This window comes from Vibrio inusitatus (assembly GCA_024346935.1).
Taxonomy (GTDB): Bacteria; Pseudomonadota; Gammaproteobacteria; order Enterobacterales; family Vibrionaceae; genus Vibrio; species Vibrio inusitatus.
This window is the reverse complement of the sequence record AP024878.1, coordinates 461,371-519,041: the sequence shown is the minus strand read 5'-3', so window position 1 is coordinate 519,041 and position 57,671 is coordinate 461,371. Positions and strand designations below refer to the sequence as shown.

General features: G+C 43.9%; 51 protein-coding genes and 7 tRNA genes (2 of these 58 only partly in view). 20 read left to right on the top strand and 38 right to left on the bottom strand.

The features are described 5' to 3' along the window. Together mrcB and hrpB are read right to left on the bottom strand one after the other, a co-directional pair. On the bottom strand, nucleotides 1-1,311 hold the 5' portion of the coding sequence (gene mrcB / locus OCU48_RS02495; RefSeq protein ID WP_141347143.1) for a penicillin-binding protein 1B. It extends 1,077 nt beyond the left edge of the window; 1,311 of the gene's 2,388 nt are visible here — the first part of the coding sequence; its start codon is at nucleotides 1,309-1,311; the stop codon falls past the left edge of the window. Between the two features lie 60 nt (nucleotides 1,312-1,371). After that, the gene (gene hrpB / locus OCU48_RS02490) at nucleotides 1,372-3,846 is read right to left on the bottom strand and encodes an ATP-dependent helicase HrpB (RefSeq protein WP_141347142.1); all 2,475 of its coding nucleotides are present in this window, start codon (nucleotides 3,844-3,846) and stop codon (nucleotides 1,372-1,374) included. A 56-nt stretch (nucleotides 3,847-3,902) separates the two neighbouring features. Here hrpB and sfsA point away from each other — a divergent pair, with 56 nt between their 5' ends. From sfsA to panC, 7 genes are all read left to right on the top strand, one after another. Next, nucleotides 3,903-4,616, top strand: a complete 714-nt coding sequence (sfsA, locus tag OCU48_RS02485) for a DNA/RNA nuclease SfsA (RefSeq protein ID WP_141347141.1) — start codon at nucleotides 3,903-3,905, stop codon at nucleotides 4,614-4,616. Nucleotides 4,617-4,756: 140 nt separating this feature from the next. Continuing rightward, complete coding sequence (gene dksA, locus OCU48_RS02480; RefSeq protein ID WP_017028396.1) at nucleotides 4,757-5,203, top strand: RNA polymerase-binding protein DksA; 447 nt, start codon at nucleotides 4,757-4,759, stop codon at nucleotides 5,201-5,203. A 124-nt stretch (nucleotides 5,204-5,327) separates the two neighbouring features. Then, on the top strand, nucleotides 5,328-6,215 hold the full coding sequence (gene gluQRS / locus OCU48_RS02475; protein ID WP_141347140.1) for a tRNA glutamyl-Q(34) synthetase GluQRS: 888 nt from the start codon (nucleotides 5,328-5,330) through the stop codon (nucleotides 6,213-6,215). A 105-nt stretch (nucleotides 6,216-6,320) separates the two neighbouring features. After that, nucleotides 6,321-7,670, top strand: a complete 1,350-nt coding sequence (gene pcnB / locus OCU48_RS02470) for a polynucleotide adenylyltransferase PcnB (protein ID WP_141347139.1) — start codon at nucleotides 6,321-6,323, stop codon at nucleotides 7,668-7,670. Beyond that, complete coding sequence (folK, locus tag OCU48_RS02465) at nucleotides 7,667-8,155, top strand: 2-amino-4-hydroxy-6-hydroxymethyldihydropteridine diphosphokinase (RefSeq protein WP_141347138.1); 489 nt, start codon at nucleotides 7,667-7,669, stop codon at nucleotides 8,153-8,155. The genes pcnB and folK overlap by 4 nt, the downstream gene beginning before the upstream one ends. 27 nt (nucleotides 8,156-8,182) lie before the next feature. Further along, nucleotides 8,183-8,977: a 3-methyl-2-oxobutanoate hydroxymethyltransferase gene (gene panB, locus OCU48_RS02460; RefSeq protein ID WP_141347137.1), complete on the top strand. Its 795-nt coding sequence runs from the start codon at nucleotides 8,183-8,185 to the stop codon at nucleotides 8,975-8,977. A gap of 8 nt (nucleotides 8,978-8,985) precedes the next feature. Next, nucleotides 8,986-9,837 carry a pantoate--beta-alanine ligase gene (gene panC, locus OCU48_RS02455; protein ID WP_141347136.1) on the top strand — a complete coding sequence of 284 codons (852 nt, stop codon included), beginning with the start codon at nucleotides 8,986-8,988 and terminating at the stop codon, nucleotides 9,835-9,837. A 159-nt stretch (nucleotides 9,838-9,996) separates the two neighbouring features. Here panC and OCU48_RS02450 read toward each other — a convergent pair whose 3' ends face one another. The 3 genes from OCU48_RS02450 to OCU48_RS02440 form a co-directional block, all read right to left on the bottom strand. Beyond that, nucleotides 9,997-10,470 (bottom strand): hypothetical protein, encoded by a 474-nt coding sequence (locus OCU48_RS02450; protein ID WP_141347135.1) that lies wholly within the window; start codon nucleotides 10,468-10,470, stop codon nucleotides 9,997-9,999. Between the two features lie 59 nt (nucleotides 10,471-10,529). Next, nucleotides 10,530-10,703: a hypothetical protein gene (locus OCU48_RS02445; RefSeq protein ID WP_167496236.1), complete on the bottom strand. Its 174-nt coding sequence runs from the start codon at nucleotides 10,701-10,703 to the stop codon at nucleotides 10,530-10,532. Between the two features lie 72 nt (nucleotides 10,704-10,775). Continuing rightward, the gene (locus OCU48_RS02440) at nucleotides 10,776-13,193 is read right to left on the bottom strand and encodes a YadA C-terminal domain-containing protein (protein ID WP_337983899.1); all 2,418 of its coding nucleotides are present in this window, start codon (nucleotides 13,191-13,193) and stop codon (nucleotides 10,776-10,778) included. Between the two features lie 1,498 nt (nucleotides 13,194-14,691). Here OCU48_RS02440 and OCU48_RS02435 point away from each other — a divergent pair. Next, the gene (locus OCU48_RS02435) at nucleotides 14,692-15,342 is read left to right on the top strand and encodes a bacteriophage CI repressor (RefSeq protein ID WP_141347198.1); all 651 of its coding nucleotides are present in this window, start codon (nucleotides 14,692-14,694) and stop codon (nucleotides 15,340-15,342) included. A gap of 103 nt (nucleotides 15,343-15,445) precedes the next feature. On the opposite strand, the gene OCU48_RS02430 is transcribed toward OCU48_RS02435, so the two are convergent. Further along, the gene (locus OCU48_RS02430; RefSeq protein WP_141347199.1) at nucleotides 15,446-16,216 is read right to left on the bottom strand and encodes an ABC transporter permease; all 771 of its coding nucleotides are present in this window, start codon (nucleotides 16,214-16,216) and stop codon (nucleotides 15,446-15,448) included. Next, nucleotides 16,216-17,139, bottom strand: coding sequence for an ABC transporter ATP-binding protein (locus OCU48_RS02425; RefSeq protein WP_141347200.1), 924 nt, complete (start codon nucleotides 17,137-17,139; stop codon nucleotides 16,216-16,218). Before OCU48_RS02425 ends, OCU48_RS02430 begins: the two co-directional genes overlap by 1 nt. A gap of 94 nt (nucleotides 17,140-17,233) precedes the next feature. Here OCU48_RS02425 and can point away from each other — a divergent pair, with 94 nt between their 5' ends. Next, nucleotides 17,234-17,884 carry a carbonate dehydratase gene (gene can / locus OCU48_RS02420; protein ID WP_141347201.1) on the top strand — a complete coding sequence of 217 codons (651 nt, stop codon included), beginning with the start codon at nucleotides 17,234-17,236 and terminating at the stop codon, nucleotides 17,882-17,884. 62 nt (nucleotides 17,885-17,946) lie between these two features. Here can and hpt read toward each other — a convergent pair whose 3' ends face one another. The 6 genes from hpt to ampD all read right to left on the bottom strand — a co-directional run bounded on the left by hpt (nucleotide 17,947) and on the right by ampD (nucleotide 26,510). Continuing rightward, nucleotides 17,947-18,474: a hypoxanthine phosphoribosyltransferase gene (hpt, locus tag OCU48_RS02415; protein ID WP_141347202.1), complete on the bottom strand. Its 528-nt coding sequence runs from the start codon at nucleotides 18,472-18,474 to the stop codon at nucleotides 17,947-17,949. Between the two features lie 210 nt (nucleotides 18,475-18,684). Beyond that, entirely contained in the window at nucleotides 18,685-20,109 is a 1,425-nt protein-coding gene (gene lpdA / locus OCU48_RS02410; protein ID WP_141347203.1) for a dihydrolipoyl dehydrogenase, read from the bottom strand. Nucleotides 20,110-20,310: 201 nt separating this feature from the next. Then, complete coding sequence (aceF, locus tag OCU48_RS02405; RefSeq protein ID WP_141347204.1) at nucleotides 20,311-22,200, bottom strand: pyruvate dehydrogenase complex dihydrolipoyllysine-residue acetyltransferase; 1,890 nt, start codon at nucleotides 22,198-22,200, stop codon at nucleotides 20,311-20,313. Nucleotides 22,201-22,228: 28 nt separating this feature from the next. Further along, the gene (aceE, locus tag OCU48_RS02400) at nucleotides 22,229-24,892 is read right to left on the bottom strand and encodes a pyruvate dehydrogenase (acetyl-transferring), homodimeric type (RefSeq protein ID WP_141347205.1); all 2,664 of its coding nucleotides are present in this window, start codon (nucleotides 24,890-24,892) and stop codon (nucleotides 22,229-22,231) included. Nucleotides 24,893-24,955: 63 nt separating this feature from the next. After that, entirely contained in the window at nucleotides 24,956-25,729 is a 774-nt protein-coding gene (gene pdhR, locus OCU48_RS02395) for a pyruvate dehydrogenase complex transcriptional repressor PdhR (protein WP_141347206.1), read from the bottom strand. Between the two features lie 238 nt (nucleotides 25,730-25,967). Next, complete coding sequence (gene ampD, locus OCU48_RS02390) at nucleotides 25,968-26,510, bottom strand: 1,6-anhydro-N-acetylmuramyl-L-alanine amidase AmpD (protein ID WP_141347207.1); 543 nt, start codon at nucleotides 26,508-26,510, stop codon at nucleotides 25,968-25,970. A 97-nt stretch (nucleotides 26,511-26,607) separates the two neighbouring features. Here ampD and nadC point away from each other — a divergent pair, with 97 nt between their 5' ends. From nadC to yacG, 8 genes are all read left to right on the top strand, one after another. Beyond that, on the top strand, nucleotides 26,608-27,495 hold the full coding sequence (gene nadC / locus OCU48_RS02385; RefSeq protein WP_141347208.1) for a carboxylating nicotinate-nucleotide diphosphorylase: 888 nt from the start codon (nucleotides 26,608-26,610) through the stop codon (nucleotides 27,493-27,495). Nucleotides 27,496-27,777: 282 nt separating this feature from the next. After that, nucleotides 27,778-28,182, top strand: a complete 405-nt coding sequence (locus OCU48_RS02380) for a pilin (RefSeq protein ID WP_141347209.1) — start codon at nucleotides 27,778-27,780, stop codon at nucleotides 28,180-28,182. Beyond that, entirely contained in the window at nucleotides 28,179-29,726 is a 1,548-nt protein-coding gene (locus OCU48_RS02375) for a GspE/PulE family protein (RefSeq protein WP_141347210.1), read from the top strand. Before OCU48_RS02380 ends, OCU48_RS02375 begins: the two co-directional genes overlap by 4 nt. Continuing rightward, a complete protein-coding gene (locus tag OCU48_RS02370; RefSeq protein ID WP_141347211.1) occupies nucleotides 29,719-30,927 on the top strand; it encodes a type II secretion system F family protein in 1,209 nt (402 codons plus the stop codon). Before OCU48_RS02375 ends, OCU48_RS02370 begins: the two co-directional genes overlap by 8 nt. A gap of 79 nt (nucleotides 30,928-31,006) precedes the next feature. Next, a complete protein-coding gene (locus OCU48_RS02365; RefSeq protein WP_141347212.1) occupies nucleotides 31,007-31,885 on the top strand; it encodes a prepilin peptidase in 879 nt (292 codons plus the stop codon). Continuing rightward, nucleotides 31,885-32,484, top strand: a complete 600-nt coding sequence (gene coaE, locus OCU48_RS02360; protein ID WP_141347213.1) for a dephospho-CoA kinase — start codon at nucleotides 31,885-31,887, stop codon at nucleotides 32,482-32,484. The genes OCU48_RS02365 and coaE overlap by 1 nt, the downstream gene beginning before the upstream one ends. 43 nt (nucleotides 32,485-32,527) lie before the next feature. Next, nucleotides 32,528-33,268, top strand: coding sequence for a cell division protein ZapD (zapD, locus tag OCU48_RS02355; protein ID WP_141347214.1), 741 nt, complete (start codon nucleotides 32,528-32,530; stop codon nucleotides 33,266-33,268). Nucleotides 33,269-33,293: 25 nt separating this feature from the next. Continuing rightward, on the top strand, nucleotides 33,294-33,488 hold the full coding sequence (gene yacG, locus OCU48_RS02350) for a DNA gyrase inhibitor YacG (protein ID WP_141347215.1): 195 nt from the start codon (nucleotides 33,294-33,296) through the stop codon (nucleotides 33,486-33,488). A gap of 163 nt (nucleotides 33,489-33,651) precedes the next feature. Here the strand turns inward: yacG and rplS are convergent, their stop codons facing one another. From rplS to ffh, 5 genes are all read right to left on the bottom strand, one after another. Further along, nucleotides 33,652-34,005 carry a 50S ribosomal protein L19 gene (gene rplS / locus OCU48_RS02345; RefSeq protein WP_021712249.1) on the bottom strand — a complete coding sequence of 118 codons (354 nt, stop codon included), beginning with the start codon at nucleotides 34,003-34,005 and terminating at the stop codon, nucleotides 33,652-33,654. A gap of 41 nt (nucleotides 34,006-34,046) precedes the next feature. After that, nucleotides 34,047-34,805 carry a tRNA (guanosine(37)-N1)-methyltransferase TrmD gene (gene trmD, locus OCU48_RS02340; protein ID WP_017027438.1) on the bottom strand — a complete coding sequence of 253 codons (759 nt, stop codon included), beginning with the start codon at nucleotides 34,803-34,805 and terminating at the stop codon, nucleotides 34,047-34,049. 21 nt (nucleotides 34,806-34,826) lie between these two features. Then, nucleotides 34,827-35,357 carry a ribosome maturation factor RimM gene (gene rimM, locus OCU48_RS02335; protein ID WP_141347216.1) on the bottom strand — a complete coding sequence of 177 codons (531 nt, stop codon included), beginning with the start codon at nucleotides 35,355-35,357 and terminating at the stop codon, nucleotides 34,827-34,829. Nucleotides 35,358-35,392: 35 nt separating this feature from the next. Then, the gene (gene rpsP / locus OCU48_RS02330; protein WP_017027436.1) at nucleotides 35,393-35,641 is read right to left on the bottom strand and encodes a 30S ribosomal protein S16; all 249 of its coding nucleotides are present in this window, start codon (nucleotides 35,639-35,641) and stop codon (nucleotides 35,393-35,395) included. A gap of 242 nt (nucleotides 35,642-35,883) precedes the next feature. Further along, the gene (gene ffh / locus OCU48_RS02325; protein WP_141347217.1) at nucleotides 35,884-37,275 is read right to left on the bottom strand and encodes a signal recognition particle protein; all 1,392 of its coding nucleotides are present in this window, start codon (nucleotides 37,273-37,275) and stop codon (nucleotides 35,884-35,886) included. A gap of 150 nt (nucleotides 37,276-37,425) precedes the next feature. Between ffh and OCU48_RS02320 the strand changes: the two genes are divergently transcribed. Further along, nucleotides 37,426-38,220 (top strand): cytochrome C assembly family protein, encoded by a 795-nt coding sequence (locus OCU48_RS02320; protein ID WP_141347218.1) that lies wholly within the window; start codon nucleotides 37,426-37,428, stop codon nucleotides 38,218-38,220. Nucleotides 38,221-38,295: 75 nt separating this feature from the next. Then, a complete protein-coding gene (locus tag OCU48_RS02315) occupies nucleotides 38,296-39,558 on the top strand; it encodes an HlyC/CorC family transporter (protein ID WP_141347219.1) in 1,263 nt (420 codons plus the stop codon). 70 nt (nucleotides 39,559-39,628) lie between these two features. Here OCU48_RS02315 and luxS read toward each other — a convergent pair whose 3' ends face one another. The 20 genes from luxS to pncC all read right to left on the bottom strand — a co-directional run bounded on the left by luxS (nucleotide 39,629) and on the right by pncC (nucleotide 56,537). Continuing rightward, complete coding sequence (gene luxS, locus OCU48_RS02310; RefSeq protein ID WP_141347220.1) at nucleotides 39,629-40,144, bottom strand: S-ribosylhomocysteine lyase; 516 nt, start codon at nucleotides 40,142-40,144, stop codon at nucleotides 39,629-39,631. A gap of 16 nt (nucleotides 40,145-40,160) precedes the next feature. After that, nucleotides 40,161-41,732 carry a glutamate--cysteine ligase gene (gshA, locus tag OCU48_RS02305; protein WP_167496240.1) on the bottom strand — a complete coding sequence of 524 codons (1,572 nt, stop codon included), beginning with the start codon at nucleotides 41,730-41,732 and terminating at the stop codon, nucleotides 40,161-40,163. Nucleotides 41,733-41,830: 98 nt separating this feature from the next. Beyond that, nucleotides 41,831-44,719, bottom strand: coding sequence for a M16 family metallopeptidase (locus OCU48_RS02300; RefSeq protein WP_141347222.1), 2,889 nt, complete (start codon nucleotides 44,717-44,719; stop codon nucleotides 41,831-41,833). Nucleotides 44,720-44,728: 9 nt separating this feature from the next. Continuing rightward, nucleotides 44,729-45,184, bottom strand: a complete 456-nt coding sequence (locus OCU48_RS02295) for a YqaA family protein (protein WP_141347223.1) — start codon at nucleotides 45,182-45,184, stop codon at nucleotides 44,729-44,731. A gap of 206 nt (nucleotides 45,185-45,390) precedes the next feature. Further along, complete coding sequence (locus OCU48_RS02290; protein WP_141347224.1) at nucleotides 45,391-46,521, bottom strand: sodium ion-translocating decarboxylase subunit beta; 1,131 nt, start codon at nucleotides 46,519-46,521, stop codon at nucleotides 45,391-45,393. A 14-nt stretch (nucleotides 46,522-46,535) separates the two neighbouring features. Beyond that, nucleotides 46,536-48,320 (bottom strand): sodium-extruding oxaloacetate decarboxylase subunit alpha, encoded by a 1,785-nt coding sequence (gene oadA, locus OCU48_RS02285; protein WP_141347225.1) that lies wholly within the window; start codon nucleotides 48,318-48,320, stop codon nucleotides 46,536-46,538. 27 nt (nucleotides 48,321-48,347) lie between these two features. After that, the gene (locus OCU48_RS02280; protein ID WP_141269822.1) at nucleotides 48,348-48,611 is read right to left on the bottom strand and encodes an oxaloacetate decarboxylase subunit gamma; all 264 of its coding nucleotides are present in this window, start codon (nucleotides 48,609-48,611) and stop codon (nucleotides 48,348-48,350) included. Between the two features lie 272 nt (nucleotides 48,612-48,883). Beyond that, nucleotides 48,884-48,960 (bottom strand) — tRNA-Arg (locus OCU48_RS02275). 63 nt (nucleotides 48,961-49,023) lie between these two features. Then, nucleotides 49,024-49,100 (bottom strand) — tRNA-Arg (locus OCU48_RS02270). Between the two features lie 64 nt (nucleotides 49,101-49,164). Then, nucleotides 49,165-49,241 (bottom strand) — tRNA-Arg (locus OCU48_RS02265). 64 nt (nucleotides 49,242-49,305) lie between these two features. Continuing rightward, nucleotides 49,306-49,382 (bottom strand) — tRNA-Arg (locus OCU48_RS02260). 86 nt (nucleotides 49,383-49,468) lie between these two features. Beyond that, nucleotides 49,469-49,561 (bottom strand) — tRNA-Ser (locus OCU48_RS02255). Nucleotides 49,562-49,606: 45 nt separating this feature from the next. Further along, nucleotides 49,607-49,683, bottom strand: a tRNA-Arg gene (locus OCU48_RS02250). Between the two features lie 30 nt (nucleotides 49,684-49,713). Then, a tRNA-Ser gene (locus OCU48_RS02245) sits at nucleotides 49,714-49,806 on the bottom strand. 184 nt (nucleotides 49,807-49,990) lie between these two features. Further along, the gene (gene csrA, locus OCU48_RS02240; RefSeq protein ID WP_004415691.1) at nucleotides 49,991-50,188 is read right to left on the bottom strand and encodes a carbon storage regulator CsrA; all 198 of its coding nucleotides are present in this window, start codon (nucleotides 50,186-50,188) and stop codon (nucleotides 49,991-49,993) included. A gap of 77 nt (nucleotides 50,189-50,265) precedes the next feature. Next, entirely contained in the window at nucleotides 50,266-51,438 is a 1,173-nt protein-coding gene (locus OCU48_RS02235; protein WP_141346818.1) for an aspartate kinase, read from the bottom strand. Between the two features lie 148 nt (nucleotides 51,439-51,586). Next, nucleotides 51,587-54,178 carry an alanine--tRNA ligase gene (alaS, locus tag OCU48_RS02230; protein WP_141346819.1) on the bottom strand — a complete coding sequence of 864 codons (2,592 nt, stop codon included), beginning with the start codon at nucleotides 54,176-54,178 and terminating at the stop codon, nucleotides 51,587-51,589. 179 nt (nucleotides 54,179-54,357) lie between these two features. Beyond that, a complete protein-coding gene (recX, locus tag OCU48_RS02225; RefSeq protein ID WP_141346820.1) occupies nucleotides 54,358-54,810 on the bottom strand; it encodes a recombination regulator RecX in 453 nt (150 codons plus the stop codon). Nucleotides 54,811-54,911: 101 nt separating this feature from the next. Further along, nucleotides 54,912-55,937: a recombinase RecA gene (gene recA / locus OCU48_RS02220; protein ID WP_141346821.1), complete on the bottom strand. Its 1,026-nt coding sequence runs from the start codon at nucleotides 55,935-55,937 to the stop codon at nucleotides 54,912-54,914. Between the two features lie 105 nt (nucleotides 55,938-56,042). After that, entirely contained in the window at nucleotides 56,043-56,537 is a 495-nt protein-coding gene (gene pncC / locus OCU48_RS02215; RefSeq protein ID WP_208727212.1) for a nicotinamide-nucleotide amidase, read from the bottom strand. Between the two features lie 82 nt (nucleotides 56,538-56,619). Between pncC and mutS the strand changes: the two genes are divergently transcribed. Beyond that, nucleotides 56,620-57,671, top strand: partial view of a DNA mismatch repair protein MutS gene (gene mutS / locus OCU48_RS02210; protein ID WP_141346823.1) — the 5' portion only. 1,516 nt of this gene lie beyond the right edge of the window; only the first 1,052 of its 2,568 coding nucleotides appear in the window; it begins with the start codon at nucleotides 56,620-56,622; its stop codon lies off the right edge, out of view.

Below are 57,671 nucleotides of genomic sequence, written 5' to 3'. Positions count from 1 at the left end.
TTTTTCCAGCATTGACTGAGAAACAGGATCTAAGGTAGTAAACAAGCGTAGCCCCGCATGCTGCTGAAAATCTTCACCTACATATTGATTTAACTCGTTTTTAAGCTGTTGAAAGTAAGCGGGTTGCCGACTCGCTATCTGTGGCGTTTTTTGCAGATCCAACTCTCTATTTACCGCTTGTTGGTATTGTTCTGAATCGAGAGTCCCCTGCTCAAACAGCAATTTAAGGATCAAGTCTCTACGTTCTTTAGCTCGCTCTGGGTTACGAATAGGGTTGTAATACGATGGCCCTTTGACCAATCCAACAAGCATTGCCATTTGGTCAATACGCAACTCTTGGACCGGTTGTCCAAAATAGAACCGAGCCGCCAAGCCAAACCCATGTATCGCCTCACCGGCACTTTGTCCAAGGTACACCTCGTTCAAATACGCTTCTAGAATTCTATCCTTGTCATATCGATGATCGATAATAAGCGCGATTAAGGCCTCTCGAACCTTACGCACTAGCGTTTTCTCTCTCGTTAAGAACAGGTTTTTACTCAGCTGTTGAGTCAAAGTACTTCCACCTTGTACCGCACGCCCGGCCTTCAGGTTCACAACAAAAGCACGTGCAATTGCGGTAAGTGATACACCATCATGCTGATAAAAATCTCTATCTTCAGTGGTTAGCAGTGCATCTACTAAAAACTCTGGATAGTCTTGGCGCTTAACAAACAGTCGTTGTTCGGTAACATCTTTTTCCAGCATTCCAAGCATTTTCGGCTCCAGACGTAAGAAACCCAGCTGTGCTTTTTTCTCTACCGATTCAATTTTGGTGACGCTAGAGCTATTAAAATGAAGCATGACATGGCGCTCAGCCTCCGGACCATCCTGAAATTCAAACGGGCGACGAATAAGCTCTATCTTGGTGCTAGAAGCCGAATACTCTCCAGGGAATTTAGGGTCACGTACCTTGCGATAATGTAAAACATCTAACTCTTTTAGCATTTGAGAATGCGTAATTTCGGTTCCTGGAGCGAGGTTTAATATACGTGCATAGACGACGGTAGGTAGATCGAAAAGCTGCCCTTCAAAGCGGCGCTCTACAATCGTATTTAGATAAATCATCACAAAGGCAAGCACCGCGAATCCGGTAAGCCCTAGTTTCCAAGTAATACTCCAAAGCTTCTTCAGCCACGGTCGAGAGGCTTTTTTATTAGCTTTGGTATTTTTAGAAGCTGGCTTTCTCGGCGCTGTTTTTTTTGCCGGTGTCTTTTTGGCTTGTGGCTTCTTCACTTGACGACTTTTTGGCGGAGTCCGTTTCTCTGGCACGCTATGATTCCATTTATAGTTTAATTACTTAGCACTGAGGTTTGTGGCCTCTACTTAGAGTTATTTAAGATGACGTTTAGTTTTACTCGTCGCTTGGTGTGAGGCTGGGTCATCTGGCCACGGATGCTTAGGATAGCGACCCTTCATCTCTTTTTGCACCTCTTTATACGCTCCATTCCAGAACCCCTCTAGGTCTTGAGTTACCTGCAATGGTCTCTGTGCAGGAGAGAGTAATTCAAGAGTCACTTTAACTCTACCTTGCGCTACCGTTGGCGACTGAGGTTCACCAAACATTTCTTGTAGCTTGATGGATAGTTTAGGGTTCTGTCCTTCACTGTAGTGAATGGCTTTTGTCGAACCTGAGGGCACCTTTAATGCTTTGGGCAGTAATGTATTGATTTCTTGGTTTAGTGGCCAACCTAATTCAGCATTGAGAATATCCAGCATATTCAACCTTTGTAATGCTTTTACTGAACGGACATTATCAAGGTGTGGTAACAACCACTCTTCGATATTATTCAACAATCCTTGATCGCTCCAATTTGGCCACTCTTTCTCTGGAAGCCAAGCTCGAGCGCAATTGACCCGACTTCGTAGCGCCTGTGAATCTTTGTTCCAAGGCAATATTTGCAAACCTTTTTTAGCGATGTAATTCAGCAATCCTTTAGCCAACACTTGCGACGATATTTCAGAGGGCGAAATCGGCTTACGTTTTATCACCAATTGACCCAAGCGTACTTGATGCTCGGCTAACATAGCTTGTTTTTCATCACTCCACTGCACCACATCTTCTTGTTCAAGATGATGATAAGTTTCAAGGTCCATCAAGCTGATAGGTGCTGCAGCTAAAACTCGGCTAGCAGACTGACGCCCTTTCTGTAAATTGGCAACCGCTAAGTACTCATCGCTAGATAAGCGGCTATTCTCATCCACAAATGCGCCATGACCAGAGGAAAGTTGGTACTGATGGCCACTAAAAGAGCGACGCTGTCCTATACGATCAGGAAATGCAAAACTTAGGCATACACCTACCTGGCCTGTTTGTATCGATGCTGCAGAAAACTTACGTTGACACCTTGCCGCTAAATTCTCGATTCTTCTTTTCAGCGCACCTTGCTTGGGGTGTTTCTTATCCGCAAACAGAGCAACTTGAAATGCGGTATCGTCATTATTTCGCATCGGCTCTTCCCATACTGCAGTCGTCACCAACGCGGTATGGAAAAGCGGTTCAGGCGCACGTGAAAGCATGGCTCCCAGACGAGGTTCTAAACCCAATTGTAGAGCTTGCTTCCCCTGTTGAGTCAAAGTTAAGTCAGAAGTTAGTAAGGTTAAGCGTTGTAATAATGCCGCAGCTGCACTTACCGACACGGTGGACGGTTGGTCGACAAATTGCAGTTCAGTGAGATCACCACTCCCCCACTGCACCGCTTCAAGCATTAAAGGCGCTAAATCGGATCGCAGTATCTCTGGCATAGTGTGGGAGGGGTTTTGATTGAACTGTGATTCAGAAAATAGTCTTATGCAAATCCCGGGCTCAGTTCGGCCAGCTCGACCTGCACGTTGAATAGCCGATGCTTGCGATATCCATTTCTGCTCAAGACGGGTGATACCACTGCTCAAATCAAAGCTCGCTCGATTCTCAAGACCTGAATCAATAACGATTCTTACCCCCTCGATAGTGAGTGAGGTTTCCGCAATATTAGTGGTCAACACTACTTTTCGTTCACCTTCATTGCATGGCTGTATTGCCTGCTGCTGAGCTGCAAAGTCCAAGCCACCGTGTAAGGGAAGCACCTTAAGCCTGTTGGTCTGTGATAGATCATTGGTCAATGACTCTAAGCAAGCATTAATTAGCCCTACACTTGGTAGAAAGACAAGAATCGAACCCCCCTCTTCGTTTATTGCTTTGTTGGTTTGCTGGCAAATATGGGCGATTAAATTTTGATTTGGCTTAAGCGGGGCGTATCGCTGCTCAATAGGGTAGCCACGTCCTTCAGAGGTATGAATCGCAGCATCGGGCATAATTGAATGCAGGCCTGCTTGGTCAAGCGTTGCTGACATCACAACAATCTTAAGTTGCTCGTTGAATACTTGCTGCACCTCTAGAGCCAGAGCTAAGCCGAGGTCAGCATGAATACTCCTTTCGTGGAACTCATCAAATAACAGCAGTTCAACACCGCTAAGCTCAGGATCTGATTGAATCATGCGAGTAAGGATGCCCTCAGTAACTATCTCAAGCCGAGTAGAGGCACTGGTTTTACTTTCGCCACGGATTCGATAACCCACGCGATGCCCCGCAGCCTCGCCAAGTTGCTTAGCAATAAAGTTAGCAATACTCTTCGCCGCCAGTCGTCTTGGTTCAAGCATAATGATCTTGCCCTGCCACTGCGGGTCAAGGAGCAATTGCAAAGGCAAAAAGGTAGATTTACCCGCGCCAGGAGGGGCTTGAATAATCAACTGAGAATTGAGCTTAAGAGAGGCGGTAATATCCTCTAAAATTGCGCCAATAGGCAAATTGGATAGTGCTTGAGTCAAGAGAAGGGCCTATGCCATGATGTGTCCTTGGTCAATTCTACCCAAATGATTTAGAAATGGAATTTTCTCCTCCTTTACAAAGTGGCGTTTTAATCAAACGCTATAAGCGATTTCTTGCCGATCTTACTTTAGATGACAGTTCTGAACTTACCATTCACTGTGCCAACACAGGAGCAATGACCGGTTGTGCTGAACCGGGTAATAAGGTGTGGTTCTCTACTTCTGATAATCCTAAACGTAAATACCCCAATAGCTGGGAGTTAACAGAAACAAAAGCGGGGCATCGTATCTGCGTGAATACTATCCGCGCCAATGCACTCGCTATTGAAGGGATTAAAGAGGGGCTGATTAAAGAACTCTCAGGCTATGAAGAACTCAAAACTGAACAGAAATATGGTTCTGAGAATAGTCGTATTGATGTTTTGTTGCGCTCATCGGATAAAACCGACTGCTATATTGAAGTAAAGAGTGTCACTTTACTTTCTAATGATGAAGGCTTGGGGCAATTTCCGGATGCAGTGACGACTCGTGGACAAAAACATCTTAGAGAGTTGACCGAAATAACAGAATCAGGACAAAGAGCCGTACTTTTGTTTATTGTTTTACATTCAGGTATTGAAAAGGTGTCCCCTGCAACCCATATAGATGAGCATTATTCAACTTTACTAAAACAAGCGCAAAAATCCGGAGTTGAAGTACTTTGTTACAATGCAGATCTATCCATTGATCAGATGAAGATCTCGCGCAAGTTACCATTTTACGGGCTGTAAAATGACGAATTGTTCACAGTTATTCGTACAGCTGTAAATGTAACTAACAGACTCGTTGCTAAAACAAGGACTTTTTGCTATAGATACCCGCCTTAAATTAAGCCACTTAGTGGTTTGATAAGGTTATTAGGAGATGCGGTATGCCAGAATCTAAGAAAAAAGCGCTAGGCATTCTAGCCATAGCAGGCGTTGAGCCGTACCAAGAAAAAGCTGGTGAAGAGTACATGTCACCAGAGCAGATGGCTCACTTTACAAAAATTTTAGGAGCTTGGCGTGACCAATTGCGTGAAGAAGTAGAACGTACAGTTGTACACATGCAAGACGAAGCGGCAAACTTCCCAGACCCTGTAGACCGAGCGTCTCAGGAAGAAGAGTTCAGCTTAGAGTTACGTAACCGTGACCGCGAGCGTCGCTTGATCAAAAAGATCGAGAAAACTCTAAACAAGATCGAAGAAGACGAATTCGGCTTCTGTGATTCTTGTGGTGTTGAAATTGGCATTCGCCGTCTAGAAGCTCGCCCAACAGCCGATCTTTGCATTGATTGCAAAACGCTAGCTGAGCTTAAAGAAAAGCAGATGCAAGGCTAACGCCAACAAAGTAATAGTTTAAACTAAAGGGAGCCTAGGCTCCCTTTTTCATACCAATCACACTAAGTAAGTGATCATTCTAACTTGTTAATTAGTACGATTGGTATCAATCATAAGTGTTTGTATGGATTACATTGGACGTTTCGCCCCTTCCCCCTCTGGCCCTTTGCATTTCGGCTCTCTAGTCGCCGCGCTGGGTAGCTATTTTCAAGCTAAAAGCCAACAAGGTACCTGGTTAGTCCGAATGGAAGACCTTGATCCACCAAGAGAAATGCTGGGAGCTGCTGATCTTATTCTCAAAACCCTAGAAGCGTATCACCTCTTTTGGGATGGTGAGGTCATGTATCAGAGCCAACGACATTCTATATATCAATCACAGATAGAACAGTGGCTTACAGAGAATAAGGCCTATTATTGTCAATGTACCCGCAAACAAATCAAAGCCAATGGCGGGTATTATCTTGGTCACTGTAGAGAGCAACATCTTCAAGCTGAAGGTTGCGCTGTTCGTATAAAAGTTAATACCCCAATAACAGAGTTTTACGACCTTAAGCATGGTAAAACGGCTATCCCTCAAGCTATTGCTGAAGAAGATTTTATCATTAAACGTCGTGATGGCTTATATGCGTATAACCTTGCAGTCGTGATTGACGATATTGAACAAGGTGTCACTGAAGTCGTACGTGGCGCCGATCTTATCGAACCTACAGGGCGACAAATTGGTTTGTACAATACTCTTGGACAAACGCCCATACAATATCTGCACTTACCACTGGCGGTCACTGAAAATGGTGCCAAGCTCTCTAAACAAAACCATGCCGATGGCATTAGTATCGAGAACCCAATTCCGTCATTGCTTCAAGCTATGCAGTTTTTAGGGTTTACTCTCCCAGAAAGCATCGATACAGCCAAAATTGATGAAATCATCACCTGGGGAATTAAACATTGGCACTTAACTCAACTTCCAGTAGAGACTCAAATCACAACCTTGTTCTCAAATCGCGTCAGCTAGGCTATTATATGCGCGGATTTGAAGCTGATTCAGACCAAACCTTTATTAAGTGCAACACTAACTGTTGCGCTCTCGTTCCTACTAAAAAAGAAACCGACAAACTCGATGACATCTGATTTCGATACCAAACACTCAGTTGGGAAAATAGACCTTACTATCTACCCAAGAGACAAACACAATATCTCTAGAGAGCATATCAGTGAGAATGCGCTCAAGGTATTGTATCGATTACAAAAAGCTGGATACGATGCGTTTTTAGTAGGCGGTGGCGTCCGCGACCTTCTTTTAGACAAATCGCCAAAAGACTTTGATATCGCCACTAATGCAACTCCAGAGCAAATCAAACAATTGTTTCGCAATTGCCGCTTGATTGGCCGTCGCTTTAGACTGGCACACATCATCTTTGGTCGAGACATTATCGAAGTCGCCACCTTTAGAGGCCATCATCAAGAACCCGAAAAACAAACTGCGGTTCAATCTGATGAAGGCATGCTGTTGCGAGATAACGTCTATGGCAGCATAGATGAAGATGCTGAGCGCCGCGATTTCACTATCAATGCTATGTATTACAACATTGCAGATTACTCTATCCATGACTATGCCAATGGCATGCAAGACTTGAACGAAGGTATGGTTCGCCTTATTGGTGATGCAGAGGTTCGCTATCGCGAAGACCCTGTTCGCATGCTGCGTGCAATCCGTTTTGCGTCTAAGTTAGACATGGATATCAGCTTTGAAACCGCTAATCCGATTAACTATCTTGCGCCTTTACTTCAAGGTATTCCGGCGGCACGTCTATATGAAGAATCTCTCAAATTACTTCAATCCGGCCACGGTTTAGATACCTACGATCTTCTGCGTGAATTTGGTTTGTTTGAGCACTTGTTCCCACAAGTCGCTGCACTATTTACTGAAGAAGAGAACTCAAAGAGCGAGCTAATGATAGAGTTGGTACTGGAGTCGACAGACCAACGCATTGCTGAAGGAAAACGAGTCAACCCTGCCTTCATGTTCGCCGCTATGCTGTGGTACCCGCTAGAGGTCTATGCTGCACGCCTGATGGCAGAGCAAGGCATGAGCGAATACGATGCCATGATGACCGCCGGCAATCATATTCTTGACGAACAAGTTCGTAGCACTGCGATTCCTCGTCGTCATACCGCAACTATCAGAGAAGTGTGGCAACTACAGTCTCGTCTAGAGCGTCGCTCTGGTAAGCGAGCATTCCGCCTGCTTGAGTTGAATAAATTCCGCGCTGGATTTGATTTCCTTGAGATGCGTGGCGAAGTTGAACAAGGCGATACTCAAAAACTGGCTCAATGGTGGCATACCTTCCAGCACTCAGGCCGAAATATGCGCCAAGCAATGGTCAATGATCTAGCAAGCGGTGGTAAATCAGGGAGTGCACGTCGTCGTCGCCCTGCAAAGAAAAAACCGAAGAAAACCAATTCATGATTAATGCGTATATTGCAGTAGGAAGTAATCTTGGTGATCCTGTCGCTCAAGCAAAACAAGCGATAGAAAGCCTAAAAGATCTTCCTCGCAGCCGTGTTATTCAGGCGTCTTCGCTTTACAGCAGTACGCCTATGGGGCCTCAAAACCAACCCGACTACATTAATGCTGTCGTCAAAATCGAAACTGAACTACAGCCTCTAGAGCTTCTTGATAACACTCAGAAGATAGAGAATGAACAAGGGCGTGTGCGCAAAGAGGAGCGCTGGGGACCTAGAACTCTTGATCTCGACATCATCCTTTATGGCGATGAAACCATCGACCTACCACGCTTAGTGGTGCCTCATTACGGTATGCGAGTAAGAGAGTTTGTACTTTATCCTCTTCTAGAAATTGAACCTAATTTAATACTTCCAGATGGAAGTGCACTGTGCAAACTGATCGAGTCCGTGGACAGAAATGGCTTGCAAGTGTGGGACAGAAACTAAGTCCAGCTTCCAGTAAAAGGCCTAGAAATGAAAAAAGTAACTATCAATACGCTAATGAAGCTTAAAGAAGAAGGTAAAAAATTTGCTTCTTCAACTGCTTATGACGCAAGCTTTGCTCAACTATTCGAACAACAAGAGATGCCAGTGCTTCTGGTTGGCGACTCGTTAGGAATGGTGCTTCAAGGCAAACCTGATACGCTTCCTGTTACCGTCGAAGACGTCGCTTATCACACTCGCTGTGTACGTGCAGGTAGCCCAAATAGCCTTCTTATGGCTGACATGCCATTCATGAGTTATGCAACGCCAGAGCAAGCCTGTCTAGAAGCAGCAAAGCTGATGCAAGCGGGCGCCAACATGGTAAAACTAGAGGGCGGGTCTTGGTTGGCTGAAACAGTGCGCATGCTTACCGAGCGAGCGGTTCCAGTGTGTGCTCACCTTGGACTTACGCCACAATCTGTAAACATCTTCGGTGGTTTCAAAGTACAAGGCCGCGATCAAGAACAAGCAGATCAAATGGTCAAAGATGCACTTGAACTTCAAGCTGCTGGTGCTCAAATCGTTCTTCTAGAATGTATTCCTGCAGCGCTTGCCGAACGTATCACTCACGCATTGAGTGTGCCTGTTATTGGCATTGGTACAGGTAATGTTACTGACGGCCAGATTCTTGTTATGCACGATATGTTCGGCATTTCAGCTAACTACATGCCGAAATTCTCAAAGAACTTCCTAGCAGAAACGGGCGATATGCGAACAGCGGTCACTAAGTACATCGAAGATGTAGAGAGTGGTGCATTCCCAGGTCCGGATCATACGATTGCTTAGGGGTGAACATGCTAACGATTGAAAATACCGTTCAGCTTCGAGAGCAAATTCGTCGCTATAAACAGGCTGGAAAAACCATTGGCTTTGTACCGACTATGGGCAACCTTCATCAAGGGCACCTAACTCTGGTTCGCAAAGCTAAAGAATTAGCCGATGTCGTGATAGTAAGCATCTTTGTAAACCCAATGCAGTTTGGTAACCCAGATGACTTGCAGAATTACCCTCGCACGGTAGAGCAAGATATTGCTTTGCTTGAGGATTTAGGTACAGAGCTTGTTTTCACGCCAACACCCGAAATCATGTATCCAAAGGGATTGGACAAGCAGACCTTTGTCGAAGTGCCTCTGCTATCAAACATGCTCGAAGGCGCTTCGCGTCCCGGTCATTTTCGTGGCGTAGCCACTATCGTCACCAAGCTGTTTAACTTGGTAAGCCCTGATGTAGCCTGCTTTGGTGAAAAAGACTTCCAACAAGTGGCTGTTATTCGCCAAATGGTTGAAGACCTAGCTATGGATATCGACATAGTTCCAGTGCCAACAGTACGCGAGCAAGATGGCCTTGCCATGAGCTCTCGTAACAATCGTCTTACTGAAGATGAACGTAAAATCGCGCCTGCTGTCGCAACTATCATGCATGAAATGGCAGACCGTTTACTCCTTGAACCACTAGATTCTAAGGCTGTAATTTCATTTGGTGAACTGCGTCTCAAAGAAGTTGGTATGACACCCGACGAGCTATTTATTCGCGATGCAGATACTCTGCAAGACATCACTACTGAAGCTAAAAATGCGGTAATTTTAATGGCGGCATTTTTAGGCTCTGTTCGTTTAATTGATAACAAAATCATTCAGTTAAGCTAAATAGACCTTTTATACATAGTAAAGCGGCAGTTGGTATTCCAACTGCCGCTTTTTATTGTTCCCAAGATGTATTGGTTAACAGGTTTGATGGCCATTCATAACCAACACCAAAATCAACCAATAAAGCTACTGCCATTAAGGCTAAACGTAGCGCTTTAATTATTTAACCGCCAAGAGATTGGGTGTCATTGATACCGCGCGAATGTGATTAACCAGTCTTACCGCTTCATCCAAAGTCCTACTAGGCATATCAAAGTCACGTAGTAGTTGCTGACCATGCGCTTGGAAACATGCCCATCCCTGATTGATGATTGATACTGCCATACAAGCTAAGTGGTAGCTGATTTCATCGGGAACGTCTAGTTCGGCAAATGGGCGTAGGTTTAGCTCATTAAACCCACCTTCTGGCAATGGCAATGGACCACGACTCATAAAGTAACCGTTGGTTACTGACATACGCGATACAGCGTAGTTGATGGCAACCTTATCTTCATTGCTAAGTAGTTCTAAATCTGTTTCATCTTGTTCTACACGTAGGGCAATACGTGTCGCTGTTCGAACGTATGCTGCTTGTTTAACGGTGAGTAGTTTTGACGCTTTTTCAACTTCTGAATATGAATCGTAGTTTTGCATGGTTTGTTACCTAATTTCGAATATAAACAAAACCACTTCCATGTGACCATAGGGACAGTCTATTTAGAGCCACGGCTTATTGATGGCATGGCTGTTGTGGGTGCACCTGCTACATGATTATCGTAATGAAATACTGGATGCGCATCGTTCTGTGCGTCACGATAATTGCCAGTATCAGAAGCGTTGGCTGCGAATGCGAATACTGCTAGTAAAGCGATAGTTAAGTTTTTCATGATCTTCTACCTGTATTTAGAGAAAAAATGCCCACTTCCATGTGGGCGAAGGACTAACAAAATATCAATTGATTACCACTCGTAACCTACACCAGCACCAATAGATACATTCTCAGAGCCTGTATCGTATGCAATGTTAGAACGTGCAGTGAAGTTCTTAGTAAAACGAACACCAACACCACCAGCAATGGCATCAGCACTACCTGAGTGACCCAATGCCACAGTAGTAGAGATTTTCCCTACGTTGTAAGGCATTACTAATGAGCTAGTAGCGATACCTTGGGCCATAGCACCATCCATTACTTTAGCTTGACGCTCAAGATCCTGGCGTAGACCTTTGATTTCTGATTTGTTGCTCGCGATAGCATCTGAGTTTTCATCGATGCGACTTGAGTTATCAGCAATTAGAGATCTGTTACCGCTAATCGATTTTGTATTTACTGCGATGTTATCGCGATTCTTGAACGTGTTGGTGTTCACATGCTCCAGGTGCTTAGTGTTAGTAGCGATTGCAGTAGCGTTAGATACAGGGCTTGCAGCTACCTGAGCCTTAGCATCATCATTAGCGTCACCAGACATAGCCCAAAGATCAGCATTACTGTACTTACTAGTAAAAGCATCTTTTTGAAGATCTGCATTGTTACGAGTATCCGCATGACCAAGAATTCGGTCACCACTTTGAAGCTGATCTGGATTACGTACGTCTGGCTGACCATCTTTTCTCACAACGATAGTGTATTTTCCTGATTTAGTAGGTGGTGTTAATGTGCCTTCCGGTGTTTTTTGCGGTGCAACCAATGCTGTTGGGTGAGCTACTGGCACTTCATTACCTGAAGTTGCCGGCGCAACTAAACGTTGAGGATGTGCAACGGGTGTTAGTGTGCCTTCTGGTGTTCTTTGCGGTGCAACCAATGCCGTTGGGTGAGCTACTGGCACTTCGTTACCTGAAGCTACTGGCGCAACTAAACGTTGAGGATGGGCAACGGGTGTTAATGTGCCTTCTGGTGTTCTTTGCGGTGCAACCAATGCCGTTGGGTGAGCTACTGGCACTTCGTTACCTGAAGCTACTGGCGCAACTAAACGTTGAGGATGAGCTACGGGTGTTAGTGTGCCTTTCGGTATTTTTTGCGGTGCAACCAATACCGTTGGATGAGCAACTGGCACTTCGTTACCAGAAGCTACTGGCGCAACTAAACGTTCAGGATGAGCTACAGGTGTTAATGTGCCTTCCGGTGTTTTTTGTGGTGCAACCAATGCTGTTGGGTGAGCTACTGGCACTTCGTTACCGGGAGCGACTGGCGCAACTAAACGTTGAGGATGAGCTACGGGTATTAATGTGCCTTCCGGTGTTTTTTGCGGTACAACCAATGCTGATGGATGAGCAACTGGCACTTCGTTACCGGAAGCTACCGGCGCAACTAAACGTTGAGGATGGGCAACCGGTGTTAATGTGCCTTCCGGTGTTTTTTGCGGTGCAACCAATGCCGTTGGATGAGCAACTGGCACTTCGTTACCAGAAGCGACTGGCGCAACTAAACTTTCAGGATGGGCAACGGGTATTAATGTGCCTTCCGGTGTTTTTTGCGGTACAACCAATGCTGTTGGATGAGCAACTGGCACTTCGTTACCGGAAGCTACCGGCGCAACTAAACGTTGAGGATGGGCAACCGGTGTTAATGTGCCTTCCGGTGTTTTTTGCGGTACAACCAATGCTGTTGGATGAGCAACTGGCACTTCGTTATCGGAAGCTACCGGCACAACTAAACGTTGAGGATGGGCAACGGGTGTTAATGTGCCTTCTGGTGTTTTTTGTGGTGCAACTAATGCTGTTGGGTGAGCAACTGGCACTTCGTTACCAGAAGCGACTGGCGCAACTAAACGTTGAGGATGAGCAACGGGTGTTAATGTGCCTTCCGGTGTTTTTTGCGGTGCAACTAATGCCGTTGGATGCGCTTTAGGTTTTAGTTGTGGCGTAGCATATGGAACTGCCATCGATTGTGGTTGAGCCGTTGGTGCTAAGTTAGGTATGCGATTAGGTACTGCATATTGTGCAGGTGCAGCATTCGTTGGTGTCAATTGAGTTGCTAAAGGTGCTTGCATCACTTGTGGCGCTTTAGTTGGCGCAACCATGTGTGCAGGTGCAATAGCAGGTGTTGCTACTGGTGTACCTTGTTGCAATGTTGGTTGTGGAACACGATATGGTGTTGCCTGATTAACAGGTTGCGGCGGACTCGCAATAGGGGTGCCTTGGCGAAGAGGTTGTGGCACATCAAATTTTGAAATTTTCATGCCATGACCACGTACCATTTCTGCGTCGTTTTCTGAGAAAACTGAGCGCCCTTCATGACGCCCATGATTGTTTGCAGAGCCGTTACCGCGAGAAACTACGGTTTTGTACATTGCAACATCAGTTGTATTGTTATCTTGCGCAGCCATTGCTTGGCTTGCAACTACTGATGCCACCAAAGTAGCTAGGATTGCTTTTTTCATTGGTTATACCTCTTTGTGCTATGAGGTGAGTTATATGTACTACCTGAGTAGCGCTCACCAATAGCAATCAAACAAAAATGATCAAATCAATACAATAAATCATCGATCGAATCATGAGTGCGACAAATATAAACAATCACGGTTCGAATTTCATCCCGAGACAACTGCAAACTCATTTACCAACTTTGTACTATCCAAGCTTTTCATCATAAAAACATAGAGTTAATAAACATGGTTCTCTATATTCATTTCACTTCATAAATGCATAGCCTTGACATAAAAAAATAGGTATTAAAATTCAATTAAAACAACAATATAAATAAACAGAACCATATGTTACGACTAAGCGTTACCTCCAAAAACAAGGAGGAGCATATGTTTCGTTCAATTCGAAAATGCACATAAAAGCTAAATAAAATAAGAGAGAACTAAGAAGAAGATATGATGAACTCTGTATTCACGAGATGAGTGTTTTAAAGAAGATATCTAGAAGATCTTGAATTGGAGTCAAACGGTGCAGTTGTGTCTAAATCAACAGGTTGGCGACTGATCACCAACTAGAACCCACACACCGCACATTATTAAACTATTGATTTTAAGTAATAAAAAATACAGTGTGATGTATTAATTAATAACTCTCTGCTGTGCACTAGAGATACTCACTAATACTGCAATCAAAATAAGTCTTATTAAACCTACCTCCTTTAACATAGTAAATCTCATTCACCATCCACTTACGCAGCATTAAGTTAAAAAAGCAACCAATACAGACCCATTCGAGTCATCAATATCAGTGTAATAGTTAGTCCTATATGATTTGGAATTGGTAGTGCTGTCTATGAGTTTCATCAGAGCAACTGATAACCAAGTATTCTCTTCAATAAAGAACAAGGTTAAAGCAATGACTAAAACTGACTGCCGACACAACAACACATGATCCTCTGAGTAAATAGATAGATGCTTGAAGACTACAGGGAATGCATTTAATGATCGTCTAATGAAGCTTTCAGCTATAGCAGTTTCACTTGCTAGCAGTAATCTGAACTTACGAGCGAGTTAGTTACACAGTTTGGGGAAGACTTTGATCCATCAATCGCTCTTCTTGCTTTGACACCAGTGGGCACAGGTCAATTGGTTTATCTTTCAAGCTCAATGCTCGATGATATGGATATTTATCATATGCTTTTTACACATAAACGGTGATTACCGTTGTATTGAGTTTCACTTAAGCCAAGCAGAAGTGGATGATGAGATTAAGAGTCGCTACCTAGTGCTTACAACAATATCTGGCCTTACTTAAAGCACTGCAATAAATAAATCGTCTTTTCCTCTATTGGTGTTCTAACGTTTAATCCCTACTCTGCTTCAAAACCTATGCTCATGCTGTTTCGCAAGGAATAAGACATGATTATTTTGGTTACGAGCACTACCCATTTTTAAAATTAAGAGTAATATCAAAGTGTAGTGATCAAGACACTTTAGATAAGAAGAAAGAATTATGGCATCTGAACAATCTATTCTGGCAAAAAACATTCAAAAGCGAATGAATGATTTGAACATTAAATCGAATTTGGCTTTATCGAAGGTATCAGGGGTAAGCCGAGCCGTAATCACAAACATCATGCTACATCCAGCAAAATCCATTATGGCGGATAGCGCCTTACTACTAAGCAAGACTCTCGATTGTAATGTTGAATGGCTTCTAACTGGAAAGGGGCCAATCAATCGCGATCACGAGGTAGATAGTCAGAAACGCTCTGGAGCGCCATTGTTCTCTTTGAATGAAATTTCAGAACGAGGTATCGATGTTCTTCTTTCTGAAGCATCTGAAAATGACACTATTACACGCTTTCTGTGCCCGTCAGGCAACAAGCCAAGTATATTTATGGTTTGGCTCAATCATCCAATGGGTAAAATGAACCATGCCGGGCATATTTACTTTGATAGTGATAAAAAACCAGTTTCTGGACAACTAGTTATTGTAAGAACACTGAAAGATGGTCCTATTTCATACATGGAGTACTACTCGGTTCATGACAAGCGGTTTTTGTATTGTGTACAAGACAATATTCCAGAGCCTCTCAGAACTGTAGAATACACAGATGATATGGAAATTATTGCTACGTTCGAGTGTTTTTTAGTCGGCTAAGAAATGCTACACATAGCAACAAAATATTTGATTAAGCTAAACATAAAAAATGGCAGTGAATACTGCCATATCTCTAAATCATCAGTTCAAGCTTTTAGCTTAATTAACTTCTCAAGCCAATGCCTTTATCGACTAATCGGTAAGCAACTGCAAAAAGCACAGCGACGAATATCAGCAAAACAGAAAACGAACTGACGATATCCACATCAGACACACCTAAGAATCCATAGCGAAATGCATTCACCATATACACGATTGGATTAATTTTCGATACTGTCTGCCAGAACTCAGGAAGTAAATTTATCGAGTAGAACACGCCACCTAAGTATGTCAAAGGCGTCAAAATGAAGGTGGGTATGATGGAGATATCATCGAATGTACCAGCAAACACCGCATTGATCAGTCCACCTAAAGCGAAGACTACTGATGTCAAAAAGACAGTTGCGATAATCACACCCCAATGTTGAACTTGCAGATCAACAAAGAACAGCGAAACAAAGGTAACAATCGTACCCACTAGTAAGCCACGAACGACTCCACCCATCACAAAACCTGCAATGATCACGTAAGTTGGAACCGGCGCTACTAGCAATTCTTCTATATTTTTCTGAAATTTAGCACTGAAAAATGACGAGGCTACATTGGAATATGAATTGGTAATCACACTCATCATAATAAGGCCCGGTACTATATATTCCATATAGCTAAAGCCGTTCATTTGCCCAATACGCGAGCCAATCAAATTACCAAAGATGATGAAGTAAAGAGTCATTGTTATCGCTGGGGGTACTAGTGTCTGCACCCAAATACGTGTGAAGCGGTTGATCTCTTTTCTCAATAAGCTTTTAAAAGCTATCCAATACACCGAGTACATTATTGTTGTTCCTCTGCTTGATCTCGCACTATGGTCACAAAAAGCTCTTCCAAACGGTTAGCCTTATTACGCATTGATAACACCTTGATACCGGCGTCCGTTAATTGAGAAAAGACATGATTAAGGCCCTGCTCTTTCTTCAATTCAATCTCTAAAGAGCCGTTCACTAAAGTCTGACTGACGACATCTTCAAGAGGAGCTGGCTCTGTGCCTTCTTCGAGATCAAGGATAAACGTCTCTACTTGCAGTTTATTAAGCAGGCTCTTCATGCTGGTGTCTTCGATTAGCTCACCACGGTTGATGATGCCAATATTGCGACACAACATTTCAGCTTCTTCAAGGTAGTGCGTAGTAAGGATAATCGTGATCCCTTCTTTATTGATTTTCTGCAAAAACTCCCACATTGAGCGTCGCAGTTCAATATCAACGCCCGCGGTAGGTTCATCAAGAATCAATAACTTTGGCTCATGCATTAAGGCACGAGCAATCATCAAGCGACGCTTCATGCCACCAGAGAGGCTTCGAGCTCTTTCGCTACGCTTGTCCCACAAATCCAACTGCTTTAAGTACTTCTCTGCTCGGAGCTTCCCATCTTCGCGGGAAACACCGTAGTAACCCGCTTGTTGCAACACAATTTGCTCTACTGTTTCGAACATATTGAAATTGAATTCTTGAGGAACCAACCCTAAGTGCTGCTTGGCTAACTCCAAATCTTTACTAATGTTATGTCCAAACACAGTAACCTCACCAGAGGTCTTATTGACCAAAGATGAAATAATACCAATGGTAGTGGATTTACCTGCACCATTGGGACCAAGCAATGCGTAGAAGTCGCCTTTTTTAACTTGAAGGGATACGCCCTTTAAAGCCTCAAAGCCACCTTTATAGGTCTTTCGTAGATTTTCTATTTCTAATGCATACATATGAAGTTGATTCTTAGTGGTTATTTGTCACAAATCCGATTTGATTTGAGCGAATTTTAGGTATAGTAACCCAAGATTCAAAAAAGGACTTAACATGCCAGAAATTAAACAGTTATTTGAGAATAATTCCAAATGGTCAAAATCTCGCACAGCTGATGAGCCTGAGTATTTTACTACATTGGCGCAGGGACAAAACCCTGATTTCCTATGGATAGGATGCTCTGATAGTCGAGTTCCAGCAGAACGTCTTACAGGACTATATTCTGGAGAGCTATTCGTTCACCGAAACGTAGCAAACCAGGTGATACATACGGACTTAAACTGCTTATCTGTCGTCCAATATGCCGTAGATGTACTAAAAGTTAAACACATAATTATTTGTGGGCACTACGGTTGTGGTGGCGTAAATGCCTCTATCGACAACCCTAAGCTAGGGCTTATCAATAACTGGTTATTACACATCCGAGATCTCTACCTAAAGCACCGTAGTTTTCTTGATCCTCTTTCTGAAGAAGAACGTTCAAATAAGCTTTGCGAAATTAACGTAGCAGGACAAGTCTACAACTTAGCAAATTCAACCATCATGCAATCTGCATGGGAACGAGGCCAAGACGTTGAGATACATGGCGTTGTATATGGTATCGGTGATGGCAAGTTAGAGGACCTAGGCGTACGCTGCTCAAGCAGAGAAACACTAGAAGCGAACTTTCCTGCTGCTATGTCGAAAATCCTAGAGCAAGATTAATCGAGTCTCAATTAAATAAATACCCGCTATATGCGGGTATTTTACTTTCTGATATACGCCAATTATAAAGGTACAACTTTACCTATGTATGGCAGGTTGCGATATTTTTGCGCGTAATCGATGCCCACACCCACTACAAACTCATCTGGAATCTCAAAGCCAATCCACTTAACATCGACCTTTACTTCACGACGCGAAGGTTTGTCGAGTAGTGTTGCTATTTGAATAGAGTTAGGTTCGCGGATAGATAAGATTTCACACACCTTACTGAGTGTATTGCCTGTATCTATGATGTCTTCCACCAGCAATACATCTTTGCCTTGGATGTCATCATCAAGGTCTTTCAAGATACGTACGTCACGGGAGCTTTCCATGGTGTTTCCGTAGCTAGAAGCCGTCATGAAATCAACACTATGGTTTACCGTAACCGCGCGAGACAAATCAGCCATAAAGACAAACGAGCCGCGTAGAAGTCCTACCATAACGAGCTCTTCACTATCTTTATAGTGCTCATTAATTAATGCACCAAGCTGCTGTACTCGTTCTTGAACCTCTTGTTCAGAGATCATCACTTCTACGGTATGTTTCATACTGTTCTCTCGTTTTTTGGATTCGCATCAACTATAGCTACCCAATACCATGCTGTCGCAAAATTATGCGCTCGAACGGCAAGGTGAGCTCGAAAAAGTCGTTACGCTTAAAATGGGCGAGCATTGTAACAAACAATATTTGAAACCGAAAAAAAACCCAGCTAAAAAGCTGGGTTTTATTTTCAAACTAATGATTCAGCAAATAAGAAGTTACTTCTTCTTCACTGCTTTCTTGTTTGGAAGGTCAGTGATTGAGCCTTCGAATACTTCAGCAGCTAGACCAACAGACTCATGCAGTGTTGGGTGAGCGTGGATAGTTAATGCAATATCTTCCGCATCACAACCCATCTCGATAGCTAGACCGATTTCACCAAGAAGCTCGCCGCCATTAGTACCAACAATAGCACCACCGATTACGCGATGAGTATCTTTATCGAAGATCATCTTAGTCACACCGTCAGCACAATCTGATGCGATTGCACGACCAGAAGCAGCCCAAGGGAAAGTAGATACTTCGTAGTTAATACCTTCAGCTTTCGCTTCTTTCTCAGTCTTACCTACCCATGCTACTTCTGGCTCAGTATAAGCAATTGAAGGAATAACTTTAGGGTCAAAGTAGTGCTTCTTACCAGAGATAACCTCTGCTGCTACGTGACCTTCATGCACACCTTTGTGTGCAAGCATTGGTTGACCAACAACATCACCGATAGCGTGAATATGCGGCACGTTAGTGCGCAATTGCTTATCAACGTTGATGAAACCACGCTCATCAACTTCAATGCCCGCTTTTTCAGCATCAATAAGTGCACCATTTGGAACACGACCGATAGCAACAAGAACAGCGTCGTAACGCTCCGCTTCTGCCGGCGCTTTTTTGCCTTCCATTGATACGTAAATACCGTCTTCTTTCGCTTCTACTGCAGTCACTTTAGTTTCAAGCATTAGCTTGAATTTGTTTTTAATGCGTTTAGTGAAGACTTTAACGATATCTTTATCTGCTGCTGGGATGACTTGATCAAACATCTCAACAACGTCAACTTTTGAACCTAGAGAGTGATATACCGTACCCATCTCAAGACCGATGATACCACCGCCCATGATCAGCAGTTTCTCTGGTACTTCTTTCAGTTCTAGAGCATCCGTAGAATCCCAAATACGTGGGTCTTCATGTGGAATGAATGGAAGTTTGATTGGGCGAGAACCCGCAGCAATGATTGCGTTGTCAAAAGTTACTTTTGTTGACTCTTCGCCTTCAACTTGAAGCGTATTAGGGCCAGTAAACTTACCGAAACCGTTAACAACAGTTACTTTACGCATCTTAGCCATGCCGTTAAGGCCGCCAGTCAGTTGGTCTACAACTTTCTCTTTCCAGATACGAATTTTGCTGATGTCTGTTGTTGGCTCACCAAATACAACACCGTGCTCAGCCATCGCTTTTGCTTCTTCGATAACTTTAGAAACGTGAAGAAGTGCTTTCGATGGGATACAACCCACGTTAAGACAAACACCACCTAGAGTGCTGTAGCGTTCAACAAGTACAGTTTCAAGACCTAAATCTGCGCAACGGAAAGCGGCAGAGTATCCAGCAGGACCTGAACCAAGTACTACAACTTGGGCTTTAATTTCTTTGCTCATTTTGACCTCTTGTAGTCATTATCCCTAACAGGCTAATTGGGTATTTGCGTCGCCCCAGTTTACAAACTTGTAAACTAAGAGAAAACTAATTCCATTTAGGCTGTGAGCTATACAACAATTCGGCGCGACTTTATCTTAAGTTGCGCCAAATTTTGTTAAATATTTGCGACAAAAAGCAGCTCTATCGAGCTGCTCTGTTTTTTACATTACCAAACGGCGAATATCGCTTAGGCATTGGTTTAAGAAGGTAATGAATCGTGCACCTTCTGCACCATCGATAACACGGTGGTCATAAGACAGCGACAATGGAAGCATTAGGCGAGGAGTAAACTCACTGCCGTTCCATACTGGCTTCATCTCAGACTTAGATACACCAAGGATACCGACTTCTGGTGCATTCACGATTGGAGTGAATGCAGTACCGCCGATACCACCTAGGCTTGAGATAGTGAAACAACCACCCTGCATATCTGCAGCTGTTAGCTTACCAGAACGTGCTTTCTTAGAGATAGCTGCTAGTTCAGCAGACAACTCATAGATGCCTTTCTTGTTTACGTCCTTAAATACAGGAACAACAAGACCGTTTGGCGTATCAACAGCGATACCTACGTTCACGTATTTCTTCAGAATGATGCTTTCGCCATCTTCAGATAGAGACGAGTTGAATGAAGGGAACTCTTCAAGTGCTTTCGCTACGGCCTTCAAGATAAACACAAGTGGTGTGATCTTAATGCCTGAGTCTTTCTTCGCTTCAAATGCGTTTTGCTCTTTACGGAACTTCTCTAGTTCAGTGATATCTGCATTATCCCACTGTGTAACGTGCGGGATCATTACCCAGTTACGGTGCAGGTTAGCGCCAGAGATCTTCTTGATCTTAGAAAGTTTCTGAACTTCAGTATCACCAAACTTGCTGAAGTCCACTTTTGGCCATGGTAGTAGACCAAGTGCACTGCCGTCACCTTTACCAGATGCTGCTGCACCAGACTCTAGGCGCTTAAGCGCGTCTTTTACAAAGGTCTGAACGTCTTCTTTAAGGATACGGTTCTTACGACCAGTACCTTTAACCTTAGATAGGTTAACGCCAAACTCACGAGCAAGACGACGAACAACTGGAGATGCGTGTGCATACTCGTGATTCTCTTGGAAGTCACCCTTAGTTGCTGACGCTGCCGCTGCTGGTGCTGCCGCAGGTGCTGCAACTGCTGGAGCAGGCGCTGCCGCAGGTGCCGCTACTGGTGCAGATGCTACTGCGCCACCGGCAGTTTCAAATACCATGATTAGAGAACCAGTGGTTACTGAATCGCCTTCAGCAATCTTGATTTCCTTAACTGTACCCGCAAATGGTGCTGGTACTTCCATAGAAGCCTTATCGCCTTCTACAGTAATTAGTGACTGCTCTTCTTCAACGCTATCACCAACAGAAACCATGATTTCAGTAACTTCTACTTCATCACCGCCGATGTCTGGTACGTTAACTTCTTGTACAGCTGCAACCGCTGGAGCAGCAGGTACTGCTGGAGCTTGCGCCGCTGCCGGAGCTGCTACAGGTGCACTTGCACCTGTTTCAAATACCATGATAAGAGAACCAGTAGAAACAGAATCGCCTGAAGCTACTTTGATTTCTTTAACAGTACCAGCAAATGGTGCTGGTACTTCCATAGATGCTTTGTCGCCTTCAACAGTAAGAAGAGATTGCTCTTCTTCAACTGTGTCACCAACTGCAACCATGATTTCAGTAACTTCTACTTCGTCACCGCCGATGTCTGGTACGTTAACTTCTTTTAGTTCTGAAGCGCCGGCAGGAGCAGCGACTGGTGCCGCCGCTTCAACTGCTGGAGCAGCAGGTGCTGTAGTAGCGCCTGCCTCTTCAAAGATCATGATTAAAGAGCCAGTAGTCACTGAATCGCCTTCAGCTATTTTGATTTCTTTAACGATACCCGCTTGAGACGCAGGTACTTCCATTGAGGCTTTGTCGCCTTCAACAGTGATCAGTGACTGTTCTTCTTCAACCTTGTCACCAACGTTAACCAGAATCTCAGTTACTTCAACCTCATCAGCACCGATATCAGGTACATTAATTTCGATTGTCATTGTTTATTTCCCTTAATAAATGGAAGTCTTATGCGTATTGCGGGTTAATTTTGTCTGCGTCGATGTCGAACTTAGCAATTGCTTCTGCAACTACTGACTTCTCAACATCACCACGTTTAGCCAATTCAGTTAGTGCTGCAACAACTACGTAGCCAGCGTTAACTTCGAAGTGACGACGTAGGTTTTCACGGCTATCTGAACGACCGAAACCATCAGTACCAAGAACCTTGTAAGACTCTGAAGGCATAAATGCACGTACTTGCTCAGCGTAGTTCTTCATGTAATCAGTTACTGCGATTGCAGGTTCGTTACCTAGAACTGTTGTGATGTACGGTACTTTCTCTTCAGCTTCTGGGTGAAGCATGTTGTCACGCTCTACCGCTTGACCGTCACGAGTTAGCTCGTTGAACGATGTTACAGAGAAGATGTCAGATGCTACGCCATAGTCTTCGCTAAGAATCTGAGCAGCTTTACGCGCTTCGTTCATGATAGTACCAGAGCTCATTAGCTGAACTTTAGACTTCTCACCAGCGTAAGACTCAAGCTTATAGATACCTTTACGGATGCCTTCTTCAGCGCCTTCAGGCATTGCTGGCATTGCGTAGTTTTCGTTCATTACTGTTAGGTAGTAGTAAACGTTCTCTTGCTCAGGACCGTACATGCGACGAATACCGTCTTGCATGATTACCGCTAGCTCGTAAGCAAACGTTGGGTCATAAGAGATACAGTTAGGTACGGTGTTCGCCATGATGTGCGAGTGACCATCTTCGTGCTGTAGGCCTTCACCATTCAGTGTTGTACGACCTGCTGTAGCACCTAGTAGGAAGCCACGAGCCTGTTGGTCACCTGCTAGCCATGCCATGTCGCCAATACGTTGGAAACCGAACATTGAGTAGTAGATGTAGAATGGGATCATTGGTAGATCGTTGGTGCTGTATGACGTTGCAGCAGCAACCCAAGACGCCATTGAACCTAGTTCGTTGATACCTTCTTGAAGAACCTGACCAGAAGTCGCTTCTTTGTAGTAAGAAACGATGCCTTTATCTTCAGGCGTGTAGTCTTGACCGTGCGGGTTATAAATACCGATTTGACGGAATAGACCTTCCATACCAAAGGTACGTGCTTCGTCACAGATGATAGGAACGATGTTCTTACCAACGCTCTTGTTCTTCAACAAGATGTTTAGTGTACGAACGTAAGCCATAGTAGTAGAGATTTCACGCTTCTGAGCACCTAGTAGAGGAGCGAACTCTTCTAGTTCTGGTACTTGGAATTCTTGAGTGAACTTAGGCAGACGCGCTGGAGTGTAACCGTGTAGAGCGTTACGACGAGCGTGCATGTATTCGTATTCAGGAGTACCAGCTTCAAGCTTCAGGTAAGGAAGCTCAGCAATTTTGTCATCTGAAAGGATGTCTTCTAGGCCCAGGCGATCACGTAGGTGTTGAACATGAGTCATGTCCATTTTCTTCACACCGTGTGCAATGTTCTTGCCTTCAGCTGCATCACCCATGCCGTAACCTTTAACAGTCTTAGCTAGAATAACTGTTGGCTTGCCGCCAGTTTCTTTCGCATTGTTGAATGCTGCGAATAGCTTAGATGAATCATGACCACCACGCTTAAGAGCGAAGATTTCGTCATCAGTCATATCAGCAACAAGTGCTGCTGTTTCAGGGTATTTACCAAAGAAGTGCTCACGTACGTACGCGCCATCTTTAGATTTAAATGTTTGGTAGTCACCGTCGATAGTTTCGTTCATTAGCTGAAGAAGCTTACCAGTCGTGTCTTTTGCAAGTAGTGAATCCCAGTTGCTACCCCAGATAACTTTAACAACGTTCCAACCAGCGCCTTTGAATAGGCCTTCTAGTTCTTGGATGATGCTACCGTTACCCATTACAGGGCCATCTAGACGCTGTAGGTTACAGTTGATTAGGAAACATAGGTTGTCCAGTTTTTCACGAGCTGCAAAAGAGATTGCACCGCGTGATTCTGGCTCATCCATCTCGCCATCACCTAGGAATGCGTAAACGCGCTGAGCTGAAGTATCTTTTAGACCACGGCCTTCAAGGTACTTCAAAAAGCGAGCTTGGTAGATAGCAGAGATAGGGCCTAGACCCATAGATACTGTTGGGAACTGCCAGAATTCAGGCATCAACTTAGGGTGTGGGTAAGAAGGGATACCCTTACCATCAACTTCTTGACGGAAGTTGTCTAGTTGCTCTTCAGTTAGGCGTCCCTCAACGAATGCGCGAGAGTAGATACCTGGAGAGATATGACCTTGGTAATAAACCAAATCGCCACCGTCCGTCTCATTTGGAGCACGGAAAAAGTGGTTGAAGCAAACTTCGTAGAATGCAGCTGCTGACTGATAAGAAGCCATGTGACCGCCAAGGTCTAGGTCTTTCTTAGAAGCACGCAATACGATCATGATTGCGTTCCAGCGGATAATAGAGCGAATACGACGCTCAAGCGTTACATCACCAGGGTAAGCTGGTTCTTGCGCGGCTGGAATGGTATTGATGTAGTTAGTGTTAATGCCTGTTGGCATATCAACACCGTCTAAGCGAGCCTTATCTAGAACTTGTTCTAGTAGGAACTGCGCGCGTTCTACACCTTCTTCACGTACTACTGACTCAAGCGCTTCTAACCAATCTTGAGTTTCAAGAGCATCTACGTCATGCTTCATATCAGACATGGCGAACTTTCCTTTTATATTAAGTTAGGTCAACTACTAGGGCGGTATACCCTAAGCAAAAGCTTACTGTTTATTCTGTTGAATTCGGCGCAATGAACGGGCTCTTCTGTCCTGCTCTTCGGTCAAATCCGACAATGTTTCATCGATAAACGCTAAATGAGTTTCAGACATTTCACGGGCTCGTTGTGGCTCTCTCGATGTAATCGCTTTAACGATATCCGCTCTGTGCTCATTTAATTTTTTAATTACGTCTTCACGACTGTGTAGAAGCATCAAGTTTTGTGACACGTTCTTTTGCAGTAATGGAGATAAACTACGAACAATGTGCAATAGCACGACATTGTGTGAAGCTTCGGCGATAGCAATCAGGAAATCCATGATAGCTTCAGATTCTTGCTCAACGTCATCGCTATCCACCGTTATGCTCATCGCCTTTTGGCACTGAGTAATACGTTGGAAATCCTCTGTTGTTCCTCTTAAAGCAGCGAAATAGGCTGAGATACCTTCGAGCGCATGTCGCGTCTCTAACAGGTCTCTTTGCGTATCAGCATGATTTGCAAGTAGGTTCAAAAGAGGATCGGTCAGATTAGAAGACAAGCTTTCACAAACAAAAGTTCCCCCACCTTGGCGACGAGTTAACAATCCTTTGGCTTCTAACCTTTGAATTGCTTCGCGTACCGACGGTCTAGAAACATCAAACTGCTTGGCAAGTTCTCTCTCTGGCGGCAATTGCTGCCCTGGAGACAATATCCCATCCAAAATCGATGTTTCCAACTCACGTTCTATCACATCTGATAGTTTGGGTTGGCGAATACTTTGAAAGGAAACTTTTTGCATCTAAATCTCTGCGTCCTGCTCGATGTTAATTGGTATTACCAATTTCAACTTGACGCGAAACTTAACATATCAATTTCTCACCTGTCTAGAAAAAATTGATTTAAATCATAAAACAGGGATCGCGATAACAAAATAATTCCAAGGAAACGTTAAGCTGTGACGCATTTGTTAATGAATCTGCATTCATACGAACTATATATTCACTTGCTACTTGTATGACAAATGTATCAATCACACATTAACATGTGATCATTTTGCGAAATTTAGACCAGTTAAAAGATAGACCAGGATCGGTTTTTCGCAACGGTGCAATATATTGATGGCCGGTAATCCTCGATGGATTAAGCTTGGGGTAGGTCTCAAGTAGGAACTGAGTCAGCATTGCTAAAGATTGATATTGATCCCGTGTATAAGACACATAATCCGTTCCTTCCAACTCAACACCTATTGAGTAATCATTGCATTTATCTCGACCGGCAAAAGAAGACAGACCAGCATGCCACGCGCGTTTTTCGAATGGGACAAATTGTATTATTTCGCCATCTCTTTTGATTAAGCAGTGTGCTGAAACTCGCATGCTGCTAATACGTTCAAAAAATGGGTGTGCTGAGGCGTCCAACTTCCCTAGAAAAAAGGCTTCAATATTACCGTTATTAAATTCAGCAGGTGGTAGAGAAATATTGTGTACCACCAATAACGAGATGTCCTTAGGATCAGGTCTCTCATCACAATGTGGAGATGGAATGGCTTTGGCGTGCGGATACCATAGATTAGCTGACATTTTTCTTCCCTGAGAGCAATTGTTGCTGAATTATAATTCAAGCAAGAGTATCATTCAGCACAAATCAGTATTCGACAACATAGTGAAAGTTTTGGTTATGAAAAATACCCACGACAGTGACGCTCGTTTAGCGTACCTAAAGCAACAACTGCCTCATGAAGTATCTCGCGCGGTAGAAGAGACGCTAAAAGAAGATCTTGGGGGCTCACTTGACGCTTCTGTGGACATCACTGCAAATCTCATTGCTGAAGATACTCAAGGTATCGCAACCATCATTACTCGCGAGCACGGAGTGTTCTGTGGGCAGATGTGGGCAGACGAAGTCTTCAAGCAACTTGGTGGACAAGTAACGGTTGAATGGCACGTTGCCGATGGTGACACTGTAGAGCCTAACCAAACGCTATGCAAGCTTACCGGCCCTGCACGCACACTTTTAACGGGTGAGCGTAATGCCATGAACTTCATTCAAACTCTATCCGGCTGCGCTACCGTTGTTGCCGAGTATGTAAGCAAGATTGAAGGTACCGGTTGTAAGCTACTTGATACCCGTAAAACCATCCCTGGATTGCGCAGTGCATTAAAATACGCTGTTGCCTGTGGTGGTGGCTTCAATCACCGTATTGGTGTATTTGACGCTTACCTTATTAAAGAGAATCACATCATCGCCTGCGGCGGTATTGAACAAGCTATCTCTACAGCAAAAGAGCTAAACCCAGGAAAGCCCGTTGAAGTAGAAACAGAAACGCTTGATGAGCTTAAACAAGCGATTGATGCTGGCGCCGATATCATCATGCTAGATAACTTCAGTTTGGATATGATGCGTGAAGCTGTTGCAATCAACCAAGGTCGCGCTGTACTTGAGAATTCAGGTAACGTAACCCTAAAGACTATTCGTCCTATGGCTGAAACGGGTGTTGATTTTATTTCAGTGGGTGCTCTGACTAAACATTTAAAGGCAATGGATCTCTCCATGCGATTCAAATAGTTTTCAGATTTCCTCACTATAACGAAAGGTCAGCATTGCTGACCTTTTTTGTATCTTCAAGCTTTATACCTATCGCAGTAATACCAATTACAGTAAGTCAGTGGTATTAGATAAAGTTCGTTCTACTTCGACCGATGTTCCCTTTTCTAGCGCTTATACAGACATCTATTAATCCAATTACTGCGAGACACCTAGCAGGCACTTGTTCCCTTTCTTTTACCTCAGCTCATAGCTTCTAATTTTATTGCTACCAGAAACCTCCAGCGTCCCTAGGAGAAACTAATGAGCAAAAAACAAAAAGGCTTCACCTTAATCGAACTGATGATTGTCGTCGCCATCATAGGTGTGCTTTCCGCTATCGGCATTCCTATGTATCAAGACTATGTGAAAAAATCAGAATTGGCTTCTGCAACAGCGACCTTACGCGGATTATTAACCAAAGCAGAACTCTATTATTTAGATCAAGGCTCTTTTCCTACTGCCCTTACTGATATCAATTCGGTATCTAGTGCAGGAGGCAGTATTGGAGAGGTGGGAATTAATGGAAATCAGCTGCAATTCACCTTTAGTGCCACTGGTAGTTCATTGAATGGATCTTCTGTATCGTTTTCTCGTGACGATACCGTGGGTTGGAGTTGTACCGTAAGTGGTGCTTCGGGTATTGATAAGCCAAAGGGTTGCCAATGATTCACCCAGTCATTGCTTCACTCAGCCCTGTAATACTGAATCGGGATGATGTGGAGCAATTATCACAAAGGACCATAACGTCGACCGAAGATGCACTTTATCAAGTGTCAGAAGTAAGCCAACACACTTTAACTGAATTAGGTCAGTCGCTAGCGAACCATCACCAGCTTATTTTCAATCCGAGCCCCAATCGGAACGTTAAGCTCACAACAGTGATAACAACAATTAAAGAGCTACACCTTGAACACATTGTAGCCCAACACCCCATTGTCCCAATATCATTGAATAATGGCGTGTTGCAACTACTCTCCTTCGACCCATTTCTCGAATCGCTCTTAGCCGAATTACAATTCCATCACCGCATTAACACACAGCTAATTCTTACTGACATTGAGCAATTTCAGTACTTATACACTCAAGTAAAGCGTCAGTTAGATTCACAGAATCATCACTGCATTGAAGAGATTGAGCTTCTGCCCCAGATAATGCATCAAAGCCAGCAGAGAGATGCCTCCGACATTCATATAGAGCCAGATAAAGATCAGGCGCGGGTGCGTGTACGGTGCGATGGGTTGCTGGTAACCATAATGCAGTTCTCTTTAAATAAAATGATGGCTCTAGTCAGTCAAATAAAAATCTATGCTGAGCTTGATATCACCGAGCAGCGTTTACCGCAAGATGGGCGTATGAGTTATGCCCTTTCAGAGAAAGAAGATATTGAAGTTCGCGTCTCTACGCTTCCAACCCTTTGGGGCGAAAAGCTAGTGATGAGAATTGCAAAAGAAAGCGAAAGCCTGCCTAAGCTAGATGAATTAGGGCTTAAGCAAGAGCAATGTCATGCATTAAAAAAAGCACTCAAACAGCCTCAGGGGCTAATTTTAGTAACAGGACCAACTGGCAGTGGCAAGACCATCACACTCTACTCTTGCCTCAGTACCATCGCCAATACCAGAATCAATATCTGTACAGTAGAAGATCCTGTAGAGATTCATTTTCAAGGATTCAATCAAGTCCAAACAAATGTCCATATTGGTCTGAACTTTGCTAGATGCCTTCGTTCTTTGCTGCGCCAGGATCCTGATGTGATCATGCTAGGTGAAATACGTGATTCAGAAACAGCAGAGATTGCCATTCACGCAGCTCAAACAGGTCACCTTGTGCTCTCTACGCTACATACCAATTCGGCATTTAGTACCTTAGATAGACTCTATCAACTCGGTATTAATCAGGTAGACATTATCGACAGTCTTCAGCTGGTTGTAGCCCAGCGTTTACTGCGCAAGTCATGCCCCCATTGCGCTCAAAAAGACTCTAAACATATTTGCTATCACTGCAATGAAGGTTACAAAGGAAGAATGGGAGTATTTGAGCTGCTACCCATAACTCGCCAGCTGTTGTCTAATATGGCTCAACTACAAAATAGCGAACAACTTTCAGATAATTACCTCATTGGAGAGCAAAACTTACTTGAAGTGGCTAAAGAACTCTGCTTAAAAAAAGTCACAACCAAACAAGAGGTTGAACGAGTACTAGGGCATGAGTAGCTTACAGCTCTTCATCTGGCTAGGCACTAACCGCTCTAAACCTCGGATTACAGGTCATCTGTTAGCGTACTCAGCTATCCAGCTTAAGAGGATTCTTGATCGCAAAGGGATTGAGCTTCGTAAATTCATCGCTAAACCCGTTCCCTTTATCGCAGCTTACCAGCATGAGGTGAATTACAGTGACACCACCACCTTTACCTATCAGTTAGCATTAATACTTGAGGCTGGACTTCCCATAGGTCTAGCTTTGTATGAACTGCAGCACTCAAGTGAGCGACAAGGTGTACGAGCACTATTGGAAGAGCTTCATTATCAGATACAGCAAGGCCAAAAGCTTTCGATAGCAATGCAGGAGTTTACCTTCTTAGATCCTATTTACCTTCAGTTTGTGCGAATTGGCGAGGAAAATGGTGACCTTTCCACTGCATTAGGCTTTTGCACTCAGCATCGAGAAAAAAATCAACAATTAATCAAACAAGTAACATCCGCACTCATCTACCCGACTTCGGTCATCATTATGGCGTGTGTTGTATTTGCGATAATGATGACCTTTGTCATTCCGCAGTTTTCGAGCTTATTCCACAGTTTTGGGGCTGAATTGCCAAAACTAACCAAACTCATCGTAGAGCTCTCAAGTTGGTTTCAGAATTACGTGTGGGGGCTACTTTTTTATCTAATCATATTCACTAGCCTGGTTTACCTGTGTTATCGAAAAAATAAACCTTTTCGCTATCACATAGCCAAATACAGTTTAAGCATCCCGATATTAGGTCGTTGTATTCTTGTGAGTGAGTTAGCTCGCTTTAATTTGCTGTTGTGTAATGGAATACAAGCCGGCCTTCCCCTCGTCACTTGCCTAAATAATGCCTCTCTTGCAGTGCGCAATGCCTTTATACGAGAAGCGCTTAGCAATGCCAATATTAGTATCAAGGAAGGGAAAAGCCTTTATCACTCCCTAGAAGGACTCTCATTTCTTCCATCAATCATGTTAAAAATGGTCAAGATTGGTGAGTTGAGCGGAACACTAGCAGTTATTACAGGTAGATTAGCTACACTTTTTGAACAGCAACTCAAAGAAACGACTGACAAGTTGGGGCAATTAATAGAGCCCTTCATTATTGTTTTTCTTGGTACTCTTGTCGGAGGCTTAGTAATCAGTATGTATTTACCTATTTTTAGCCTCATGAGCGCAGTTGGGTAAGCTTATCTCTGAGTTAGGTATAAACAAGCGATTCAAGTTGCGATAACATATCTACAGACTTTCTTAATATGGGCTCAAGATGCTCGATTTTTATTTTACGCACTACCCTTTGCTATTTCCGATACTCGCCACCATTTTGGGTTTAATAATCGGTAGCTTTCTCAACGTAGTGATCCATCGACTTCCGATCATCATGGAAAGAGAGTGGCAGAAAGAATTTGCTGAAGCCTACCCTGAGTTAAAGCTTAAGGTGCCTGAAGGAATATTTAATCTCAGTCTACCCCGCTCACGTTGCCCAAAATGTGAAGCTCCAATTAAAGCTATACACAACATCCCTGTTATTGGCTGGTTAAGCCTCAAAGGATGCTGTCGAGCCTGTGGCAATAAGATCAGTCCTAGATATCCACTTATAGAGCTTCTTTCCGGTGCTCTTAGTCTTACTATCGCACTTTTATTTGAACCAAGTTTATACGCTGTCGCATTGCTTGGTTTTACTTGGGTGTTGCTTTGTGCCACCTTCATCGATTTGGACACTATGCTATTGCCAGATAGCTTGACCTTACCTCTAATGTGGGCGGGTTTAGCTTTATCTGTATTTGGAATCAGCCCGCTGCCATTGCAAGATGCAGTCATCGGGGCAATGGCTGGTTACCTTTCTTTATGGAGCGTTTACTGGTTATTCAAGCTGCTCACTGGAAAAGAAGGCATGGGATATGGTGACTTCAAGCTATTAGCAGCGCTAGGGGCTTGGTTAGGGTGGCAATCTTTACCTCTAATCATCTTGCTTTCTTCATTAGTGGGTCTGATATTTGGCATTATCCAGCTTAAACTCAAGCAGCAAGGCGTTGAAAAAGCCTTCCCTTTTGGCCCTTATCTAGCGATAGCAGGCTGGACCTACTTGATAGTAGGCAATGATATTGTGACTTGGTATCTCAGTCGCTACATCGGAGCGTACTAATGTCCAAGATAATCGGTTTGACGGGAGGTATCGGAAGCGGAAAAACTACCGTAGCCAATCATTTCCATGACAATTACCATATCGATATCGTTGATGCTGACATAGTAGCTAGAGAGGTTGTCGAGCCAGGCAGTGAAGGGTTAGCCGCGATTGCAAATCAGTTTGGTGATTCCGTTCTAAACGAAGACGGCACTCTAAATCGCACCCACTTGCGTGAGTTGGTATTTTCCAATCCAAGCAACAAACAATGGATCGATAACCTGTTACATCCAATGATCCGCCAACGAATGCAACAACAGCTAAAAATGGCTACTTCTCCATATTGTCTACTGGTTATTCCATTGATGGTAGAGAATGGCTTACAGAGTATGGCTGAACGAGTTTTAGTTGTAGATGTTTCTCCTGATACACAAATAAAACGAACGTTGGCGAGAGATGGCGTATCTAAACAACAAGTGCAGTCGATATTAAAAGCACAGGCAACACGAGAGCAAAGACTGGCCATAGCCGACGATATCATCAACAACGATATCGAAAATGGGCATTTAGCAGAAAAAATTGCCGAGTTGCACCGTAAATACCTAGCCTTGTGTCACTGATTTCTGGGAGAATAACCAATATGTCTAAAGCAGGATGCAATGTATGACAATCCAAAGGTATGAACATCCTCTGAATGAGAAAACCAGAACTTATTTGCGTATTGAAAGCCTTCTTCGTCAAGCGCAGCACTGCGCGACTTTTTCAGACCCGCAACACTATCAAGTTCTTTTTCGTTCTTTGTTCGATCTATTAGATATATTTGAACAAATTCAGCTTAAGCCTGAGCTGCTCAAAGATCTCGATAAGCTCAAACTGACCTACAGCAATTGGTTAAACGTACCGGGTGTAGACCAGAAACGCTTACAGGGACTGCTAAGTGAAATTGCTCTAGTACATAAAGAAGTATTAGGTGCTCAACGATTTGGCACAAAGCTCAAAGAAGACAGCTTTTTATCTTCCATTAGGCAACGCTTTAATCTGCCTGGCGGCGCTTGTTGTTTCGATCTACCGGCATTGCACTACTGGCTTCACCAGCCTTTAGAGAAACGAATGGCGGATGCTCAGCAGTGGCTAACATCACTAGCTCCACTAAATCATGCCTTACAGCAGTGGTTAAATCTCACTCGTAGCTCAGCACAATTTAAGCCTCAGATTGCACGTAATGGGTTCTTCCAAAGTGATGCGGATGAAGCCAATATACTCAGGCTGCACTTTTCCCATGAATATGGGGTATATCCGATGGTTTCAGGGCACAAAAATCGCTTTGCCATCAAGTTTATCCATTTTGATACCGGTCAAGCCAGCACCCAAGATATCGAATTTGAACTGGCTATTTGTAGCTAATGAATACAGTAAGAGAAGTAGCACTATGAGTAAAATTACTATCGTACCCTGCCCAACCTGTGGCAATAATGTTGAGTGGGGAGACCAAAGCCCACACCGCCCTTTCTGCAGTAAGAAGTGCCAAATGATCGACTTCGGCGACTGGGCAGATGAAGAGAACTCCATCGCAGGCGCACCTGATATGTCCGATAGTGATGGATGGTCAGAAGATCAATACTAAGCCAAAAGCTTAGAGTGATTAGCTGTCAGCTATCAGCTATCAGCTATCAGCTATCAGCTATCAGCTATCAGCTATCAGCATGATATGACCAGTTATAAACCGAAAACAAAAAAAAGGAGACCCTAAGGTCTCCTTTTTTCTTATGAGAAATGCAGGTTTTGCATTACTTCTTAGCAAGCTTCTCTTTAATACGAGCTGACTTACCAGAACGCTCACGTAGGTAGTACAACTTGGCACGACGTACTGCACCACGGCGTTTAACTTCAATGCTATCAACCATTGGAGAGTGAGTTTGGAACGTACGCTCAACACCTTCACCGTTCGAGATTTTACGAACTGTGAATGCAGAGTGTAGACCACGGTTACGAATAGCGATTACAACGCCTTCGAATGCCTGTAGACGCTCACGGTCGCCTTCTTTAACTTTAACTTGAACTACTACAGTGTCGCCAGGTGCGAATGTAGGTAGGTCTTGTTTCATTTGCTCTTGCTCAAGAGCGTTGATGATATTACTCATGTTTCTATACCCTAGAATAAACTGAATCTAAATTTAATAGGTTACTTGCTGTCTTTATTCGTGCGCTTTCGCTCCATCACGAACTCGGCAAGTAAGTGTTCCTGTTCGTCAGTCAGAGCTAGGTTTTCCAGCATCTCTGGCCTTCTTAGCCAAGTACGGCCTAACGATTGTTTCAATCGCCAGCGACGAATGTCCTTGTGATTTCCAGATTTCAGTACCGCAGGTACCTCTTTTCCATCCAACACTTCAGGACGCGTATAGTGGGGACAATCCAGTAATCCATTTGCAAAGGAATCTTCCTCTGCTGACGCAAAATCGCCTAGCACACCAGGTATAAACCTTGATACTGAGTCAATTAAAGTCATGGCTGGCAATTCGCCACCTGTCATCACAAAATCTCCAATTGACCATTCTTCGTCAACCTCGGATTGTATGATGCGCTCATCTACCCCTTCATAGCGACCACAAATAAGAAGCAAGTTCTCGTTTGTTGCCAGCTCTTCTACGCCTTGTTGGTCGAGCTTACGACCTTGAGGGCTAAGATAGATAACCTTCGTCTTTCCAGGAGCTGCTTGTTTGGCAGTATTAATAGCATCGCGCAAAGGCTGTACCATCATCAACATACCAGGGCCGCCCCCGTAGGGTCTATCATCGACAGTTCGATGTTTGTCTTGTGTAAAATCGCGGGGGTTCCACGCTTCTACCGACAAAAGACCTTTCTTTACCGCTTGACCTGTTACACCAAAATCAGTGACAGAGCGGAACATTTCTGGAAACAGGCTTATTACGCCAACCCACATAGTTCACTCTCTAATTTTGATTTAAAAGGCAGGATCCCAGTCAACTTCGATCCGTTGAGCTTCGCGATCAACTTTGATGATCACTTGCTCTTCAAGGAACGGAATTAATCGTTCCTTTTGGCCAAAAGCATCCTTCAGATTAGCTTTCACCACCAAAACATCGTTTGAACCCGTCTCAAGCATGTCTGAGACTTCGCCTAGGTCATAACCTTTAGTGGTTACAACTTTCATTCCAAACAATTCACGCCAGTAGAATTCTTCTTCTGACAGTTCAGGTAATGAAGATGGGGTTACTGAGATTTCAAGGTTAGTCAATAGATGTGCATCTTCACGTACATCAAGACCTTCCAGCTTACACACATAACCTTTGTTATGACGCTTCCAGCTTTCTACCTTGCACTCAACCCATGTCCCCTTTTGGTTCAAGAACCAAGGGCTATAACCGAAAATGTTTTCAGCATCGTCTGTAAAGGAATGAACTTTAAGCCAACCACGAATGCCATAAGTAGCGCCGAGCTTTCCTACAACAATATTTTCGTTATGTTCACTCATTCATTCTTTTCCTTAACATCGAGATAAATTGCTGATTAAGCCGCTTTTTGAGCGTCTTTAACTAGCTTAGCTACACGGTCAGAAACTGTAGCACCTTGTGAAACCCAATGGTTCACACGGTCTAGGTCTAGACGTAGACCTTCTTCTTGACCTTGAGCTGTAGGGTTAAAGAAACCTACTTTCTCGATGAAACGACCTGTAGCTGCGCGACGGCTGTCTGCTACTACGATTTGATAAAATGGACGCTTCTTAGCGCCGTGACGTGCCAAACGAATGGTAACCATGTCGTCCTCTTTGCTTTCTCAATAAAATAATTAACCCCAAACTACTCTCAGAGTTGCATGGGGTCTCGTGCCAAAATAAAGCTCGGGAATTTTACTCTTATTCCCAGTCTTTGCAAGGGCTTTAGCTACTTTTTAGCCAACTAATTGAATGTGAGCTAGTTAACAGCTTGAAAATAAAAAGGCTCTACCTAAATAGAGCCTTAAAATCTTAGCTGATAACTGATAGCTACAAGCTGATAGAGTTATCGACCGAAAGGACCACCCATTCCGCCCATACCACCGCCACCCATGCCGCCCATCATGCCTTGCATGTTGCGCATCATGCCGCGCATTCCGCCTTTCTGCATTTTCTTCATCATCTTTTGCATCTGGGTGAATTGCTTGAGTAGACGGTTTACGTCTTGCACCTGAGTACCTGAACCTGCAGCGATACGCTTTTTGCGTGAGCCTTTGATTAGCTCTGGACGCAAGCGCTCTTTCATGGTCATAGAGCTGATGATTGCTTCCATCTGCTTAAACATCTTGTCGTCTACCTTATCTTTCATATTGTCAGGTAGATTACCCATGCCTGGCAGTTTGCCCATCATTCCAGCCATGCCGCCCATGTTTTCCATCTGGCCTAGTTGTTCACGGAAGTCTTCAAGGTCAAAGCCTTTCTTCTCCTTGAACTTCTTAGCCATCTTCTCTGCTTTATCGGTATCTACATTACGCTGTAGATCTTCGATAAGAGAAAGAACATCACCCATACCCAGGATACGAGAAGCGACTCGATCTGGATGGAAAGGTTCTAGTGCGTCCGTTTTTTCACCTACACCCAAGAACTTAATTGGCTTGCCTGTGATGTGTTTAACCGATAGGGCCGCACCACCACGTGCATCACCATCAACCTTAGTTAGAATCACACCGGTTAGGGGTAGTGCATCGCCAAATGCTTTTGCTGTATTTGCCGCATCCTGACCCGTCATGGCATCAACCACAAATAAGGTCTCAACCGGGTTAATCGCAGTATGAAGCTGCTTTATCTCACCCATCATCTCTTCATCGATGGCTAGACGACCAGCTGTATCGACTAAAAGTACGTCGTAGAATTTCTTCTTCGCATGGTCGATAGCAGCATTAGCGATATCTAGAGGCTTTTGGTCTGCGCTTGATGGAAAGAAGTCTACGCCTACTTCAGAGGCTAATGTTTCTAGCTGTTTGATCGCTGCAGGACGATATACGTCGGCAGAAACCACCAGTACTTTTTTCTTATCACGCTCAGAAAGAAGTTTAGAAAGCTTAGCGACACTGGTGGTTTTACCCGCACCTTGTAAGCCAGCCATTAATACTACAGCCGGTGGCTGAGCAGCTAGGTTGAGACCTTCGTTGGACTCGCCCATTACAGCTTCTAATTCAGACTGAACAATCTTAATGAATTCTTGGCCTGGAGTAAGAGATTTAGACACCTCTACACCTACCGCGCCTTCTTTAACACGCTTGATGAAGTCGCGTACTACAGGAAGGGCGACATCCGCCTCTAACAGCGCCATGCGTACTTCGCGCAGCGTCTCTTTTATATTGTCTTCGGTCAGACGACCTTTACCGCTGATGTTCTTCAGCGTCTTGGATAATCGTTCTGTTAAGTTATCAAACATCGTGCTCTCTTCGCGTTGAATTGCGATTAATTACTCGAAGTATACCTCACAGCCACTATTTACAAAACCATGCGCAATAAGTACATAGCCAGTAATGTGGTATTAGGTGTATAATTTCCTTTTAAATCCAAATACTAATGTCGACTGAATATGGACTTTGTGGTTGTTATCCTAGCCGTACTTTTATACCTAACGGCAACCTTTCTGATTCTTCCAGGGCTATTACGTCAGTCGGAGATCAATAAAAAAGTTGTTTTGGGTATAGCGTTTGTTGCTTTGATCCTGCACTTTTCAACGTTAGTTGAGGGTATCTTTGCGCCTTACGGGCAAAACATGAGCATTCTCAATGTCGCTTCATTGGTGAGTATTATCATCTCACTAGTACTGACCTTGGCTATGTTTAAAACTCGCTTATGGTTTTTGCTGCCTATTGCCTATGGATTTTCTTGCCTTAGCCTTGTTGCTGCCGAATTTGTTCCGGGTACCTTTATTACTCATTTCGAGCATTCACCTGGCTTAATTATTCATATTACGCTGGCTCTGTTTTCGTATGCAACGCTAATGATTGCGGCTTTGTATGCAATGCAATTGGCTTGGCTTGATTTCAAGCTAAAACAAAAGACTTCTCAAGCATTAAACCCCAACCTTCCTCCTTTAATGAAGGTCGAACGTCAACTTTTCAATATCATTTTGATCGGAAATGGCTTACTTACTCTTACTTTAATGAGTGGCCCATTATTTGTTGAAGACTTTTTAAGCAGTGGGAAAACTCACAAAGCTTTATTGTCTTTCATCGCATGGCTAGTGTTCAACGTTTTATTGTGGGGCCACTATAAGCTGGGGTGGCGTGGTAAAAAGGTCACTTGGTTTTCAATTATCGGCGCTTTTTTACTAACCCTTGCCTACTTTGGCAGCCGATTCGTACGTGAGATCATACTGACCTAATCGGCATACTTTGTTGACAGTTGCCGTTAAATCATTCATTAATTGAAAACAGCTCAATAAAAGGATTCGTTTAATTTGGACGACATATCAACCGGGGTACTGTTTACCCTCCTTGCATGTCTTATCATTATATCAGGCTATTTTTCAGGTTCAGAGACTGGGATGATGTCCCTGAACCGTTATAGATTAAAGCACCTTTCAAATCAGGGGCACAAGGGAGCGCGTCGCGTAGAGAAGCTTCTTACTCGACCCGATCGCTTAATCGGCCTAATTCTTATTGGCAACAACCTCGTTAATATTTTGGCATCAGCCATAGCCACCATACTCGGCATGCGTTTATACGGCGATATCGGTGTTGCGATTGCCACTGGTGCTCTCACCTTAGTGGTGCTAGTTTTCGCTGAAGTGACGCCTAAAACTCTTGCGTCTATGTATCCTGAGCGTGTCTCCTATACCAGTAGTATTCTGTTGAAGATACTAATGAAGTTGCTGTCACCACTGGTGATTCTAGTCAATTTTATTACCAATGGCTTCTTGCGACTGTTAGGCATCAAGGACATCAATAATAAGTCTGACCATCTAAGCTCGGAAGAGCTTAGAACTGTGGTGAACGAAGCTGGTAGCTTAATACCGAGTCGTCACCAGGACATGTTGGTTTCTATATTGGATCTCGAGAACGTTACCGTGAACGATATTATGGTGCCTCGAAATGAGATCACGGGTATCGATGTCAATGATGACTGGAAATCTATTGTCCGCCAATTGACTCACTCTCCTCATGGTCGAGTCGTGCTCTACCGTGACCAGATTGATGAAGTGGTGGGTATGGTTCGATTGCGTGAAGCGTATCGCTTGATGCTTGAGAAAAATGAGTTCAATAAACAAACCTTGCTAAAGTCTGCTGATGAAATTTATTTCATTCCTGAGGCAACGCCACTCAATGTGCAGTTAATAAAGTTTCAGCGCAATAAAGAGCGTATTGGACTGGTTGTAGATGAATACGGTGACATCATAGGTTTAGTTACCCTAGAAGATATCTTAGAAGAGATCGTGGGAGAATTTACCACGTCTATGGCCCCTAGCCTTGCGGAAGAAATTACACCACAAGCTGATGGCAGCTACCTCATTGAAGGCAGTGCAAACATCAGAGACATCAACAAAGGTCTGCAGTGGGATTTACCTACCGATGGACCTAGAACGCTAAATGGGCTCATTCTAGAGCATTTGCAAGATCTTCCTGAAACTCACATCAGCCTCATGGTGGCAAAGCACAATATGGAAGTTATCGACTTTTCAGAAAACAAAATCAAGATGGTGAAGGTTCATCCAATTCAATAGTGAGTGATTTTACTTTCATAAGAAACCAAAAAGGCTCCCATCGGAGCCTTTTTATTAATAGAGAGAAAAGCTACACCTTAAGTGTTTGCAGCATCTCTTCAGGAAGAGCAAGCTCATCATTTTTATTCACTGACACTCCTGCTTCCAGAATAGCGCTAGCGATAGCTTTCGCTTCTTCTAGAGAGTGCATTTCTGCAGTACCACATTGGTATTCATTCAGCTCAGGGATTTTATTTTGTCCCTCTACCTTAAGTACATCTTCCATTGATGAAACCCATGCAGTGGCTACATCAGACTCAGACGGTGTACCAATCAGGCTCATGTAAAAACCAGTACGGCATCCCATTGGAGAAATATCGATAATTTCAACTGAGTCACCATTTAGGTGGTTACGCATAAAACCGGCGTACAGATGCTCAAGTGTATGAATCCCTCTTTCGGACAGGATGTCTTTGTTCGGCTGAGTAAAGCGAAGGTCGAATACTGTAATCGTATCGCCACTTGGAGTTTGCATCGTTTTTGCCACGCGCACTGCTGGTGCGTTCATTTTGGTGTGGTCAACTGTAAAACTGTCTAATAGGGGCATAATCGGCTCTCCAAGGTTATTTCAAATACGCGAAGTATTCTTTTAAGTATTGTTCAAAATCTACCGAGTCGGCAGCTTCAATTTGTTGTTGTTTATTCAAAGAGTCCGCGACTTCTTGGTCCATCATTTTCTGAGAATAAACGCTGTAATTGTGTTGACGATACTGCTGCTGATAGCGATCACCTAACTGCATACCGAACTGGCCATTTCCGCCTTTCTCTTTCACTGCAGCAAGCATTTTCCCAGATAGGGTTAACTCGGGCTCATCAATCCAATCGCGCAACTCATTGCATACATCTTGATAGCCCGTACTATCATTGGCTTCATCCATTACCTTAGCGATTTGCTCAAACTGGTCAAAGATGCGGTGCACCCACTGCTGCAAGGTCAGCTTTTCACCATCACAGCCAATCGTCAGGTAAACACCCTTACGTCGACCTTCAGTAATCACTGAATTCCAATTATGTTTCCAGCAATTTAGCTCACAGTCATCCATAGGATCAGACTCTGTCAGCGCGCACCAAGTAAGAAAGATATCAAGGAAGCGAATCTGACGTTCGCTAATGCCCACAGCATTAAACGGGTTAACGTCTAAAGCACGAACCTCAATATATTCAACGCCGCCACGCTCAAGAGCTTCTGAAGGCTTTTCACCACTTTTAGCTACTCGTTTAGGTCTTATAGGAGCGTAAAGTTCATTCTCTATCTGTAATACATTACTGTTTAGCTGTTTAAACTGACCATCTTCTTTGACGCCAATATTAGAGAATTTTTCTGAAGGTTTACGAATTGCTCGATTCAAGCCTTCTAGATACTGATCTACGCTATTAAAGCTTATCTTTAGCTCGCTTTGCTCGCTATTGGTATAACCCAAATCACTCATACGCAAAGAGGTAGCATATGGTAGATACAAGGTACCAGTACCATTTAGCCTTTCAAAGGGTAGGTCTGTTTCACGACCTTGAATAAAAGTTTCACAGATCGCAGGAGAGGCACCAAAGAAATATGGGATTAACCATCCAAAACGATAATAATTGCGAATCAACCCAAAGTAAGCATCAGACTTAGCGTCCTGGCGCTGCTGTTCGTTTTGTTCACCATATAAACTGTCCCAAAAACTCTCAGGAAACGAAAAGTTAAAGTGAACCCCAGAGATAATCTGCATCAAGCTTCCATAGCGATGCTTCAACCCCTGGCGGTAAAGAGTTTTCATTTGGCCTGAATTTGAAGAACCATACTGTGCAAGTGCAATGTCGTCTTCATCAGCAACAGCACATGGCATAGACAATGGCCATAACTGCTCTTGATCTAACTTGCTATGAGCATAGTGATGAATGTCCTGCAATTGAGACAGCAATGTAGGGATATCATTTGAAACAGGAGTAATAAACTCCATTAACGATTCTGAGAAATCGGTAGTAATCCACTCATGGGTCAAAGGAGAACCCAAGCTCTCTGGATGAAAAGTTGTTGCTATGTGGCCATCGGGTTTGTAGCGAAGTGTTTCTCGCTCCACGCCGCGTCCATACTGCGTAAATACCTGCTTATTAGCAGCCACCTGTGCTAGGCGGTTAGAAAAAATAGTCAAAACAAGGCCACTTATATTTTTAGAGAGTACTCTCTCAATAGACTGCCCTGTACTTGAGAACAAGCACAGGGCATACAACTACCCCATAGATGGGTCGACTAAGGCGCAATTTCAAGTGTTTGAATAGGGAAATTTAACGTCTTAAGTTGAGGCATTAGCTGTTTTGCATCCCCGACAACGATAATCTGATAGTCAGCAGGATCAAACCATTTATTTGCCATTTCATTGAGCGTTTCTTTTGATACGTCAGCAACAATATTATTGCGCACAGCTAAGTAGTCATGATCCAAGTTGTAGGTCAGTATTGAGCTTAACAAATAGGCTTTCTGTCCTGGCGTTTCATACTTCAACGCATCTTGTTGCCCAACAGCTAGTCGCATGAATTCAATTTCTTTATCAGTAAAGCCCTCTTTTGCTGCACTGTCCATTTCTTTGATCAGTTCTTTAATGGCTGGAGCGGTTGAATCAGCCCTGACTTGAGCAGTAGCAACGACAGCCCCGATTTCCCTATTAGCCGAAATATAGCTACTTGCGCCGTAGGTATAACCCTTATCTTCACGCAAGTTTTGATTGATACGGCTGTTAAAGTTGCCGCCTAGATTGAAGTTAGCCAGTTGAGTAAGGTAACTCTCTCCTGTTGCATCAAAAGGTAGCCCTCTGCGAACTAAGCGCACTGCCGTTTGAGGAGCTCCCGGCTTATCAACCAAGAATAGCGTTTGCTCTCCCATCGCTGGTAAACGACGCTGACGTAGCATTGGAGGTGTTTCGCCCTGCCACTGTTGCAAGCTATCAAGCTCTTTACGTACTTGCCTCTCAGATAAGTCACCGACCACCAAAATCTGCGTGCCCTTTGGCGTGTAGTACTTATTATAAAACGCTTTTACATCATCCAAGGTTAGGCTTTTCACTGACGCCATAGTGCCAGATGCAGAGCGTCCATAAATCGTGTCGCCGTATAGGACTTGTCTTGTTGCTTGAGATGCTAACCAGTTTGGTGTTTGATGCTCGTACACTATCCCTTCTAACATTTGACGCTTAACGCGCTCGAAGTCTTCTTCTTTCAGCAATGGATTGAACAGAGCATTTTCAACCAGTTCCATTGTAGCGGTAAAGTTTTTACTCAAGCTAGAAACAGTCACAGTTGTATTGTACTGGCCTGCACTTAAAGAGGCGCTACTGCCCAATTTATCCAACTCCGCTGTAAGCTCTTCACTGGTTAGGGTCTTGTCTCCCTCTGAGACCATAGATGCAGTAAGACTGGCTAGCCCTTCTTTACCCACCGGTGCGTAGCGATTGCCTGCAGGCATCTTTATTTGCATAACCACTGTCGGCGTTTCAGACGTTTCACTGCCTAGTACTTCAATGTCATTGTTTAAGTGGAATGAATACAGCTCAGGCATGGTACCCGTAACTGCAGACTGCACTTCCGGCATCACTGAACGATCAAACGTATCATTCACGAAGCGGTACTCTAATTCGCTATCTTCGATCTTCTTGTTTTCAGGTAATGTTCTTGGCGGCGTTTCAAAGGTCGCCGTCTTGGCGGCTAGCTCTAATTTACCTTTAGGTACTACCGATAAGATCACCTTGTGTTTATTGTCGATAAACTCTTGATATACCTTATAAATAGAATCTGGCGTAACCTTACGTAAGCGTTCTAGTTCAATCTGAAGTCGATCTGGCTGTTGATAGAAAGTCTCATTAGACGCCAGTTGTGTCACCTTGCCACGTACACTCTGCAAGGCGAAGATTGAGCCGGCTTCTGCGCTACCCACTATTTCTTGTAGCGAATCAGGGTTGATATCAGAAAGCTGCAAATTATCGATGATGTCATACACTTCGTCATACAAAGGCGTTAGATCGGCTCTCTTACTAGAGTCAGCCATTACGTAAACATAAAAATTACAAGCTAACTCCGTACATTGATGGAATGCCCCTGCATCAAGCGCTTTTTCCGTCTTAACTAGTTTTTGGTAAAGGATACTATTTCGTCCGCTCCCTAAAACCTTAGCTAATACGTCAAGATCAGCATTACGCGCTTCCCCTTGGTAAGTCGTTGGCCACCCCATGACAAGCATCGGTTGTTGGATCATACGATCTTCAAGGGTAACGTAGCGGTCTTCATTGAGAACAGCCGGTTGCTTAGGTGCAGCCTCTACTTCTGGACCACGGGGAATTGGACCAAAATACTTTTCTACCCATTCAAGTACTTGCTCTGTCTCAAAATCACCACCTATGGTCAATACCGCATTGTTTGGGCCATACCAACGCAAGAAGAAGGCTTTAAGATCATTCACATCGACTTTATCTAAGTCTTCAACATAACCAATGGTCTGCCATGAGTAAGGATGCCCTTCCGGATACATAGCTTCACCCATTTTTTCCCACATCAAGCCATACGGTCGATTATCATAGTTTTGAGCGCGTTCATTTTTAACGGTATCACGCTGTATTTCAAACTTGCGTTGAGAAACAGCTTCAAGCAAGAAACCCATACGATCTGACTCAAGCCAAAGCATCTTCTCTAGCTGGTTCGATGGCACAGTTTCAAAATAGTTAGTGCGGTCACGATTAGTTGTGCCGTTAAGAGATCCACCCGCTTCGGTAATGATCTTAAAGTGTTGTTGATCTGCTACATGCTTTGAGCCTTGAAACATCATGTGCTCAAAGAAATGCGCAAAGCCAGATTTGCCAATCTCCTCCCTTGCAGATCCCACATGATAAGTCACATCAACGTGAACCAAAGGATCTGAGTTATCAGGCGCTAAGATTAATGTTAATCCATTGGCTAGCTTATATTTTGAATAGGCGATCGACGCCTTGCCCGGTGTTACATCGACTTTTTCAACTAACTGAATAGCAGAGTCATTTGATTTCGGTTCGACTGTGCTCTCTTGAGTAGAGCAAGCTGCTAATAGAGTCACAGCGGTCAGCGTGCCCACAAGTTTGCACTTGGACAATGACAGGTTAAGACGAGATAAGATCATTGTTATTCCTTATAGATTACCCAACCCAGTGTACAACCCCACTAGCACCGCATAGCGGACCAGTTTTCCTAGGGTTATCAGCACCAAACAAGGAAGAAAGCGCATTCGAAGCCACCCAGCGGCTAAACACAAAGGGTCACCAATAACGGGAGCCCAGCTAAACAATAGACTCCAATAGCCATATTTTTGTAGCCAAGCTATGGCTTTGTGACCATGTTTTTCCTGCTGAGTTCGATTTGGTATCCACAAACCCAGCCAATAGTTGGTTAAACCTCCGAGAGTGTTACCTAACGTAGCAACCAACAAGATGCTAAAAATTGAATATTGATTAAGACTCAGAGTAGCGATAAGCGCCGCTTCTGAACCGCCAGGAAGTAATGTTGCGCTCAAAAAACCAGTGGCAAATAGTAACGTCAGAGCCGAATCTGCAAACCAAACACCGAGCTGAGAAAACACAGCATCCACTAGCTAACGGCCTCAAAGCAACACGTACTCTTAAAATATACGTTACAAGTAAACGAGATAAGCCATACAGGCATAGTTTTCTGACCATTTAAGATGCATATCGTTACATATTACCGACAATTGTTAGGAATATCATTGTTTTGCTGTCAGAGATAAGTGAAAAAAAAGGATGCAAAAATGCATCCTTTTCTCAATATAGAAGTAGATTAGCCCACTAGCGCAAGTAGGATGCCCGCGGCTACTGCCGATCCTAATACACCGGCTACGTTCGGACCCATAGCATGCATCAATAGGAAATTCTGAGGGTTTGCCTGCAGACCAACCTTGTTAACCACACGAGCTGCCATTGGAACTGCAGATACACCCGCAGCACCAATGAGTGGGTTAATATCTTCTTTAGACACTTTATTTAACAGCTTAGCCATTAACACACCACCTGCGGTACCAATACTGAAGGCGACTGCACCAAGACCAAGGATACCTAAGGTTTCAATGTTCAAGAACTTATCCGCTTGAAGCTTTGAGCCTACGCCAAGACCTAAGAAGATAGTGACAATATTGATGAGTTCGTTCTGAGCTGTTTTACTCAAACGATCCACAACACCTGCTTCTCGCATCAGATTCCCAAGACAAAACATTCCGACTAAAGGTGTTGCCGACGGCAAAAACAGGATTGTCATTAACAATACACCTAGCGGGAAGAATACCTTCTCACCTTTACCCACATGACGAAGCTGCGCCATTTTGATAGTGCGTTCTTCTGGGGTGGTCAACGCCTTCATAATAGGTGGCTGAATAATTGGAACTAAAGCCATGTAGCTGTATGCAGAAACAGCGATAGCACCGAGTAAATCAGGGGATAATCGACTTGCTAAGAAGATGGCGGTTGGGCCATCAGCACCACCAATAATGGCAATAGACGATGCATCAGCCAAGCTAAACTCCATACCGGGTACATAGTTGAGCAAGATAGCGCCAAACAAGGTTGCAAAGATACCAAATTGCGCTGCAGCCCCTAACCACAGTGTTTTAGGGTTAGCAATCAAAGCACCGAAGTCGGTCATTGCCCCTACGCCCATAAAGATAAGCAACGGGAATACCCCAGTGGAAATCCCAACTTCATAGACGTAGTAGAGCAAACCACCGGGCTCAGTAAAGCCTGCATTTGGAATATTAGCTAGAATGGCACCAAAGCCAATAGGCAGAAGTAATAAAGGCTCAAAGCCCTTACGAATGGCAAGAAACAGCAAACCACAACCAACCAAGATCATACAGATCTGGCCAAATTCAAAGTTAGCGATGCCCGTCTCTCTCCAGAGAATAAGTAAACCGTCCATGTTGTATTACTTCCTTACGCTAAGCTAAGTAGCGGTGAGCCAACAGAGACAGAATCACCTTCTTTCACATGCAAACCTTGTACTACGCCACCTCGTGCCGCTCGTACTTCAGTTTCCATCTTCATTGCTTCAAGTATCAGTAGCACATCGCCTTCTTCGACTACGACGCCACTCGACACATTTACTTTGAATATATTACCTGCCAAAGGAGCTGGAACATCTTCTGCATTATTCACCTCTGCCGCTGCAACTGGCGTAGCCGCTGTGGTAGCACCCGCTGGAGTTACGGAAGTCAGTTCACCTTGAGGACCTACTTGCACATCAAAGACCTGGCCATCTACCTTGACGCTGTAGGCTTCTATTGCTGTGTTCACACTAGCAACAGGAGCAGGTTTAGTTTCTTCTACTTCAGTACCCGGTACTGGTTCAAACATAGATGGATTATGACGGTTCTTAAGGAACTTAAGGCCCACTTGAGGGAACAGTGCATAGGTTAGAACATCATCTTCAATGTCTTCTGACAGTGATATGTTTTCTGCTTTCGCTTTCTTTTGAAGATCAAGTGTCAAAGCTGCAAATTCATCTTCTAATTGATCCGCAGGACGACAAGTGATTGGCTCAACTCCATTTAGCACTTTCTGTTGTAGCTCTTCATTTAGTTCAGCTGGCGCTTTGCCGTACTCACCTTTTAGTATGCCGGCTGTTTCTTTGGTTATGCTCTTGTAGCGTTCGCCAGTTAAGACATTGATAACCGCTTGAGTACCAACAATTTGTGAGGTTGGTGTAACCAAAGGAATATAGCCAAGATCTTTACGTACACGAGGGATCTCTTCTAGCACTTCATCTAACCGATCAGCAGCACCCTGTTCTTTTAATTGGCCTTCCATATTGGTTAACATTCCACCAGGAACCTGCGCAATCAAAATACGAGAATCAACCCCTTTTAATTGGCCTTCAAACTTTGCGTACTTTTTACGTACTTCTCGGAAATAAGCCGCAATAGGTTCGATTTGGTCTAATTTCAGGTTGGTATCGCGCTCTGTGCCTTCAAGCATCGCAACAACAGTTTCCGTTGGCGTATGACCATAAGTGCAGCTCATAGACGAAATAGCGGTATCTAGGATATCTACGCCTGCCTCTACCGCTTTAATAGCAGTTGCCGTACTCAAACCAGTTGTCGCATGACAGTGAAGCGCGAGTGGAACATCACATGCATCTTTAATGCGAGTGATCAGCTCTTCAGCCTCATAAGGCTTAAGCAAGCCTGACATGTCTTTAATACATAAAGAGTGACAACCTAAGTCCTCTAAACGCTTAGCAAGATCAACCCATGTATCAGAATTATGTACAGGGCTTGTTGTGTAAGAGAGTGTACCTTGAGCATGGGCGCCAACATCAACCACTGACTTAACGGCTTTTTCAAAGTTACGTACGTCATTCATCGCGTCAAAGACACGGAATACGTCCATACCATTGGCATGAGCACGTTCCACAAACTTTTCAACCACATCATCGGCATAGTGACGATAGCCTAGAAGATTTTGCCCACGCAATAACATTTGCATTGGTGTATTAGGCATTGCTTTCTTAAGCTCACGCAAACGCTCCCATGGATCTTCTCCAAGAAAGCGAATACATGAATCAAAGGTCGCTCCACCCCAAGTTTCTAGTGACCAATAGCCAACTTTATCCAGTTCAGCCGCAATCGGCAGCATATCTTCTAAGCGCATACGTGTTGCGAATAAAGATTGATGCGCATCTCGCAGTACTACGTCTGTTATTGCAAGTGGTTTAGACATGCTCATTAACTCCTTCTAATTTTTTGTCTATTGGGCTACAGCTGAACGATGGCGATGCACAGCGGCCGAAATAGCGGCCACAACTTTTGGATCGACTCGATGGGTAGACTCAGCTTGAGTAACTTGTTTAAGATTTTGCGGACTTACTGGTGCCACAGGTTGTTCTGCCGGAAGTAACTTCGACATCAAACGAACCACAAACACCAATAAAGTAAGAAAAAGAAAAACCATAGCCATACCAATGGCCATAATTGAGGCTGCTTCCGATAGCAAACCTGAGATGTTATCCATAATAAAATTCCCTTATTTGTCTTCCTGACAATTCGACGTTTTCACATCGAGCACCTGATTATCTAGATTGGCGAAAATTTGTCAATTTTCTTTATTCAGGCACATGCAGGCAAACCATTGCATAGAAAGTATGCGAATTGAAGACAAAATACTGAGATCAGACCAGAATTTATCAAAAACACTTATAAAACAGTGCTTTATGTAATAACAAGGTTATGAGGATGATAATGAGATGTTATAAAAAAACCCCGCCGAAGCGAGGTTTTGTGAAGTGGCGCGTCCTGGAGGATTCGAACCTCCGACCGCCTGGTTCGTAGCCAGGTACTCTATCCAGCTGAGCTAAGGACGCGCAATGCTTCTTTGCAGAAGACTTTATAGAAAAACTGATACTTATATCAATTCTTCGTTGTAGTGGCGCGTCCTGGAGGATTCGAACCTCCGACCGCCTGGTTCGTAGCCAGGTACTCTATCCAGCTGAGCTAAGGACGCGCGATGCTTCTTATGCAGAAGACTTTGTAGAAAAACTGATACTTGTATCAACTCTTCGTTGTAGTGGCGCGTCCTGGAGGATTCGAACCTCCGACCGCCTGGTTCGTAGCCAGGTACTCTATCCAGCTGAGCTAAGGACGCGCAGTGCTTCTTTACAGAAGGCTTATATAGAACCGTTAATTTTCATTAACCATTCATTGTAAAGTGGCGCGTCCTGGAGGATTCGAACCTCCGACCGCCTGGTTCGTAGCCAGGTACTCTATCCAGCTGAGCTAAGGACGCGCAGTATTCTCTGTTCTGAGAAGGGTGCGAAGTCTATCACACTTTTCAGTTTGTAAAACAAAAAAATTGACCATAAGGTCAATAAATGGCGGTGAGGGAGGGATTCGAACCCTCGATGCGGCTACAAACCACATACTCCCTTAGCAGGGGAGCGCCTTCGGCCACTCGGCCACCTCACCGCATTATCACTAACAAGTTAGCATTTTTCATATCAAAAAATGATATGGCGCGTCCTGGAGGATTCGAACCTCCGACCGCCTGGTTCGTAGCCAGGTACTCTATCCAGCTGAGCTAAGGACGCGCATTTGTTCTAAAAGAACGTTCGCAAGAATGGCGGTGAGGGAGGGATTCGAACCCTCGATGCGGCTACAAACCACATACTCCCTTAGCAGGGGAGCGCCTTCGGCCACTCGGCCACCTCACCGTCTTGCGGAGGCACATATTACGATTTACCAAAAATATGTCAAACATTTTATTGGCAAAATCACATAAAAAACGATTAACAGAACAACTTTCAACCAAACCGCTTAAAAATGCTAGTTATATGTACTTTATGCCCACGATAAAACGAGAAAGGCTAGTCCTATGACTAGCCTTTCGATAGAAACTTAGTAGTTGCCTGATGCAACGTTTCCATTACCTTTTTCTGCTTGAATACGCATGTAAATTTCTTCACGATGCACAGAAACTTCTTTAGGTGCGTTTACACCGATACGCACTTGGTTTCCCTTAACACCCAGTACAGTAACGGTCACTTCATCCCCAATCATTAGGGTTTCACCAACACGGCGAGTCAAAATTAGCATTCGATAGCTCCTTGCTGTCACTCAAAATACTTTGAGATCTATTATTCAATAAAAATAACAACTTGGTAAAGAACTTATTACAAAATAAGCGCTTTTTTGTCTTTAGCAACACTATGAGACTGCTCAATGTATTGAGCATGAATAAAATTGGCAGCCCGATTCAGATGTTCCGGTAATAGTAGCAACTTCACTACCCTATCACACCTAAAACTATCAAGAACTTTGATATCTTTCGCCAACAATTGAGGTAAAACATCGAGATGCACCTCTTCTAGCTCAGCACCGACAATAGTCAAAGCGCTAATTGGCTCAACTATACTGACATCTTCAGAGGAGATCTGGAGTAGCTTGGAGACATCACTATTGTTCACAATAAGGTATTCAGCCTTTTGAGAATGCACTGCGATACCAAGCAATTGACACTGCATTGCAATCTGTCCAGCTTTATCTAGATTAACAATTAGACGAGAAAGGTCACGCTGAAGTGCTAAACCACAGACATTTTTTTTGCTTTGTAAGCGAGTAACTAAAGTGCCTTGTTTTGGCGAGAACGAGGATAAAACTCGAATATTAAGGTTGTGCTTAGCAGCAAACTCAACACACGGCTCGTGTAATACCTTTGCACCATACTTTGCCATGGTTTGCATATCATCAAAGTCGACATGTTCTAATTTCAAAGCCGATTCAACAACTCTAGGGTCACAGCTATACACTCCGTCAACATCAGTGAAGATCTGACACTCGTTGGCTCCTAAAAGCCCAGCAAGAGTTACCGCACTGGTATCTGAACCTCCACGTCCAAGAGTGGTAATCGCGCCGGCTTGGTTAACACCTTGGAAGCCAGCCACAATCACTATCTGATCATCATTGAGTAGTTGGTCAAATTTCTCATTGTCTACAGACTGAATCGTTGCTTGATTATGCGTATCATCCGTCACAATCCCCGCTTGCCATCCCGTTAGAGAGGTCGCTTTGTAGCCGAGCTTATCAAGCGTCATTGCTAATAGAGCAATAGTCACCTGCTCCCCAGCAGACAAAATAACATCGAGCTCTCTTGAGCTAGGGACACTATCCACTTCATAAGCTAAGCCTTGCAACCGATTCGTTTCACCTGACATAGCCGAAACCACAACCACAACTTGATTGCCTTGCTCTTTGGTCTTTATTACCTGCTCAGCAACCGCTCGAATTCGATCAACTGAGCCTACAGATGTCCCACCAAACTTTTGCACGATTAATCGGTTCTTCACTTACTTTCCACCTTCCTAAAACAGTCTTCTGTTCTTTGTACACAGGACATTTTAAAACAACAAAACCAAGCACTTTGCGATAACAAAAATGCTTGGTTCCTATTACTTTCTTTGGGCACCAAATGCACCCAAGTTAATTACTTTTGGCTTACAGGCGCTCTTCCAACCATGGAATAACAGATTTTAAGGCTTCAGGTAATGCCGCTACGTCTGTACCGCCCGCTTGAGCCATATCAGGACGGCCGCCCCCTTTACCACCGACTTGAGTCGCAACTAAGTTAACCAACTCACCCGCTTTCACTTTACCGGTTAAGTCTTTAGTTACACCCGCAACCAAGCCGACTTTATCGTTGGCAATATTGGCGAATAAAATGACACCAGTACCAATGCGGTTTTTCGTATCATCAACCATATTACGAAGATTCTTGTTATCTGCGCCCTCAAGTGCAGCAATAAGTACCTTAATGCCGTTAATTTCCTGGACCCTACCCATAATGTTAGCGCTTTCCGCCGCTACCATTTTGTCTTTAAGGTACTGAATCTCTTTCTCTAGCGATTTTGATTTCTTTGCTGACTCAACTAACTTCTGTTGCAGTTTATCCTGCTCAACATCAATAGCATCTAGAGCCGCATCAGCCGTTACCGCTTCAATGCGACGAATACCTGCAGCAATACCGCCCTCAGAGGTAATCTTGAATAGACCAATATCACCAGTGTTAGCTGCGTGAATACCACCGCACAATTCGGTAGAGAACTCCCCCATAGAAAGTACGCGAACTTCGTCGTCATACTTTTCACCAAATAATGCCATCGCACCTTTCTGCTTAGCAGATTCGATATCCATTACATTGGTCTCAATCTCATGGTTAGTGCGAATTTGAGCATTAACCAAACGCTCTACTTGCTTCAATTCAGCAGTTGTTACCGCTTCTAGGTGTGAGAAGTCAAAACGAAGATTCTCTGCTTTAACTAATGAACCTTTCTGAGTTACGTGCTCACCTAAAACCTTACGTAGTGCAGCGTGCAGTAGGTGAGTTGCTGAGTGATTCAATGAGATTTGAGCACGTCGCGCTCCATTAACAACCGCTTTTGCTTTTTCACCCAAGCTCATCACACCTTCGACAAGCTCGCCATGGTGTGCAATTGCATTGCCTAATTTCTGAGTATCGGTAATCTTAAACTCACCTAACTCAGTTTTTAGGACACCTGTATCACCAGATTGGCCACCTGACTCGGCGTAGAAAGGCGTTTGTTCAAGAACGATAATAGCCTTCTGACCACTTGATAGGTTCTCTGTTGGTTGACCTTCTACAAAGATAGCTTCTATGTTGCTCTCACCATCTGTTGCCGAGTAACCACAAAATTCTGTTGTACTATCTAGCTTAATTGTCTCATTGTAATCAGTACCAAATTGTCCCGCTTCACGTGCACGTTGACGCTGTGCTTCCATCGCTTTCTGGAAGCCTTCTTCGTCAATGTTAAATTCACGCTCACGTGCAACATCATTGGTTAAATCAGCTGGGAAGCCATAGGTATCATACAGTTTGAATACTGTCTCACCATCAAGAGTAGATTTGCCTTCGCTCTTGAGTACGTCCAGTGCATCGTTAAGAATGCTCATACCACGCTCTAGAGTACGGCCAAAGTTTTCTTCCTCAATACGAAGTACTTTCTCAACCAGTGCTTGCTGCTTTTTAAGTTCAGCGCCAGCTTCACCCATGACATCAGCTAACACGCCAACTAGAGTGTGGAAAAATGCACCTTGAGCACCCAACTTGTTACCGTGACGAACTGCGCGGCGAATAATACGACGAAGTACGTAACCTCGACCTTCATTTGATGGCATTACGCCATCAACGATAAGGAAAGAACATGAACGGATATGATCAGCGATTACGCGCAGAGACTGATTTGAAAGGTCTTCGTATCCAACTGCTTCTGCAGATGCTTTGATAAGAGTTTGGAATACATCAATCTCATAGTTTGAATGCATACCTTGCATGATTGCAGAGATACGCTCGATACCCATACCAGTATCTACTGCCGGCTTTGGAAGAGGTTCCATCGTACCGTCAGCGTGTCGATTGAACTGCATGAATACGTTGTTCCAGATCTCGATGAAGCGATCACCATCTTCTTCTGGTGTACCAGGACGTCCGCCCCAGATATGCTCACCATGATCATAGAAAATTTCAGTACATGGTCCACATGGACCCGTGTCACCCATCGTCCAGAAGTTATCTGATTCGTAGGCTTTGCCACCTTTTTTATCGCCAATGCGGATAATACGATCAGCTGGAATGCCCATCTGTTTATTCCAGATATCAAAGGCTTCGTCGTCAGTTTCGTAGATAGTAACTAACAATTTCTCTTGTGGCAGACCAAGGGTTTCCGTTAGGAACTCCCAAGCAAACTTAATAGCATCTTCTTTAAAGTAGTCACCAAAACTGAAGTTACCCAGCATTTCAAAGAAGGTATGGTGACGGGCTGTAAAGCCAACGTTTTCTAGATCATTGTGTTTACCACCAGCACGAACACAACGCTGTGCCGTAGTCGCTCGCGTGTAGCTACGCTTTTCGGCTCCTAGGAAGCAGTCTTTAAACTGGTTCATACCTGCGTTAGTAAATAGCAGAGTAGGATCGTTATGAGGTACAAGAGAAGAACTCTCTACAATCTGGTGCCCTTTGCTCTCAAAGAACTTTAAAAAGGCACTACGAATTTCGGCGGTGCTCATGTACATGTGGCAATATCCTGAAACGTTCAAGTTAGAATTTTGCCATATTGTAAATCAAGCAAAGGAGAACGACTAGTTTTCTGTCTAATTTGCCTGAAAATGCTGATGAATTAACGAGAATTTGTCAAAAGGACTTTACTTACTCTTAAGCAATAAAAGTAAATAGATGGGTTATAACTATGAATTTACTCAGGATTTAATGCGTATTGGATCTGCTCAGAGCTAAACCCTCTATATTGTAGAAAGCGTACTTGCTTGGAGTATTCACAGCTACCTGATGTAGGGTTCTCTTCGAAGTATTTGTTTATAGATAGCTTCGCAAGCTCAAACCAATGTTGAGGTTCTTCAGCTAATGCCTGATCGATGACCTCATTACGTACGTGCTTTATATGCAAATCTTGGCGAATTCGACGTTCACCATGGCCTTTTTCGACATGTTGCTTGATTTGATCTTTAGTGTAACGCAGGTCATCTAAATAATGATGCTCTCGACAAAACTCAACAGCTTCATCAATATCACTTAGCTCAAAACCTTTATTCAGTAGTTTTTGTTGTAGCTCGTATCGACCATATTCACATCGACTCAATAGATCAAGTGCGGTCTTTTTGGCGGTCCAATTGGGCGTTTGAAAATACATACACACCTCGTGAGATTCAGTGCGAAGAAGAGAAAAAGTAAGGGGAAGTACTGAGCTTTAGGATAAAAGCTCAGTATATTAGGAGCATAATTGAGTTGCGGTTACTCGACCTCTGCCTCTTGAGTGTCTTCAAGTTGAGCTGTAGTCAGCAACATTGCACGCAACTTGCTATCGATTTCGAGGGCTGTTTCAGGGTGCTCACGAAGGAATTTACCTGCGTTTGCTTTACCTTGACCAATCTTGTCGCCTTGATAGCTGTACCAAGCACCTGCTTTTTCTACTAGCTTGTTCTTAACACCTAGATCGATCAACTCACCTTCACGGTTGAAGCCTTGACCGTACATAATTTGGGTTTCAGCTTGCTTAAATGGTGCAGCAATCTTGTTCTTAACCACTTTAATACGGGTTTCGTTACCAACAATCTCGTCACCATCTTTGATAGCACCAGTACGACGGATATCAAGACGAACAGAAGCGTAGAACTTAAGTGCGTTACCACCAGTAGTTGTCTCTGGGTTACCAAACATCACACCAATCTTCATACGAATTTGGTTGATAAAGATACACATACAGTTAGATTGTTTTAAGTTACCCGTTAGCTTACGCATTGCTTGAGAAAGCATACGTGCCTGAAGGCCCATGTGGCTATCGCCCATTTCGCCTTCAATTTCAGCTTTTGGTGTTAGTGCTGCTACTGAATCGACAACCAATACGTCGATCGCGCCAGAACGAGCTAGTGCATCACAGATCTCTAGAGCTTGCTCACCAGTATCTGGCTGAGAAACTAAAAGAGCGTCGATGTTTACGCCAAGCTTTTGTGCATAGATAGGGTCTAGTGCGTGCTCTGCATCGATAAAGGCACACGTTTTGCCTTCACGTTGAGCGGCTGCAATTAACTCTAGAGTTAATGTTGTTTTACCCGATGATTCAGGGCCGTATACTTCTACGATGCGTCCCATTGGTAGACCACCAGCACCTAGAGCGATGTCTAGAGACAGTGAACCAGTAGAAATTGTTTCTACGTCCATGGTGCGGTTATCACCAAGGCGCATAATTGAGCCTTTACCGAATTGCTTTTCTATTTGACCAAGTGCAGCCGCGAGAGCTTTTTGCTTGTTATCGTCCATTTTATGCTCCATGGAATCGGGTATTTCTAGTTGATGAATCAATTATTACTGTTAATTCATACAGTGTCTAGATGAAAAAGTGTTTTTTTTACCTGCAACAACAAATTACTTATTTTCTATATATTTTTCAATTAGTTGAAGAGCATGACAAACAGACTGATTTCTCACTTCACCACGTTCACCTGCAAATACACAGCGTTGTACCTGTATAAGTTCAGTATTAAAGGCCACAGCAAAACACACAGTGCCAACCGGCTTATCTTCACTGCCACCACCAGGACCTGCAATTCCAGTAATAGAAACTGCTATTTGAGCTGCGGAGTGTTCAACTGCACCTAAAACCATCTCTTGCGCAACTTCTTCACTCACCGCGCCAAAGCTATCTAATGAATTAGACCTCACGCCAAGCATCTCCATCTTAGCTTCGTTGCTATAGGTAACAAATGCTCTATCAAACCAAGCTGAGCTGCCGGCAATTTCGGTTACGGCTTGCGCCACACCGCCACCAGTACATGACTCTGCCGTCGCCATCATCAAGCCATTTTTCTCAAGCAGTTTCCCCACTTTAGCGCTTAAATTATTCAATGTTCTTTCCGACATCTGACTGATTCGCTTTACCCTTTAGTTATGAATCATTTATCCTAAGCTTCTATAGAAATAATGAAAAGCAACAGAAGTGATTATGTCGGTAAAATCAAAGCCAAAACACACTCCAATGATGCAGCAGTATCACAAACTCAAAGCAGAGAACCCTGAGATTCTGCTTTTTTACCGCATGGGTGACTTCTATGAATTGTTTTATGATGATGCAAAGCGTGCCTCTCAACTACTCGATATATCACTAACCAAACGCGGTGCGTCAGCAGGCGAGCCTATTCCAATGGCAGGCGTCCCTTTTCACGCGGTTGAAGGGTATTTGGCTAAGCTGGTTCAACTAGGCGAATCTGTCGCTATATGCGAACAAATCGGCGACCCTGCAACCTCAAAGGGCCCAGTAGAGCGTAAAGTCGTTCGTATCATTACCCCTGGTACAGTTACCGATGAAGCTTTACTTGCAGAACGCGTTGATAACCTTATCGCAGCTATCTATCAACACAATGATCAGTTTGGCTATGCCACTTTGGATATTACCTCTGGCCGCTTTTTAATATGCGAGCCAAAAACCGAAGAAGCGATGCTCGCAGAGCTACAACGTACTAGCCCTAAAGAACTGTTGTTTCCTGAAGATTTCGCACCGGTCCATCTAATGGAAGGTCGTCATGGCAACCGTCGCAGACCTATTTGGGAGTTTGAGTTACAAACCGCTAAGCAGCAGTTAAACATTCAATTTGGTACAAAAGACTTAGTGGGCTTTGGTGTTGAAGCAGCAGAACTTGGCCTTTGTGCGGCAGGCTGTTTGATTCAGTACGTCAAAGATACGCAGCGAACGGCTATGCCTCACATCCGCTCGATTACGATGGAGAGGCAAGATAACTCGGTTATCCTTGATGCTGCGACAAGACGCAACTTAGAGATCACACAAAACTTATCTGGCGGTTTTGATAACACCCTTGCAGAGGTACTGGATCATACAGCAACCGCAATGGGCAGCCGCATGCTCAAACGTTGGTTGCATCAACCTACTCGTGAAGTATTAGTACTGAACAACCGCTTAGACTCGATCTCCGAACTCATTGAACAAGGACTTTGTCCTGAACTTAATCAAACCTTAAAACAGATTGGAGACATCGAGCG

Coding starts and splice junctions, on each gene's coding strand:
- rimM (WP_141347216.1), bottom strand. CDS start 35,357: ATGAGTGAACATAACGAAAATATTGTTGTAGGAAAGCTCGGCGCTACT.
- OCU48_RS02320 (WP_141347218.1), top strand. CDS start 37,426: ATGGACTTTGTGGTTGTTATCCTAGCCGTACTTTTATACCTAACGGCA.
- OCU48_RS02445 (WP_167496236.1), bottom strand. CDS start 10,703: ATGAAAAACTTAACTATCGCTTTACTAGCAGTATTCGCATTCGCAGCC.
- OCU48_RS02290 (WP_141347224.1), bottom strand. CDS start 46,521: ATGGACGGTTTACTTATTCTCTGGAGAGAGACGGGCATCGCTAACTTT.
- OCU48_RS02375 (WP_141347210.1), top strand. CDS start 28,179: ATGATTCACCCAGTCATTGCTTCACTCAGCCCTGTAATACTGAATCGG.
- recX (WP_141346820.1), bottom strand. CDS start 54,810: ATGTATTTTCAAACGCCCAATTGGACCGCCAAAAAGACCGCACTTGAT.
- pcnB (WP_141347139.1), top strand. CDS start 6,321: ATGACATCTGATTTCGATACCAAACACTCAGTTGGGAAAATAGACCTT.
- yacG (WP_141347215.1), top strand. CDS start 33,294: ATGAGTAAAATTACTATCGTACCCTGCCCAACCTGTGGCAATAATGTT.
- OCU48_RS02365 (WP_141347212.1), top strand. CDS start 31,007: ATGCTCGATTTTTATTTTACGCACTACCCTTTGCTATTTCCGATACTC.
- coaE (WP_141347213.1), top strand. CDS start 31,885: ATGTCCAAGATAATCGGTTTGACGGGAGGTATCGGAAGCGGAAAAACT.
- OCU48_RS02435 (WP_141347198.1), top strand. CDS start 14,692: ATGGCATCTGAACAATCTATTCTGGCAAAAAACATTCAAAAGCGAATG.
- hpt (WP_141347202.1), bottom strand. CDS start 18,474: ATGAAACATACCGTAGAAGTGATGATCTCTGAACAAGAGGTTCAAGAA.
- panB (WP_141347137.1), top strand. CDS start 8,183: ATGAAAAAAGTAACTATCAATACGCTAATGAAGCTTAAAGAAGAAGGT.
- OCU48_RS02380 (WP_141347209.1), top strand. CDS start 27,778: ATGAGCAAAAAACAAAAAGGCTTCACCTTAATCGAACTGATGATTGTC.
- OCU48_RS02440 (WP_337983899.1), bottom strand. CDS start 13,193: ATGAAAAAAGCAATCCTAGCTACTTTGGTGGCATCAGTAGTTGCAAGC.
- zapD (WP_141347214.1), top strand. CDS start 32,528: ATGACAATCCAAAGGTATGAACATCCTCTGAATGAGAAAACCAGAACT.
- folK (WP_141347138.1), top strand. CDS start 7,667: ATGATTAATGCGTATATTGCAGTAGGAAGTAATCTTGGTGATCCTGTC.
- ampD (WP_141347207.1), bottom strand. CDS start 26,510: ATGTCAGCTAATCTATGGTATCCGCACGCCAAAGCCATTCCATCTCCA.
- can (WP_141347201.1), top strand. CDS start 17,234: ATGCCAGAAATTAAACAGTTATTTGAGAATAATTCCAAATGGTCAAAA.
- gluQRS (WP_141347140.1), top strand. CDS start 5,328: ATGGATTACATTGGACGTTTCGCCCCTTCCCCCTCTGGCCCTTTGCAT.
- recA (WP_141346821.1), bottom strand. CDS start 55,937: ATGGACGATAACAAGCAAAAAGCTCTCGCGGCTGCACTTGGTCAAATA.
- OCU48_RS02300 (WP_141347222.1), bottom strand. CDS start 44,719: ATGATCTTATCTCGTCTTAACCTGTCATTGTCCAAGTGCAAACTTGTG.
- OCU48_RS02425 (WP_141347200.1), bottom strand. CDS start 17,139: ATGTATGCATTAGAAATAGAAAATCTACGAAAGACCTATAAAGGTGGC.
- aceE (WP_141347205.1), bottom strand. CDS start 24,892: ATGTCTGATATGAAGCATGACGTAGATGCTCTTGAAACTCAAGATTGG.
- OCU48_RS02370 (WP_141347211.1), top strand. CDS start 29,719: ATGAGTAGCTTACAGCTCTTCATCTGGCTAGGCACTAACCGCTCTAAA.
- nadC (WP_141347208.1), top strand. CDS start 26,608: ATGAAAAATACCCACGACAGTGACGCTCGTTTAGCGTACCTAAAGCAA.
- pdhR (WP_141347206.1), bottom strand. CDS start 25,729: ATGCAAAAAGTTTCCTTTCAAAGTATTCGCCAACCCAAACTATCAGAT.
- alaS (WP_141346819.1), bottom strand. CDS start 54,178: ATGTACATGAGCACCGCCGAAATTCGTAGTGCCTTTTTAAAGTTCTTT.
- ffh (WP_141347217.1), bottom strand. CDS start 37,275: ATGTTTGATAACTTAACAGAACGATTATCCAAGACGCTGAAGAACATC.
- panC (WP_141347136.1), top strand. CDS start 8,986: ATGCTAACGATTGAAAATACCGTTCAGCTTCGAGAGCAAATTCGTCGC.
- pncC (WP_208727212.1), bottom strand. CDS start 56,537: ATGTCGGAAAGAACATTGAATAATTTAAGCGCTAAAGTGGGGAAACTG.
- csrA (WP_004415691.1), bottom strand. CDS start 50,188: ATGCTAATTTTGACTCGCCGTGTTGGTGAAACCCTAATGATTGGGGAT.
- rplS (WP_021712249.1), bottom strand. CDS start 34,005: ATGAGTAATATCATCAACGCTCTTGAGCAAGAGCAAATGAAACAAGAC.
- sfsA (WP_141347141.1), top strand. CDS start 3,903: ATGGAATTTTCTCCTCCTTTACAAAGTGGCGTTTTAATCAAACGCTAT.
- rpsP (WP_017027436.1), bottom strand. CDS start 35,641: ATGGTTACCATTCGTTTGGCACGTCACGGCGCTAAGAAGCGTCCATTT.
- OCU48_RS02450 (WP_141347135.1), bottom strand. CDS start 10,470: ATGCAAAACTACGATTCATATTCAGAAGTTGAAAAAGCGTCAAAACTA.
- aceF (WP_141347204.1), bottom strand. CDS start 22,200: ATGACAATCGAAATTAATGTACCTGATATCGGTGCTGATGAGGTTGAA.
- OCU48_RS02280 (WP_141269822.1), bottom strand. CDS start 48,611: ATGGATAACATCTCAGGTTTGCTATCGGAAGCAGCCTCAATTATGGCC.
- OCU48_RS02430 (WP_141347199.1), bottom strand. CDS start 16,216: ATGTACTCGGTGTATTGGATAGCTTTTAAAAGCTTATTGAGAAAAGAG.
- trmD (WP_017027438.1), bottom strand. CDS start 34,805: ATGTGGGTTGGCGTAATAAGCCTGTTTCCAGAAATGTTCCGCTCTGTC.
- dksA (WP_017028396.1), top strand. CDS start 4,757: ATGCCAGAATCTAAGAAAAAAGCGCTAGGCATTCTAGCCATAGCAGGC.
- luxS (WP_141347220.1), bottom strand. CDS start 40,144: ATGCCCCTATTAGACAGTTTTACAGTTGACCACACCAAAATGAACGCA.
- lpdA (WP_141347203.1), bottom strand. CDS start 20,109: ATGAGCAAAGAAATTAAAGCCCAAGTTGTAGTACTTGGTTCAGGTCCT.
- oadA (WP_141347225.1), bottom strand. CDS start 48,320: ATGTCTAAACCACTTGCAATAACAGACGTAGTACTGCGAGATGCGCAT.